General features: G+C 72.1%; 52 protein-coding genes (1 of these 52 cut by a window edge). 21 read left to right on the top strand and 31 right to left on the bottom strand.

The window, feature by feature from the left end; all coding sequences use genetic code 11:
- The 4 genes from ACSJJR_RS00365 to ACSJJR_RS00350 form a co-directional block, all read right to left on the bottom strand.
- Window positions 1-947: the 5' portion of an FKBP-type peptidyl-prolyl cis-trans isomerase gene (locus ACSJJR_RS00365; RefSeq protein ID WP_435941539.1), read on the bottom strand. Its footprint begins 22 nt before the window's first position; the window shows 947 of its 969 coding nt (coding positions 1-947); it begins with the start codon at window positions 945-947; its stop codon lies beyond the left edge, outside the window.
- A gap of 105 nt (window positions 948-1,052) precedes the next feature.
- A complete protein-coding gene (locus ACSJJR_RS00360; RefSeq protein WP_435941538.1) occupies window positions 1,053-1,442 on the bottom strand; it encodes a HesB/IscA family protein in 390 nt (129 codons plus the stop codon).
- A 154-nt stretch (window positions 1,443-1,596) separates the two neighbouring features.
- A complete protein-coding gene (locus tag ACSJJR_RS00355) occupies window positions 1,597-3,264 on the bottom strand; it encodes an ABC-F family ATP-binding cassette domain-containing protein (RefSeq protein ID WP_435941537.1) in 1,668 nt (555 codons plus the stop codon).
- Window positions 3,265-3,353: 89 nt separating this feature from the next.
- Window positions 3,354-3,974, bottom strand: a complete 621-nt coding sequence (locus tag ACSJJR_RS00350) for a hypothetical protein (RefSeq protein WP_435941536.1) — start codon at window positions 3,972-3,974, stop codon at window positions 3,354-3,356.
- A 247-nt stretch (window positions 3,975-4,221) separates the two neighbouring features.
- On the opposite strand from ACSJJR_RS00350, the gene ACSJJR_RS00345 reads away from it, so the two are divergent.
- Window positions 4,222-6,318, top strand: coding sequence for a glucose PTS transporter subunit IIA (locus ACSJJR_RS00345; RefSeq protein ID WP_435941535.1), 2,097 nt, complete (start codon window positions 4,222-4,224; stop codon window positions 6,316-6,318).
- 167 nt (window positions 6,319-6,485) lie between these two features.
- Here the strand turns inward: ACSJJR_RS00345 and ACSJJR_RS00340 are convergent, their stop codons facing one another.
- From ACSJJR_RS00340 to ACSJJR_RS00315, 6 genes are all read right to left on the bottom strand, one after another.
- The gene (locus tag ACSJJR_RS00340) at window positions 6,486-7,370 is read right to left on the bottom strand and encodes a TrmH family RNA methyltransferase (protein ID WP_435941534.1); all 885 of its coding nucleotides are present in this window, start codon (window positions 7,368-7,370) and stop codon (window positions 6,486-6,488) included.
- Window positions 7,367-9,355 carry an ABC transporter ATP-binding protein gene (locus ACSJJR_RS00335; protein ID WP_435941533.1) on the bottom strand — a complete coding sequence of 663 codons (1,989 nt, stop codon included), beginning with the start codon at window positions 9,353-9,355 and terminating at the stop codon, window positions 7,367-7,369. The genes ACSJJR_RS00340 and ACSJJR_RS00335 overlap by 4 nt, the downstream gene beginning before the upstream one ends.
- Window positions 9,352-11,109 (bottom strand): ABC transporter ATP-binding protein, encoded by a 1,758-nt coding sequence (locus tag ACSJJR_RS00330; RefSeq protein WP_435941532.1) that lies wholly within the window; start codon window positions 11,107-11,109, stop codon window positions 9,352-9,354. Before ACSJJR_RS00330 ends, ACSJJR_RS00335 begins: the two co-directional genes overlap by 4 nt.
- Window positions 11,110-11,232: 123 nt before the next feature.
- A complete protein-coding gene (locus ACSJJR_RS00325; RefSeq protein ID WP_435941747.1) occupies window positions 11,233-12,381 on the bottom strand; it encodes an SPFH domain-containing protein in 1,149 nt (382 codons plus the stop codon).
- 77 nt (window positions 12,382-12,458) lie between these two features.
- Window positions 12,459-12,905: an NfeD family protein gene (locus ACSJJR_RS00320; RefSeq protein ID WP_435941531.1), complete on the bottom strand. Its 447-nt coding sequence runs from the start codon at window positions 12,903-12,905 to the stop codon at window positions 12,459-12,461.
- 29 nt (window positions 12,906-12,934) lie between these two features.
- Window positions 12,935-13,738 carry an ABC transporter ATP-binding protein gene (locus ACSJJR_RS00315; protein WP_435941530.1) on the bottom strand — a complete coding sequence of 268 codons (804 nt, stop codon included), beginning with the start codon at window positions 13,736-13,738 and terminating at the stop codon, window positions 12,935-12,937.
- A 101-nt stretch (window positions 13,739-13,839) separates the two neighbouring features.
- Here ACSJJR_RS00315 and ACSJJR_RS00310 point away from each other — a divergent pair, with 101 nt between their 5' ends.
- Window positions 13,840-14,604 (top strand): hypothetical protein, encoded by a 765-nt coding sequence (locus ACSJJR_RS00310; protein WP_435941529.1) that lies wholly within the window; start codon window positions 13,840-13,842, stop codon window positions 14,602-14,604.
- Between the two features lie 76 nt (window positions 14,605-14,680).
- On the opposite strand, the gene glgA is transcribed toward ACSJJR_RS00310, so the two are convergent.
- Complete coding sequence (gene glgA, locus ACSJJR_RS00305; RefSeq protein ID WP_435941528.1) at window positions 14,681-15,901, bottom strand: glycogen synthase; 1,221 nt, start codon at window positions 15,899-15,901, stop codon at window positions 14,681-14,683.
- Window positions 15,902-16,115: 214 nt separating this feature from the next.
- Between glgA and glgC the strand changes: the two genes are divergently transcribed.
- Window positions 16,116-17,360 (top strand): glucose-1-phosphate adenylyltransferase, encoded by a 1,245-nt coding sequence (gene glgC, locus ACSJJR_RS00300; protein WP_435941527.1) that lies wholly within the window; start codon window positions 16,116-16,118, stop codon window positions 17,358-17,360.
- A gap of 101 nt (window positions 17,361-17,461) precedes the next feature.
- Entirely contained in the window at window positions 17,462-18,163 is a 702-nt protein-coding gene (gene serB / locus ACSJJR_RS00295) for a phosphoserine phosphatase SerB (protein WP_435941526.1), read from the top strand.
- 46 nt (window positions 18,164-18,209) lie between these two features.
- On the opposite strand, the gene ACSJJR_RS00290 is transcribed toward serB, so the two are convergent.
- The 3 genes from ACSJJR_RS00290 to ACSJJR_RS00280 all read right to left on the bottom strand — a co-directional run bounded on the left by ACSJJR_RS00290 (window position 18,210) and on the right by ACSJJR_RS00280 (window position 20,491).
- Window positions 18,210-18,734, bottom strand: a complete 525-nt coding sequence (locus ACSJJR_RS00290) for a SixA phosphatase family protein (protein WP_435941525.1) — start codon at window positions 18,732-18,734, stop codon at window positions 18,210-18,212.
- A gap of 81 nt (window positions 18,735-18,815) precedes the next feature.
- Window positions 18,816-19,742, bottom strand: coding sequence for an SDR family oxidoreductase (locus tag ACSJJR_RS00285; protein ID WP_435941524.1), 927 nt, complete (start codon window positions 19,740-19,742; stop codon window positions 18,816-18,818).
- The gene (locus ACSJJR_RS00280) at window positions 19,739-20,491 is read right to left on the bottom strand and encodes an SDR family oxidoreductase (RefSeq protein WP_435941523.1); all 753 of its coding nucleotides are present in this window, start codon (window positions 20,489-20,491) and stop codon (window positions 19,739-19,741) included. The genes ACSJJR_RS00285 and ACSJJR_RS00280 overlap by 4 nt, the downstream gene beginning before the upstream one ends.
- An 85-nt stretch (window positions 20,492-20,576) precedes the next feature.
- Here ACSJJR_RS00280 and dusB point away from each other — a divergent pair, with 85 nt between their 5' ends.
- Window positions 20,577-21,866 carry a tRNA dihydrouridine synthase DusB gene (gene dusB / locus ACSJJR_RS00275; RefSeq protein ID WP_435941522.1) on the top strand — a complete coding sequence of 430 codons (1,290 nt, stop codon included), beginning with the start codon at window positions 20,577-20,579 and terminating at the stop codon, window positions 21,864-21,866.
- Window positions 21,867-21,939: 73 nt separating this feature from the next.
- Here the strand turns inward: dusB and ACSJJR_RS00270 are convergent, their stop codons facing one another.
- Both ACSJJR_RS00270 and ACSJJR_RS00265 read right to left on the bottom strand, forming a co-directional pair.
- Window positions 21,940-23,235 (bottom strand): YibE/F family protein, encoded by a 1,296-nt coding sequence (locus ACSJJR_RS00270; RefSeq protein ID WP_435941521.1) that lies wholly within the window; start codon window positions 23,233-23,235, stop codon window positions 21,940-21,942.
- 111 nt (window positions 23,236-23,346) lie between these two features.
- A complete protein-coding gene (locus ACSJJR_RS00265; RefSeq protein ID WP_435941520.1) occupies window positions 23,347-24,738 on the bottom strand; it encodes a glycine--tRNA ligase in 1,392 nt (463 codons plus the stop codon).
- A gap of 175 nt (window positions 24,739-24,913) precedes the next feature.
- Between ACSJJR_RS00265 and ACSJJR_RS00260 the strand changes: the two genes are divergently transcribed.
- Genes ACSJJR_RS00260 through ACSJJR_RS00235 form a run of 6 tightly spaced genes read left to right on the top strand, consistent with a single transcriptional unit; the run spans window position 24,914 to window position 30,024 of the window.
- Window positions 24,914-25,903, top strand: a complete 990-nt coding sequence (locus ACSJJR_RS00260; protein WP_435941519.1) for a metal ABC transporter substrate-binding protein — start codon at window positions 24,914-24,916, stop codon at window positions 25,901-25,903.
- Window positions 25,894-26,733, top strand: a complete 840-nt coding sequence (locus ACSJJR_RS00255; RefSeq protein ID WP_435941518.1) for a metal ABC transporter ATP-binding protein — start codon at window positions 25,894-25,896, stop codon at window positions 26,731-26,733. The genes ACSJJR_RS00260 and ACSJJR_RS00255 overlap by 10 nt, the downstream gene beginning before the upstream one ends.
- On the top strand, window positions 26,730-27,653 hold the full coding sequence (locus ACSJJR_RS00250; protein ID WP_435941517.1) for a metal ABC transporter permease: 924 nt from the start codon (window positions 26,730-26,732) through the stop codon (window positions 27,651-27,653). Before ACSJJR_RS00255 ends, ACSJJR_RS00250 begins: the two co-directional genes overlap by 4 nt.
- Window positions 27,650-28,102: a Fur family transcriptional regulator gene (locus tag ACSJJR_RS00245; protein ID WP_435941516.1), complete on the top strand. Its 453-nt coding sequence runs from the start codon at window positions 27,650-27,652 to the stop codon at window positions 28,100-28,102. Before ACSJJR_RS00250 ends, ACSJJR_RS00245 begins: the two co-directional genes overlap by 4 nt.
- Window positions 28,103-28,111: 9 nt before the next feature.
- The gene (locus tag ACSJJR_RS00240) at window positions 28,112-28,864 is read left to right on the top strand and encodes a glutamine amidotransferase-related protein (protein ID WP_435941515.1); all 753 of its coding nucleotides are present in this window, start codon (window positions 28,112-28,114) and stop codon (window positions 28,862-28,864) included.
- Window positions 28,861-30,024, top strand: coding sequence for a carboxylate-amine ligase (locus tag ACSJJR_RS00235; protein WP_435941514.1), 1,164 nt, complete (start codon window positions 28,861-28,863; stop codon window positions 30,022-30,024). Before ACSJJR_RS00240 ends, ACSJJR_RS00235 begins: the two co-directional genes overlap by 4 nt.
- Before the next feature lie 31 nt (window positions 30,025-30,055).
- On the opposite strand, the gene uppS is transcribed toward ACSJJR_RS00235, so the two are convergent.
- Window positions 30,056-30,895, bottom strand: coding sequence for a polyprenyl diphosphate synthase (gene uppS, locus ACSJJR_RS00230; protein ID WP_435941513.1), 840 nt, complete (start codon window positions 30,893-30,895; stop codon window positions 30,056-30,058).
- A 2-nt stretch (window positions 30,896-30,897) separates the two neighbouring features.
- A complete protein-coding gene (gene recO / locus ACSJJR_RS00225) occupies window positions 30,898-31,647 on the bottom strand; it encodes a DNA repair protein RecO (protein ID WP_435941512.1) in 750 nt (249 codons plus the stop codon).
- A gap of 353 nt (window positions 31,648-32,000) precedes the next feature.
- On the opposite strand from recO, the gene ACSJJR_RS00220 reads away from it, so the two are divergent.
- Window positions 32,001-32,906, top strand: coding sequence for a hypothetical protein (locus ACSJJR_RS00220; RefSeq protein ID WP_435941511.1), 906 nt, complete (start codon window positions 32,001-32,003; stop codon window positions 32,904-32,906).
- Window positions 32,907-33,084: 178 nt separating this feature from the next.
- Here ACSJJR_RS00220 and leuA read toward each other — a convergent pair whose 3' ends face one another.
- Window positions 33,085-34,863 (bottom strand): 2-isopropylmalate synthase, encoded by a 1,779-nt coding sequence (gene leuA / locus ACSJJR_RS00215; protein ID WP_435941510.1) that lies wholly within the window; start codon window positions 34,861-34,863, stop codon window positions 33,085-33,087.
- 322 nt (window positions 34,864-35,185) lie between these two features.
- Here leuA and ACSJJR_RS00210 point away from each other — a divergent pair, with 322 nt between their 5' ends.
- From ACSJJR_RS00210 to ACSJJR_RS00200, 3 genes are read left to right on the top strand one after another with little or no spacing between them, the layout of a single operon-like run.
- The gene (locus tag ACSJJR_RS00210; RefSeq protein WP_435941509.1) at window positions 35,186-36,037 is read left to right on the top strand and encodes an ABC transporter ATP-binding protein; all 852 of its coding nucleotides are present in this window, start codon (window positions 35,186-35,188) and stop codon (window positions 36,035-36,037) included.
- Window positions 36,034-36,891, top strand: coding sequence for an ABC transporter permease (locus ACSJJR_RS00205; protein ID WP_435941508.1), 858 nt, complete (start codon window positions 36,034-36,036; stop codon window positions 36,889-36,891). The genes ACSJJR_RS00210 and ACSJJR_RS00205 overlap by 4 nt, the downstream gene beginning before the upstream one ends.
- The gene (locus ACSJJR_RS00200) at window positions 36,891-37,115 is read left to right on the top strand and encodes a helix-turn-helix transcriptional regulator (RefSeq protein ID WP_435941507.1); all 225 of its coding nucleotides are present in this window, start codon (window positions 36,891-36,893) and stop codon (window positions 37,113-37,115) included. Before ACSJJR_RS00205 ends, ACSJJR_RS00200 begins: the two co-directional genes overlap by 1 nt.
- Before the next feature lie 43 nt (window positions 37,116-37,158).
- On the opposite strand, the gene ACSJJR_RS00195 is transcribed toward ACSJJR_RS00200, so the two are convergent.
- The 9 genes from ACSJJR_RS00195 to ACSJJR_RS00155 form a co-directional block, all read right to left on the bottom strand.
- Window positions 37,159-39,009, bottom strand: coding sequence for an alpha/beta hydrolase family protein (locus tag ACSJJR_RS00195; RefSeq protein ID WP_435941506.1), 1,851 nt, complete (start codon window positions 39,007-39,009; stop codon window positions 37,159-37,161).
- 15 nt (window positions 39,010-39,024) lie between these two features.
- On the bottom strand, window positions 39,025-40,098 hold the full coding sequence (gene era / locus ACSJJR_RS00190) for a GTPase Era (RefSeq protein WP_435941505.1): 1,074 nt from the start codon (window positions 40,096-40,098) through the stop codon (window positions 39,025-39,027).
- A gap of 89 nt (window positions 40,099-40,187) precedes the next feature.
- Complete coding sequence (locus tag ACSJJR_RS00185; RefSeq protein WP_435941504.1) at window positions 40,188-40,454, bottom strand: hypothetical protein; 267 nt, start codon at window positions 40,452-40,454, stop codon at window positions 40,188-40,190.
- Window positions 40,455-40,570: 116 nt separating this feature from the next.
- A complete protein-coding gene (locus tag ACSJJR_RS00180) occupies window positions 40,571-41,836 on the bottom strand; it encodes a hemolysin family protein (protein WP_435941503.1) in 1,266 nt (421 codons plus the stop codon).
- Entirely contained in the window at window positions 41,833-42,291 is a 459-nt protein-coding gene (gene ybeY / locus ACSJJR_RS00175; protein WP_435941502.1) for an rRNA maturation RNase YbeY, read from the bottom strand. The genes ACSJJR_RS00180 and ybeY overlap by 4 nt, the downstream gene beginning before the upstream one ends.
- The gene (locus tag ACSJJR_RS00170) at window positions 42,288-43,439 is read right to left on the bottom strand and encodes a PhoH family protein (protein WP_435941501.1); all 1,152 of its coding nucleotides are present in this window, start codon (window positions 43,437-43,439) and stop codon (window positions 42,288-42,290) included. Before ACSJJR_RS00170 ends, ybeY begins: the two co-directional genes overlap by 4 nt.
- A gap of 72 nt (window positions 43,440-43,511) precedes the next feature.
- On the bottom strand, window positions 43,512-44,258 hold the full coding sequence (locus ACSJJR_RS00165) for an ABC transporter permease (protein WP_435941499.1): 747 nt from the start codon (window positions 44,256-44,258) through the stop codon (window positions 43,512-43,514).
- Window positions 44,255-45,088 (bottom strand): ABC transporter ATP-binding protein, encoded by an 834-nt coding sequence (locus tag ACSJJR_RS00160; RefSeq protein ID WP_435941746.1) that lies wholly within the window; start codon window positions 45,086-45,088, stop codon window positions 44,255-44,257. The genes ACSJJR_RS00165 and ACSJJR_RS00160 overlap by 4 nt, the downstream gene beginning before the upstream one ends.
- Window positions 45,089-45,144: 56 nt before the next feature.
- Window positions 45,145-45,756 (bottom strand): TetR family transcriptional regulator, encoded by a 612-nt coding sequence (locus ACSJJR_RS00155; protein ID WP_435941497.1) that lies wholly within the window; start codon window positions 45,754-45,756, stop codon window positions 45,145-45,147.
- 281 nt (window positions 45,757-46,037) lie between these two features.
- On the opposite strand from ACSJJR_RS00155, the gene ACSJJR_RS00150 reads away from it, so the two are divergent.
- The 3 genes from ACSJJR_RS00150 (at window position 46,038) to ACSJJR_RS00140 (ending at window position 47,632) form a co-directional block, all read left to right on the top strand.
- Complete coding sequence (locus tag ACSJJR_RS00150; protein ID WP_435941496.1) at window positions 46,038-46,382, top strand: DUF6941 family protein; 345 nt, start codon at window positions 46,038-46,040, stop codon at window positions 46,380-46,382.
- Between the two features lie 122 nt (window positions 46,383-46,504).
- Window positions 46,505-46,876 carry a hypothetical protein gene (locus tag ACSJJR_RS00145; protein WP_435941495.1) on the top strand — a complete coding sequence of 124 codons (372 nt, stop codon included), beginning with the start codon at window positions 46,505-46,507 and terminating at the stop codon, window positions 46,874-46,876.
- Window positions 46,877-46,966: 90 nt separating this feature from the next.
- Window positions 46,967-47,632 carry a nitroreductase family protein gene (locus ACSJJR_RS00140; RefSeq protein ID WP_435941494.1) on the top strand — a complete coding sequence of 222 codons (666 nt, stop codon included), beginning with the start codon at window positions 46,967-46,969 and terminating at the stop codon, window positions 47,630-47,632.
- 465 nt (window positions 47,633-48,097) lie between these two features.
- Here ACSJJR_RS00140 and ACSJJR_RS00135 read toward each other — a convergent pair whose 3' ends face one another.
- Complete coding sequence (locus tag ACSJJR_RS00135; protein ID WP_435941492.1) at window positions 48,098-48,937, bottom strand: 16S rRNA (uracil(1498)-N(3))-methyltransferase; 840 nt, start codon at window positions 48,935-48,937, stop codon at window positions 48,098-48,100.
- An 84-nt stretch (window positions 48,938-49,021) separates the two neighbouring features.
- On the opposite strand from ACSJJR_RS00135, the gene ACSJJR_RS00130 reads away from it, so the two are divergent.
- Window positions 49,022-49,795: a YggS family pyridoxal phosphate-dependent enzyme gene (locus ACSJJR_RS00130; RefSeq protein ID WP_435941491.1), complete on the top strand. Its 774-nt coding sequence runs from the start codon at window positions 49,022-49,024 to the stop codon at window positions 49,793-49,795.
- Window positions 49,796-49,897: 102 nt separating this feature from the next.
- Here the strand turns inward: ACSJJR_RS00130 and dnaJ are convergent, their stop codons facing one another.
- Both dnaJ and hrcA read right to left on the bottom strand, forming a co-directional pair.
- A complete protein-coding gene (dnaJ, locus tag ACSJJR_RS00125) occupies window positions 49,898-51,025 on the bottom strand; it encodes a molecular chaperone DnaJ (RefSeq protein ID WP_435941489.1) in 1,128 nt (375 codons plus the stop codon).
- A 57-nt stretch (window positions 51,026-51,082) separates the two neighbouring features.
- A complete protein-coding gene (gene hrcA, locus ACSJJR_RS00120; RefSeq protein ID WP_435941488.1) occupies window positions 51,083-52,132 on the bottom strand; it encodes a heat-inducible transcriptional repressor HrcA in 1,050 nt (349 codons plus the stop codon).
- A gap of 143 nt (window positions 52,133-52,275) precedes the next feature.
- Between hrcA and ACSJJR_RS00115 the strand changes: the two genes are divergently transcribed.
- Both ACSJJR_RS00115 and ACSJJR_RS00110 read left to right on the top strand, forming a co-directional pair.
- Window positions 52,276-53,373: a DUF3097 family protein gene (locus tag ACSJJR_RS00115; protein ID WP_435941487.1), complete on the top strand. Its 1,098-nt coding sequence runs from the start codon at window positions 52,276-52,278 to the stop codon at window positions 53,371-53,373.
- 164 nt (window positions 53,374-53,537) lie between these two features.
- Window positions 53,538-55,163: an esterase gene (locus tag ACSJJR_RS00110; RefSeq protein ID WP_435941486.1), complete on the top strand. Its 1,626-nt coding sequence runs from the start codon at window positions 53,538-53,540 to the stop codon at window positions 55,161-55,163.
- Window positions 55,164-55,257 lie beyond the last annotated feature (94 nt).

Below are 55,257 nucleotides of genomic sequence, written 5' to 3'. Positions count from 1 at the left end.
AGGACGTAGGCGAAGGCGGGGACGGACTCACCCGAGGAGCCGGTGCCCGCGGGCATGAGGACGACCACCCGCGACCCCGCCGGGACCCCGATAAGCCCGCTCAGGCCAGGGGCCTGGGCCATCGTCACGTACTGGGGGCTCGCCTGCTCCCAGGAGGACTGGCTCACCGAGCCGTCCCAGGAGGTGAAGGCCATGTTGAGACCGATCGTGTCCTCTGCCGTGATCGCGGCACCCGTCCCCCGGGCCAGGACGATGACCTCCGTCTGCGTGGGCTCTACGGCGCCCTCGCTGACGCTGATGGACGCGGCGGAGCCGAGCTCGCCGGTCACCGTCACGCCGCGTTCCGCCAGGGCCTGCTCCCCCTCGAGGCTCGCGCCGGCAGTGGTGCCGAGGGCCTTGATCTCCACCACGAAGACGAGCGGGCCCGTCGGGCTGCCGTTGGTGGCGGTCTCGCCGTAGGCGTACTGGGAGGGCACGCTCATGAGTACCCTGTCGCCCACCTTGTGCCCGGCCAGGCCGCAGCGCCACCCGGTGATGACGCCCTGGAGGCTGAAGGTCGCCGGCTTGCCGCGCTCGTAGGAGGAGTCGAAGGTCTTGTCGGAGTCCCACTGCCACCCCGCGTAGGAGACGGTGACGAAGTCGGACTCCGTGACCGTCGCGCCGTCGCCCTCCGCCAGGGTGGCGACCGTGAGGTTGGCGGGGGCGGCCTCGCCCGTCCACGTGGGCACCGGGGTGGTGCCCTCCTCACCGGCGAGCGTCGGCAGGGCCGTGGAGGACTCGTCGATGGTGAGCCCGGAGCAGACCACCCCGGTCGCCACGCCCGGGGACGTCGTGCCGCTCGGCGTCGCGGTGGCCGTCGCGTCGGCCCCCGTGGAGGAGCCGCAGGCGGCGAGGACGAGGCTGGACGCGAGCGCGAGGGCGCTCAGGGCGAGGTGGCGGCGCAACATGGTCTCCTTGGCGGGCTGTGTGGGCGTGTGGCGGGTGGTGCGTGCGACGGCCGCCGTGCGCACGGCGGCCGTGGGGCGGAGCGGTCGTGCCGGACCGTGCACCGCTCAGTGGAAGGACTCGCCGCAGGCGCAGGTGCCCGAGGCGTTGGGGTTGTCGATGGTGAAGCCCTGCTTCTCGATGGAGTCGGCGAAGTCGATGGTCGCGCCAGACAGGTACGGCACGCTCATGCGGTCCACGACGACCTCGACCGCAGCCAGGTCAGCGGCGCCGGTCTCGAAGGAGCGCACGGCGTCGCCGTCGAGCAGGCGATCGTCGAAGTAGAGCTGGTAGACCAGGCCGGAGCAGCCTCCGGGCTGGACGGCCACCCGCAGACGCAGGTCGTCGCGCCCCTCCTGGGTGAGCAGGGCGGCGACCTTGGCTGCGGCGGCCTCGGTGAGAAGCACCTCGTGCTCGGGGACGGCCGTCGTCAGGTCGGTCAGCGTGGTCTCAGCCATGTGAGTCTCCTCATTCGTGGGCGTGCCGGGCCCGGGACGCGGTGGCGCGGGCTCCAACCCCCAGGTCGGGCATCTTGTTCCCCGTCAGCCTACGTCCAACCCCGAGCCGCACCGTTGTGGCGGCACTCACCGAGAGCGGGACGGGCGGCACGCCTCAGGCCAGGGTGACGAGCTCGAGGTACTCCTCGCCCCACAGGTCCTCGTCGCCGTCGGGCAGGAGCAGCACCCGGTCCGGCTCCAGGGCCTGGACCGCGCCCTCGTCGTGGGTGACGAGGACGACGGCGCCCTCGAAGGTCCCCAGTGCGCGCAGGATCTCCTCCCGGCTGGCAGGGTCGAGGTTGTTGGTCGGCTCGTCCAGCAGCAGGACGTTGGCGCTGGACACGACGAGGATCGCCAGCGCCAGGCGCGTCTTCTCCCCACCCGACAGCACCCGGGCGGGCTTGTCCGCGTCCGCGCCGGAGAACAGGAAGGAGCCCAGCACGCTGCGCACCTGGGTGTCATCCATGTCCGGGGCGGCACGGCGCAGGTTCTCCACCACCGTCCGGCCGGTGTCGATGGTCTCGTGCTCCTGGGCGTAGTAGCCGATCTTGAGCCCGTGGCCGGGCACCACCTCACCGGAGTCAGGGGTCTCGACGCCGGCGAGGATACGCAGCATCGTGGTCTTGCCCGCGCCGTTGAGGCCCAGGATGACGACGCGGCTGCCGCGGTCGATGGCCAGGTCCACCCCGGAGAAGACCTCGAGGGAGCCGTAGGCCTTGCTCAGCCGTGAGGCCCTCAGAGGGGTCTTGCCGCAGGGCGCGGGGTCGGGAAAGCGCAGGTGGGCGACCTTGTCCGCCGCGCGCTGGTCGTCGAGGTCCTCCAGCAGGCGCTCGGCACGGCGCAGCATCTGCTGCGCGGCCACGGCCTTGGTGGCCTTGGCCCGCATCTTCTCGCCCTGGGCGCGCAGCGCGGCGGCCTTCCGCTCCGCGTTCGCGCGCTCCTTGCGACGGCGGGCCTCGTCCTCGGCGCGCTGGCGCAGGTAGGCGTCCCAGCCCAGGTGGTAGACGTCCAGCACCCCGCGGTTGGCGTCGAGGTACATCACCTGGTTGACGGTGTCGCGCAGGAGCTCGACGTCGTGGGAGATGACGATGAAGCCACCGGCGTAGGTGCGCAGGTGGTCGCGCAGCCACAGCACGGAGTCGTGGTCGAGGTGGTTGGTGGGCTCGTCGAGCAGGAGGGTGTCGGGCTGCTGGAAGAGCACGCGCGCGAGCTCGACGCGACGTCGCTGGCCACCTGAGAGGGTGCCGACTGGCTGGTTGAGCACACGGTCGGGCAGGCCCAGGGCTGCCGCGATGCGTGAGGCCTCGCCCGCGGCCGCGTAGCCCCCGGCCATGGTGAACTCGTGGTCGAGGCGGGTGTAGCGGTCCAGGGCCTTGGCCATGGCGTCACCCTGGGTCGTGGAGATGCGCTCCTCCGCCTTGCGGATGCGGGCCAGCAGCGCGTCGATGCCGCGGGCGGACAGGATGCGGTCACGGGCGACCTCCTCGAGGTCACCGACCTTGGTGTCCTGGGGCAGGTAGCCGACCGAGCCGTTGCAGCTGATGGTGCCGTCGTAGTCGACGGCCTGCAGGCCGTGGGCCTCGTCGGCGTCCGCGACCGCCTGGCTCGTGCCCTGGGCGACGGACTGGGCGGCCAGGAGCTTGGTCATGGTCGTCTTGCCGGCGCCGTTGCGCCCAACCAGACCGATGCGCATCCCCTTGTCGACGCGGTAGCTCGCTCCGGCGACGAGCTGGCGGGCGCCGATGCGCATGGTGAGGTCCTGGACGTTGATCACGCCCGTCATGCTACGGGCCCGGGGCCAGGCGCCCGGCCCCGGGAGCGCTGCCCGGGCACCTGGCGTCGGTCACACCGCGCTCCCCGCACGCCCGCGGCTCAGTCCCACCACAGCCAGGTGCCCACCTGCCCGTGGGTCCACAGGCGTCGGCACGCACGCATCTCGTCGGGCAGGGCCTCGGCGTCCAGGTCGTAACGCCGGCGCACCGTCTCCCACAGCTCGCGGCAGCGGCAGCCCTCGTCGTGCTCCTCATGGACCTCGAAAGCGAGCAGGTCGGGGTCCTGGACCCACAGGGCCTCCACCGTCACCCGCTCGTCAGGGCGCTGGGGACCGATCCCGTAGCCGGACAGCCTCACGCGCCCCTGTGCGCGCACGCAGGCGCGAAGCAGCGCGCCCAGGCTGGGTGAGAGGTTCTGACGGTCCTCGAGCTGGTCCTCGGGCAGGATGTCGAGCAGGCGGCGGGCCTGGTCAGGGCCCAGGTCGTGGAAGGGGGTGTAGTCGTCCACGGGCTCCCCGTCCTCGATGAGGCCGCAAGCGCCCTGACCGAGGGCGGTGGGCAGCGTGCAGGAGCGCACCTCGTCGCGGCAGGCGTCCAGGACGTCCCAGACACCCACTGTCACGCTCCACCCGCGGGGCCCGTACAGGCCGCGCTCGCGCACGCCCTCCTCGTGCGTCGGCGCCGCGGTGGTGCTTGTGCTCAGGGTCGTCGTCGTGCTCACAGGTCCTCCTCCAAGGTGACGGCCAGTCGTGTCGCTGGCATTGCCACCACCTTCCCCTGTGCTCGCAACGCCTTCCCCAGGTGCCGCACCGCCGCCTGCCACCGCCCTCTCCTGTGGAGCCCGGCCCTGCGCTACGCTCGTGTGACCACCAGCATGCTGGCGGTGATCCCCATATCCTGCGCGCCCACGACGCCGCGGTCCCGGACGGCACCGGCGTCGCCGAGCGCAGGCCTGCGAAAGGCACACGATGACGACAACCACGTCAGTACCGGAAGCGATCGTCGAGGCCGTCGGCGGCCCCGGCAACATCTCCAGCCTCACCCACTGCGCCACACGCCTGCGCTTCGAGCTCCACGACGCCTCCGTGGTCGACAAGGCCGTCGTCGAGGCCATCCCCGGCGTCATGGGAGCGGTCCCCCAGTCCGGGGACCGCTACCAGATCGTCATCGGCGGCGCGGTGCAGGGCGTGTACACCCAGATCATGAACCTGCCGTCGATGCAGGCGGGAGCCAGCCGCTCGGACGCCGACGTCAAGGCGGCGGCCCGCGCCAAGGCCCGTGGCAAGAACGCCCTGGTCGATGCCTTCTTCGAGTACCTCTCGGACTCCTTCCGCCCCCTGCTTCCCGTGCTGCTGGGCGCCTCCCTCATCATCGCCTTCGAGGCGGTGCTCGACGCGCTGGGGGTCGTGGACTTCCGCGACGACGCCGCCAAGGGCACCACCTGGGTCTACGTCGACACGATGTGGCGCGCGGTCTTCTACTTCCTGCCCGTCATGGTGGCCTACAACGCCTCGAAGAAGCTCAACATCGACCCGTGGGTCGGCACCGCCGTCATGGCCTCGCTCCTGACGCCCAACTTCATCAGCCTGGGCTCGACCGCCTACACCGAGACCCAGGAGGGCTCCGGCCTGTACCAGGCGGCGCTGGCCTTCTCCGACCAGGTCGAGTGCACCACCAACACCACGCTGGGCACCCAGTCGTGCGTCGCGCAGGTCTTCGGCCTGCCGATGCAGCTCAACGACTACGGCGGCCAGGTCTTCGTGCCCCTCATCATGGTGGCCGTGCTGGCCCTGGTCTACAAGGCGCTGACCAAGGTCTTCCCGGCCAACGTGCAGATGGTCTTCGTGCCCTTCTTCTCCTTCGTCATCATGATGCCGGTCACCGCCTTCCTCATCGGCCCCATGTCCATCTGGCTCGGCACCGGCCTGGGCAGCGGGCTGGCGTGGCTCAACGGCAACGCCCCCATCGTCTTCGCGATCCTCATCCCGCTCATCTACCCCTTCCTCGTGCCGCTGGGCCTGCACTGGCCGCTCAACGCGCTCATGCTCGCCAACATCGCCAGCCCCGCCACCGGCCACATGGACTTCATCCAGGGCCCCATGGGCTCGTGGAACTTCGCCTGCTTCGGCGCCACCGCCGGCGTGCTCGTGTGGTCCATGCGCGACCGCGACCGTGAGATGCGCCAGACCGCCTCCGGCGCGCTGGCCGCCGGACTCCTCGGTGGCATCTCCGAGCCCTCCCTGTACGGCATCCACCTGCGCTTCAAGCGCATCTACCCGCTCATGCTCGTCGGCTGCCTCGTCGGCGGCCTCATCACCGGCATCGGCGGCGGTATCGAGACGGGCACCTTCGCCTTCACCTCGTTGCTCACCATCCCGATCTTCGACCCGATGGCGCTGTACGCCGTGGCGATCACGGCCTCCTTCTTCACCTCCTTCTTCCTCATCGTGGCCTTCAACTACCGCACGAAGGAGGAGCGTGCCGCGGCCGGCCTGGCAGGCGGTGTCGTCAAGGCAGACCCGGCTGAGACCGCGGCCGACCTGGCCGCAGAGGCCGCCGCCACGGCTGGCGCGGCTTCCGGCGCGGCTGCGCCCGCCAGCGGCAGCGTCACCGAGGTCGCCGCCCCGCTGGCCGGCCACGTCCTGGCCCTGGCCGACGTCGCCGACCCGGTCTTCAGCTCCGGAGCCCTCGGCAACGGAGCGGCCATCGAGCCTGTGGGAGCCACCATCGTCGTCACGGCCCCGGCCGCGGGCACGGTCGTCGTCGCGCCCTCCTCCGGCCACGCCTACGGCATCACCCTGGACAACGGGGTCGAGCTGCTCATCCACGTGGGCATCGACACGGTCAACCTCGGTGGACAGGGCTTCGACGTCAAGGTGTCCCAGGGTGACCGGGTCGAGGCCGGGCAGGAGCTCGTCCACGTGGACCGCGCCACCGTCGAGGCCGCCGGCTACGCGCTCACCACCCCGGTGCTCGTGACCAACACCGCGTCCTTCGCCTCGGTGGAGCCCGCCGCTGAGGGCGAGGTCGCCATGGGCGACCTGCTCCTGCGCGTCACCGCCTGAGGGAACCGGCACCCCAGCGCCTGAGAGCACGACGGGGGGCGGTACCCGGCAGCACGGCCGGGTACCGCCCCCCGTCGCTGCGCGCCGACGCCCTTCGCCGCCTGCCCGGCGCCCGGGCCACAGCCCGGGCCACGCCACGGGGTCACAGCCCGGGCCACGACACGGGGTCAGCCGCGCACCCGAAGCTCCCAGAAGGCGACGGCCGCCGCGGCGGCCACGTTGAGGGAGTCCACGCCCCCGGCCATGGGGATGCGCACCACGACGTCCACGGCCGCCACGGTTCGTGGCCTGAGCCCGTCACCCTCGGTGCCCAGCACGACGGCGACCTTGGAGCCCGGTGCGGTGCAGGCCGGTGAGGCGGAGAACTCCTCCAAGCTTACCGCGCTGTCGCTGAGCGCCATCGCCGCGACCGTCCACCCGGCGTCGTGGAGCTCGTCCAGCGCCGGCCAGCGCTCAACGCGCGTCCACGGCACCTGGAAGACCGTGCCCATCGACACGCGCACACTGCGCCGGTAGAGCGGGTCCGCGCACTGCGGGGTCACGAGGACGGCGTCAACCCCCAGGGCGGCGGCGCTGCGGAAGGCGGCACCGACATTCGTGTGGTCCACGAGGTCCTCCAGGACCGCGACGCGGCGCGCCCCCGCCCCGCCACGGGCCGAGGCCAGCAGCTGCCTCACCCCCGCCAGTGCCGGCCGGTTCATCGCCGCCATGGCGCCACGGTGCAGGTGGAAACCGGTGATCGTCTCCAGGACCTCCTCGGGGGCGAGGATGACGGGCACGTCGCCGCCGTCGTCACTGCCGCCGGTGCCGACGGCCGAGGCGATGAGGCCACGCACCTGCTCGTACCAGCGCTCGGCCATGAGGAAGGAGCGCGGCTCATGCCCGGCCCGCAGGGCCCGCTCGATCACCTTGGAGGACTCGGCCATGTACAGGCCTCGGGCGGTCTCCAGGCGACGGCGCAGGGCGACGTCGGTCAGGCTCGTGTAGTCCTCCAGGAGGTGCCCCAGGGCGGGGTCGCCCAGCTCCTCGAGGCTGCTGACGCGGATGATCATGAGTGACGCCGGCCGGTGCGGCCCACGGTCCTGAGCAGCGGGTCCTGGACGACGGCGGGCTCGTCCGCGCCAGCCGGGCCGCTGAACTGGCTCTGGTAGAGCTCGTAGTAGGCACCCCGGGCGGCGATGAGCTCGTCGTGTCTTCCCTGCTCGACGATGTCACCGTGCTCCATGACGAGAATGATGTCGGCGTCACGGATGGTGGACAGGCGGTGGGCGATGACGAAGGACGTGCGCCCCTCGCGCAGCCCCACCATCGCCTTCTGGACCAGGAGCTCGGTGCGGGTGTCCACCGAGCTCGTGGCCTCGTCCAGGACGAGGATCTGCCGGTCGGCCAGGAAGGCGCGGGCGATCGTGATGAGCTGCTTCTCACCGGCTGACACGCCCGATCCGGAGTCGTCGATGACCGTGTCGTAGCCCTTGGGCAGGGCCTGGACGATGTGATCGACGCTGGCGGCGCGGGCGGCGGCCAGCACCTGCTCCTGACTGGCTCTGGCTGCGCCGAAGGCGATGTTGTCACGGATCGTGCCCTCGAAGAGCCACGTGTCCTGCAGCACCATGCCGATCTGCTCACGCAGCTGGTCGCGGCTGAGCTCACGCGTGTCCACGCCGTCGAGTGTGATCCTGCCGGACTGCGGGTCGTAGAAGCGCAGCAGGAGGTTGACCAGGGTGGTCTTCCCTGCGCCCGTGGGACCGACGATGGCCACGGTCTGACCGGGCTCCACGGTGAGGCTGAGGTCTGTGATGAGCTCGGTGTCCGGGCTGTAGGAGAAGCGCACATGGTCGAAGACCACCCGGCCGGCCACGCGCTCGGGCAGGCGCGCGGGTGCGCGGACCTGCTCCTCCTCCGGCGCGTCCATGATCTCGAACAGGCGCTCGGCGCTGGCGGCGCCCGACTGCAGCAGGTTGGCCATGGAGGCGATCTGGGTGATGGGCTGGGTGAACTGCTGCGTGTACTGGATGAAGGCCTGGACGTCGCCCAGGGTCATCGTCCCGCTGGTCACGCGCACACCGCCGATGACGGCGACGATGACGAAGCTGAGGTTGGACACCAGGCGCATGGCCGGTTGGATGGTTCCGGAGATCCACTGGGCCTTGTAGGAGCCGTCGTAGAGGCGCTCGTTCTCCTCGTCGAACAGGCGGGTGAACTCCTCCTCCGAGCTGAACAGCGCGACGGCCTCGTGACCGGTGAAGGCCTCCTCGACCACGCCGGTGACCTTGCCGGTCGCGTCCCACTGCTGGGTGAAGTGGGGCTGGGCGCGGCGGGCGATGAGCACGGCCACGGCCACGGACACCGGCACCATCGCGATAGTGACGAGCGACAGCTGCACGGAGATCGTCACCATCATGGCCAGCACGCCGATGACGGAGATGACCGAGTTGAGGGTCTGGGACAGGGTCTGCTGCAGCGTCTGGGTGATGTTGTCCACGTCGTTGGTCACGCGCGAGAGGATGTCGCCGCGCGAGCCGGAGTCGAGGTAGGACAGGGGCACGCGGTTGAGCTTGTCCTCAACCGCGGCTCGCATGCGCTGGCCGGTGCGCTGGACGACCCCGGCGAGCACGTAGCCCTGGACCCACATGAACAGTGCCGACAGCACGTACAGGGCAAGGACCTGGGCGAGCACAATGACCAGGGCGCGGATGTCGATCCCCTGGCCGACGACGACGTCGTAGGCGGAGACCATCTGCGCGTACTCGCCCATGCCGGCGGCGTTGAGCGCCTGGGCCAGGGCCTCGCCGCCGAGTCCGGCGGGCAGGCCCGCGTTGCCCAGGACGGTGCCGATGATCCCCTCGAAGAGGATGTTCATGGCGTGGGCGAGGATCTTCGGGGCGACGACGTTGAGGACGACCGCGATGGTCGTCAGCCCCACGACGAGGATGATGCGAGCGCGCTCGGGGCGCAGCTCGCCCAGCAGGCGCTTCCAGGTGCCGCTGAAGTCGGCCGCCTTCTGCTGCGGACCGCGGGGACCGGGACCGTGGCTCATGCCGCCTCCTGCTCGCTGATCTGGGACAGGACGATCTCGGAGTACGTGGGACAGGTGCTCATAAGCTCCTCATGGGTGCCGGTGCCGACGACGCGCCCCTCGTCGAGGACGATGATCTGGTCCGCGTGGCGGATGGAGGCGACCCGCTGCCCCACGACGACGAGCGTGGCGCCGCCGGTGGCGGCGGGAAGCCCGGCGCGCAGGCGCGCGTCCGTGGCGTAGTCGAGGGCTGAGAAGGAGTCGTCGAAGATGTAGACGCCGGCGTCGCGCACGAGGGCGCGGGCGATGGCCAGGCGCTGGCGCTGGCCGCCGGAGAAGTTGACGCCGCCCTGGTCCACCTCGTGGTCCAGGCCGTCGTCGAGGTCCTGGACGAAGCCCGAGGCCTGGGCGGCCTCGAGGGCGTGCCAGATCTCGGCGTCGGTGGCGTCCTTGCGGCCGTGCCGGAGGGTGCTGCGGATGGTGCCGGAGAAGAGGAAGGACCTCTGGGGGACGGTGGCGACGGCACCGCGGAGCTCGCGGGGGTCGAGCTCGCGCACGTCCACGCCGTCAACGGTGACCCGTCCCTCGGTGACGTCGAGCAGCCGCGGGACGAGGTTGACCAGGGTGGTCTTGCCCGAGCCCGTCGAGCCGATGAAGGCGGTGGTCTGGCCCGGGCGCATGACGACGTTGACGTCACTGAGGACCGCGGCCTCGGCGCCTGGGTAGCGGAAGGTGACGTGCTCCAGCCGGACCTCACGGCCCCGCGGCCCGGACAGCGAGCCGGTCGGTGCGGGTAGGTGGGCCGGTGAGGCGGGGGCGGTGATGGCCGGATCGACGGCCATGACGGCCTGGTAGCGCTCGGCGGCGACCTGGGCGCGCGGCAGCAGGACGGCGAGCATGATGGCGATCATCACGGAGAAGAGGATCTGCATGATGTAGTTGACGAAGGCGGTCAGGTCGCCGATCTCCATGCCGCCGCTGGTCACCCGCTGGCTGCCGAACCAGTACACGCCGATGACGGACAGGTTCATGATGACCTGGACGGCGGGCATGAGCAGCGCGAAGAGGCGCCCGATGGACAGCGAGGTGGCCGTCAGGGAGTCGTTGGCCTCGCTGAAGACGCGCCTGCGCTCCACCTGCCGCACGAAGGCCCGGATGACGCGCACGCCCTGGATCTGCTCGCGCATGACGAGGTTGACGCGGTCGATGCGATCCTGCATCACCTTGAAGTGCGGCAGGAGGCGGGACATGAGGGCGCCGACGACGCCCAGCAGCAGCGGGATGAGGACGAGCAGGAGGCCGGACAAGGGCACGTCCACCCTCAACGCCATGACGGTGCCGCCGATGAGCATGATCGGGGCCATGAGGATCATGGCGCAGAACATGAACACCAGCATCTGGACCTGCTGGATGTCGTTGGTGGAGCGGGTGATGAGGGAGGGAGCCCCGAATCGGGAGACCTCCTCGAGGTTGAACCGCTGGACGTGGGTGAAGATGTCGCGCCGCATCTGGCGTCCCAGCCCCATAGCGGCCCTGGAGGCCAGGTAGGTGGACAGGACGGCGACCGCGCCCTGGACGAGGGTGACCGTGAGCATGACAGCGCCCAGGCTCCAGATCCGCTTCGTGTCCCCGGCAACGACCCCCTCGTTGATGATGGAGGCGTTGAGGGTCGGCAGGGTCAGGACAGCAACCGTCTCAACCACTTTGAGGACCAGGACCGCCAGCAGCGGGACCCGGTAGGGCCTCAGGTAATGACGCAGAGTCTTAAACAGCACGACGGGGAGACTAGGACCGTTTGCTGAACGAGTCCTGTGTCTCCCCGTCGTCTGGAGGCAAGTGGGACGTGTCTCACACGCCCCTGTGTCGTCCCCTCGGGCGCCCGCAGCGGCGCGCGGCGCTCAGGCGCCGGCCGGGGGCACCACCGGGGGCAGCCCGTTGGCCACCGGGGCGGCGTGCGCGCCCCGGGAGGTCAGCGTCGAGCCCGCCTCCTGGCTGTCGTGCTCGGCGACGCTGGAGGCGGACTCCGCCTCCCCCTTGGCCTCGGCCAGGGCCTGCTCGGGCGTGGCGAGGGTGGTGGAGGCGAGCTCGGAGGCCAGGGACAGGTCCCCCATGCCGGACAGGTCCACGCTCACGGGCTCGTCCGAGCCGGCCGCGAAGGCGCCGGAGCCGGGGGCGGTCGAGCCCTTGCCTCCGAGCGCTCCCGCGATGCCCTCGAGGGCGGCGGTGAACTCCGTGGGCACGATCCACATCTTGGAGGAGGTGCCGTTGGCGATCTTCGGCAGGGTCTGCAGGTACTGGTAGGCCAGCAGCTTCGGGTCGGCGTTGCCGCGGTGGATGGCGTCGAAGACCTGGAGGATGGCGCGGGACTCTCCCTGGGCCTTGAGGATCGCGGACTGGGCCTGGCCCTCGGCACGCAGGATGGCGGACTGCTTGTCACCCTCGGCCGTGAGGATCTGGGACTGCTTGACGCCCTCGGCCGTGAGGATGGCGGCGCGCCGGTCGCGCTCAGCACGCATCTGCTGCTCCATGGCGCCCTGGATGGAGGCGGGCGGGTCGATGGACTTGAGCTCGACGTTGCTCACGCGGATGCCCCAGCGGCCCGTCGCCTGGTCCAGGACCCCGCGCAGCTGGCCGTTGATCTGGTCACGGCTCGTGAGGGTCTGCTCGAGGTCCATCGCACCGATGACGTTGCGCAGCGTGGTAACGGTCAGCTGCTCGATGGCCTGCAGGTAGTTGGCGATCTCGTAGGTGGCGCGCTTGGGGTCGGTCACCTGGTAGTAGATGACCGAGTCGATCGACACCACGAGGTTGTCGGAGGTGATGACCGGCTGGGGCGGGAAGGAGACGACCTGCTCACGCAGGTCCACCATGGTGCGCACCCGGTCGATGAAGGGCACGAGGAAGTGCATGCCGGCGCCGTACTCGGCCTGGAACTTGCCCAGGCGCTCGACGATGATCGCGTAGGACTGCGGGACGATGCGCACGGTCTTGAAGACCGCGACGACGGCGAGCAGCGCGATGAGGACGATGACGACGAGGGCAGCCATTTCGATGCCCGTTGCGGTGTCCATCGGGCTCCTTTCAGGTAGGTGGGGTGGTCACATCAGGTGGGCACGGCGCCGCGTCACAGCGGCCACACGAGGGCGACGGCGCCATCGACCGCGACGACGCGCACGTGGGCGCCGGCCGCGACGGCCCGGGGCTCGGGGGTGCCGGGCCGGGGCTCGGCGAGGCGGGCGCTCCACTCCTCGCCGGCCAGGAGCACACGGCCGCCGCGCAGGTCCACGGCGGTCAAGGCGGTGGCCTCACGGCCGATCTTGGCCTCGACGTTGGTGAGCATGTTGGGGGTGCGCCGCACGAGCTGGGCCTTGGCCCAGGGCCGCACGAGGAACAGGAGCAGGACGGACACGGCCGCGAAGACGATGACCTGCACGGTGAGGTTCGCGCCGAGCCCGGCCGCGACCGCACCGCCCAGGGCCCCTCCGGCGATCATGATGAAGGTGAGGTCCGCGCTGAGCGTCTCGACGACGGCGAGGACGAGGGCTCCTCCGAGCCACCAGAGCCATGCCATGGCTGTTCTCCTGTCTGTGGGTACGGGGCTCAGGAGCCCGCGGGGCCCGGGTGGGCGCCCCGGGCGGTGTAACGGCCGCGCTCGAGGGTGATCTCCAGGGGCAGGCCGAAGGTAGCGGACATCGTGGGGCCGTTGAGGACCTCAGGGAGCGTCCCGCAGCCCTCAACCTGCCCGTCGCGCAGAGCCAGGGCGTGGGTGAAGCCGACCGGGATCTCCTCGAGGTGGTGGGTGACCAGCAGCATCGACGGCGAGCCGGGGGCGCCGATGATCTCGCTCAGGGCCGCCAGCAGCAGCTCGCGCCCAGCGACGTCGAGGCCGGAGGCGGGCTCGTCGAGGACGAGCAGCTCGGGGTCCGGCATGAGGGCACGGGCGATCTCCACCCGCTTGCGCTCCCCGGAGGACAGGCTCCCCCAGGGGCGCCCGGCCAGGTCGTCGGCGCCCAGGGCTCCGAGCAGGGCGCGTGCGCGCTCGACGTCGAAGTCGTCGTACTCCTCGCGCCAGAGCCCGATGTGCCCGTAGGAGGCTGACAGGACCACACCCAGGACCGTCTCGGAGGACAGCACGTGCTGGGCCAGGGCGGAGGAGCACAGGCCGATGCGCGGGTGCAGCTCGGAGATATCGACGCGGCCCATGCGCTCGCCGAGGACGTCCACCGTGCCCGAGGAGGGGAACAGACGGGCCGCGGCGATGCGGGAGACGGTCGTCTTGCCCGCGCCGTTGGGACCGAGGACGACCCAGTGCTGCCCCTCGTCAACGCTCCAGCTCACGTGGGAGAGGATCTGCTTGGCTCCCCGGTGGAACGAGACGTCATCGAGACGCAGCACGTTGGTCATGGCCTCACCCTAGCGTGCCCGGGTGACCCGGGTCCTACTCCCGCGCCGTACGGCCACGAGCCCGGGCGCCCTCATCGGGCGGGACCGGTAGGGTCCGGCCCATGCCCGTCCTTGACCTGCCGGTGAGCGTCCTGCTCGCGCTGTGGGCCCCCGTGCCCTCCTCCGCCGGGACCGCCCTGGTCCAGGGGCCCGACGGCGCCCACGACGTCGTGCGCCCCACCACGACGCCCGGCTGGGAGGTGCCCGAGGCCACCGGCGGCGCGAGCCCGTCGGTGGAGCTGGCGGCCTGGTTTCAGGCGGCGCACCCGCTGCGCCGGTGCGCTGCCGTCCTGCCCTCACCGGCGGACCCGTTGCCGGGCCTGGCGCTGGCGCTGGAGGAGGGCGAGGCGGTGCTGCTCGAGGGTGGTGCGGGCTCGCGGCTCGAGGGGCGCAGCGTCCTGCTCGTTCCCCGGGCCTCGGGCACGAGCGTGACCTGGGTGGAGCACGCGCTGGGGACCTGCCCCGCCCCCTTCGACGCCTCTCAGGCACGCCGCGACGTGCACCTGGCCACCGAGCAGGCCATCGAGGTGCTCGTGTCGCTCGACCTCGCCCGCGAGCGCCCGGAGCTGGCGCAGGTGCTCACGGACCTCGTGACGGCCGTCCTGGACCCCAGGCTCCTGCCGCCGGGCCTGGAGCCGCGGCGGCGCGACCTGCTGGAGCGCTCACTGCGTCTGGTGGGGATCTGTCAGCTGGCGCTGGAGGACGACGGCGCGGCGGCCACCGCCTCCCAGGGCCTGGCGCGCAGCCGGGTGCTGCGGCGCCTGGGCACCGTGGCGCGCCACGGGGTGGCAGCCGCCACAGAGACCTGGGTCCTGCCCCAGCGGTGAGGGGTCCCTCACCCGCCCGTGCGCGACGGCGCCGCCGCCCGCACGGGGGGGGCGGCGGCGCCGCGTCACGGGTGCCTCAGCGGGGGTTGTCCAGCGCCCACTGGTAGACCTCCATGGTCCGCTCGGCGATCGCGGCCCAGGAGAAGTGCTGCTCCACGCGGAGGCGGGCGGCCGCGCCCATCCGCCTGGCCTTGTCCTCGTCGGTCACGAGGTCGGTCAGCCGGGCGGCCAGGTCGGAGGCGAAGACCTCGGGGTGGATCGGGGTGCCGGTGCCGTCCTGCAGCTGCTCGAGGGGCACGAGGTAGCCGGTCTCGCCATCGACGATGACGTCTGGGATGCCGCCGGTGGCCGACCCGACCACCGGCAGGCCCATGGCCATCGCCTCGAGGTTGACGATGCCCAGCGGCTCGTAGACGGAGGGGCACACGAAGACGTCCGAGGAGGCCAGCACCGCCTGGAGCTCACGGTGCGGCAGCATCTCCTCGATGAGGACCACCCCCGTGCGCTGGGCCTGGAGCGAGGCGACGGCGGCGTCCACCTCCTCCTTGATCTCCTTCGTGTCCGGGGCGCCGGCGCACAGGATGACCTGCACCTCGTCGGGCAGCATCTCGACGGCGCGCAGCAGGTGCGGCAGCCCCTTCTGGCGGGTGACACGGCCGACGAAGACGACCGTCGGCCGCTGCGGGTCGATGCCGAAGCGCTCCTGGACGGCCGCGGTCAGGGCCTCGAAGCCGTCGTCCTCGGGACGGGCCCAGTCCTCCAGGTCGATGCCGTTGTGAACCACCTTGACGCGCTCGGGATCGACGGCCGGGTAGGAGCGCAGGATGTCCGCGCGCATCCCGTGGGACACCGCGATGACGGCGGAGGCGCCCTCGTAGGCCTGCTTCTCCGCCCAGGAGGACAGGGCGTAGCCGCCTCCGAGCTGCTCCGCCTTCCACGGGCGCATGGGCTCGAGCGAGTGGGCGGAGACGACGTGCGGGATGCCGTGCAGGAGCCCGGCGAGGTGGCCAGCCATGTTGGCGTACCAGGTGTGGGAGTGGACGATGTCCGCCCCTGCGACACCGGGCACCATCTGCAGGTCGACGCCGAGGGTCTGCAGGGCGGCGTTGGCCCCGGCGAGCTCGGGCAGGTCCGAGTACCCGGTAACGCCCTCCTCGGCGCCCTCACGAGGGCCCCCGAAGGCGTGGACGCGCACGTCAGCGTGCTTCCTCAGGACCTTCGCGAGCTCATTGACGTGTACTCCCGCACCACCGTAGATGAAGGGCGGGTACTCCTTGGTCAGCAGGTCAACCCTCATGGTCAGGTACTCCTCGCTCAAAGGTGCCGGCTCCGGCAGGCTCCGGTCCCGGTCGGCCGCACGGGCGGGACGCCCACGGCCAGTGCTGACGCTATCGGTTCGCACCGGGGCACGGGAACGGTTTCCGGCGCCCAGCACGTCTGGCGTCACCGACAGCCACATTTCCTGCGCAGTTTTCTCACACACCGGGCGACGTCTCCCCTAGCCTGGGCTTATGGCTTCCCCTCGTGTCCTCGCAATCATCCTCGCCGGTGGTGAAGGCAAGCGCCTCATGCCCCTGACGGTCGACCGGGCCAAGCCCGCGGTACCCTTCGGCGGCATCTACCGGCTCATCGACTTCTCGCTGTCGAACATGATCAACTCGGGCTTCCTCAAGGTAGTCGTGCTCACCCAGTACAAGTCCCACTCCCTGGACCGCCACATCTCCAAGACCTGGCGCATGTCCGACATGCTGGGCAACTACATCGCCCCCGTCCCCGCGCAGCAGCGCGTCGGCAAGCACTGGTTCCTGGGCTCGGCAGACGCGATCTACCAGTCCCTCAACCTCCTGGACGACGAGCGCCCCGACTACGTCGTCATCACGGGCGCGGACAACATCTACCGCATGGACTTCTCGCAGATGCTGGAGCACCACATCGCCTCCGGCCTGCCGCTGACCGTCGCCGGCATCCGCCAGCCCCGCTCCCTCGCAGACCAGTTCGGCGTCATCGAGACGGACCCGACCGACCCCGGCCGTATCAAGGCCTTTGTCGAGAAGCCGAAGGACACGCCCGGCCTACCCGACTCCCCCGACGAGGTCCTGGCCTCGATGGGCAACTACATCATGAATGCGGACGCGCTGCTCGAGGCCGTGACGGTCGATGCCGCGGACGAGACCTCCAAGCACGACATGGGCGGCAACATCGTCCCCTGGTTCGTCAGCAAGGGCGCGGCAGGCGTCTACGACTTCAAGGACAACGACGTCCCGGGCGCCACCGAGCGCGACCGCGACTACTGGCGTGACGTGGGCACGGTGGACGCCTTCTACGAGGCGCACCAGGACCTCATCAGCGTCAGCCCCGTGTTCAACCTGTACAACGACCGCTGGCCGCTGTTCGCCGGGTACACCAACGCCATGCCGCCGGCGAAGTTCGTCTACGGCCACCACGAGCGCATGGGCCACGCCATCGACTCCATCGTCTCACCGGGCGTCATCGTCTCCGGAGGCGAGGTCATCTCCTCGGTGCTCTCCCCCGGTGTGCGTGTCAACTCCTGGTCCAGTGTGCGTGAGTCGGTGCTTATGGACGGGGTCAACGTCGGACGCAACACGGTGGTCTCGCGTGCGATCCTCGACAAGTACGTCGTCGTCGAGGAGGGCGCCATGGTGGGCCTCGACCACGAGCACGACCGTGAGCGCGGCTTCACGGTGACCGAGTCCGGTATCACCGTCGTCGCCAAGGGGCAGGTCGTCACCCGCTGACCCTGCCCCGGCGGACCGTGCGGGCCGCCGCGAGGACACGGACCCCGGGACCGCCTGGCGCGTCCCGGGGTCCTTCGCGTCCCGCCGGTAGCATCCGTGCCATGAACGACGCCGTGTGCCCCGACGCCCTGCCCCGGGTCAGCGGCGCCCGCGCCTCGGGGGCACTGGCCTCCGAGGGACCGGGCCTGCTGGTGATGGACGTGGACTCCACACTCATCGAGCAGGAGGTCATCGAGCTCATCGCCGAGCGCGCCGGCACCCGCGAGCGGGTCGCCGAGGTCACGGCGCGCGCCATGCGCGGCGAGCTCGACTTCTCCCAGTCGCTGCGCGAGCGGGTGGCGACCCTCGCCGGAGTGCCGCAGACGGTGTTCGCCGAGGTGCTGGCCGAGCTGCGCCTGACCTGTGGGGCCCGCGGGCTCATCGAGGCCCTGCACGCGCGCGGCTGCAGGGTCGGTGTCGTCTCCGGCGGCTTCGAGGAGGTCGTCGTGCCGCTGGCGGCGCGCCTGGGGATCGACCACGTGGCGGCCAACCGCCTGGAGGTGTGCGACGGCGTGCTCACCGGCCGGGTGCTGGGGCGCGTGGTGGACCGTGAGGAGAAGGTGCGCTGCCTGCGGGTCTGGGCGCAGGCCGACGGCGTGTCGCTGGAGCGCACGGTGGCGGTGGGCGACGGCGCCAACGACCTGGGCATGATCGCCACGGCCGGGCTGGGCGTGGCCTTCTGCGCCAAGCCGGTGGTGGTGGAGCAGGCTCCCGCCGCGGTGCACGTGCGTGACCTGCGGGCCGTGCTCGAGCTGCTCGGCTGACAGCCGCCGCCGGTGCAGCGGGACACCATCTCAGCGGGACGTCGGCTCAGCGGGCCGCGGTGAGGACGCGTGCCAGGTGGGCCCCGTGCGGGCCGAGCCCCGTCCAGGAGGTGGGCACCTCGAGGATGAGGGCCGTGCCTGTGGGTACCCCGAAGGACACCTGCGAGCCCAGGGCGTCATCGGTGTCGTGGAGCATGTGGGCCAGCACCGAGACGGTCGGCTCGTGGCCCACGACCACGACGGTGCGGACCTCGTCGTCGAGCGTGGTGACCAGCGAGAGGATGCCGTAGGGGCCCTCGTGGTAGATCGCCGGCTCGACTCGGGTATCGGCCGGGCGCAGGCGACGCTGGACCGGCTGGGCGCTCTGGCGTGCCCTGGCCGCCGGCGACACGAGCAGGAGGTCGGCGTCCCCGACGACGATCTGCAGGTCCCGGGCGAGCGCGTCGGCCATGTCCCGGCCGCGGGAGGTCAGTGGCCGCTCGAGGTCGGTGAGGGCGTCGTGCGAGGCCTTGGAGTGCCTGACGAGCACAAGGGTGCGCTGCGCGGGGCCGGCAGGGGCTGGTGTCGTCACGGCAGACACGATACGGCAGGGGCCCAGGCCGCCTGGCGCGCAGGGCCCGGCCGCTCGACGTCGGCAGCCCCGGCAGGGGTCTCACACGCCGAGCAGCCCCATCCCGCCGTCGGCGCGCAGGACCTGGCCCGTGGTGGCGGGCAGCCAGTCGGACAGGAGCGAGACCACGCTGCGGGCCACGGGGGTGGCGTCATCGGGGTCCCACCCGAGAGGGGCCCGGTCCTGCCAGGCGCCGGCCAGGGCGTTGAGCCCGGGCACGGCGCCGGCGGCCGGTGTGCGCACAGGGCCGGCGCACACCGCGTTGACGCGCACCCCCGCGGGCCCGAGCTCGACGGCGAGCCCCCGCACGCTGGCCTCCAGGGCCGCCTTGAGGGGCCCCATCCAGCCGTAGCCCGGCACCACCCTGTCGGAGGTGAAGGTGAGGGTGACGACGCTCGACCCCGCGCCGAGCAGGCAACGCAGCGCACCGGTGAGCGCGGCCAGCGAGGCGGCGCTGACGGTGCCGGCCTGAGCCAGGGCGTCGAGGCGGGCGCAGAGCACGGCCGCGTCGCCGGGGCCGGCGTCAGTACCACCGGGGTCGGCGTCAGGCGCGGGCGGGGCGGTGAGCGCGCCGGCGAGCGCGTCCCCGAGCAGGTCCCGCCCGGCGTGGGCGACGGCGTGGACGAGGCCGTCGAGGCGGTCGACCCCCTCCTGCGCCAGGAGCCCGGGCAGGGCGGTCAGGGACACGGGGTCGGCCACGTCCAGGGGCAGGACCCGGTCGGCGACCCCCAGGCTGGGCGCCAGGCGCTGGGTCAGGCGCAGGGTGCGCGGATGGCCGGTGAGCAGGACGCGCGCCCCCTGCCCGCTCGCGGTGCGGGCGACGGCAGCGGCGATCGAGCTCGGACGCAGCACCCCGGTGACAAGGACGGTGCGCTGCACCAGCATGCCCGTGCCGGTCAAGGGGCGCTGGGAGGCGGCGCGCGGCGCGGGCTGGGGCGCGCCGCCGGGCTCCTCCATGGGTGTGCTCACCGTCCCATCCCCATCCCGCCGTCAACGGCCAGTACCGCGCCGGTGACGTAGGAGGCCTGGGGCGAGGCGAGGAAGACGACGGGCCCGACCACCTCCTCGACCGTGGCGAAGCGCCCGGCCGGGACCGCGGCGAGGTAGGAGGCGCGGGCGCGCTCGCTCAGGCGGGCCGTCATGTCCGTGACCACCAGGCCCGGGGCGACGGCGTTGACCGTCACCCCGCGTCCGGCGACCTCACGCGCCAGGCTCCGGGTCAGGCCCTCCACCCCACCCTTGGAGGCGCCGTAGGCCGCCAGCCCTGTCCCGCCACGCGCGGCGATGACGGAGGAGACCAGGACGATCCGGCCACGACGCGCACGCAGCATCCCGGGCAGGACGGTGCGGACAGCGTGGAAGGAGCCCGTGAGGTTCGTGCGCAGCACCTCGTCCCAGGCGGCGTCCGTCGTGCGCATGGCGAGGGCGTCCACGTGGGTGCCGGCCGCAGTGACGAGGACGTCCACGGCCGTGGCCCCGAGCTCGGCCAGGGCGGTGGCGGCAGCGCGCTCGACGGCCCGGGGGTCGGTGACGTCGGCGGCGAGCCCGAGGACCCCGTCCGGGGCCTGGCCGCTGCGTGACAGGCCGACGACGCGGTCCCCGCTGCGGGCCAGGGCGGTGGCCACGGCAGCGCCGATGCCGCGCGAGGCACCGGTGACGAGGACGGTGCGCGCCCGGTCACAGCCTGCGTCGGCCTGCACGGTGGGGTCGCTGGTCATGGGGCCAGGGTACGTGGCCGGTGACTCGGCGTCGGGCGGCCGTGACGTCTGCGTCCCGGCCGCGGGGGTGTGCGAGAGTGTCCGGGTGACTCAGGCCCCTGCCCGCACCGACGCTCCCACCTGCGTGCTGCCCCCACTGCGCATCGGCCCCATCGAGGTCCCCACGCCGGTCGAGCTCGCCCCGATGGCCGGGGTGACGAACGCGTCCTTCCGGCGCCTGTGCCGCCTGTACGGCGAGAGCGCCCTGCCCCAGGCGCTGCGTCCCGACGCCGAGGGGCCCATCGCCTTTACCGGCGGGCGGCTGTCGGCCCCGGCCGGGCTGTACGTCACCGAGATGGTGACGACGCGCGCGCTGGTGGAGCGCAACGACAAGACCCTGGCGATGGTGCGCACCGACCCGGGTGAGCGGGTGCGCTCGATCCAGCTGTACGGGGTGGACCCGTCGATCGCCGGCAAGGCGGTGCGCATCCTCGTCGAGGAGGACCTGGCGGACCACATCGACCTCAACTTCGGCTGCCCGGCGCCGAAGGTCACGCGCAAGGGCGGTGGCGCGGCCCTGCCGTGGAAGCGTGACCTCATGGCGGCGATCCTGCGTGAGACGGTACGGGCCTCTGAGGCGGCCTCGGCAGCGGTGGGCCGTGACCACCCGGTGCCGGTGACGGTCAAGACGCGCGTGGGCCTGGACGAGGAGCACGAGACCTTCCTCGACGTGGCCCGTGCGGCGGCGGACGCGGGAGTGGCGGCCATCGCGCTGCACGGGCGCACGGCGCGCCAGCACTACGCGGGGCACGCCAGCTGGGAGACGATCGCGCGCCTGAAGGAGGCGACGAGCCTGCCGGTGCTCGGAAACGGGGACCTGTGGACGGGTGACGACGCGCTGCGGATGGTGCGTGAGACGGGCTGTGACGGCGTCGTCGTGGGACGCGGCTGCCAGGGGCGCCCGTGGCTCTTCGCCGACATCGTCAGCGCCATGCACGGCTCGCCTGCCCGCACGCACCCGGACCTGGATCGTGTCATCGAGGTCATCGAGGAGCACGGGCGGCTGCTGGCGCAGGAGATGGGCGAGCAGCGCGGGGTGCGTGACCTGCGCAAGCATGTGGGCTGGTACCTCAGGGGCTACCCGGTGGGCGGGGCGGCGCGCGACGCGCTCATGCACGTGGGCACGCTCGAGGAGCTGCACGAGGCGCTGGCGGCGGTGCGCGCGCGACTTCCCGAGGTGGTGCCCTACCCGGGCGAGACGGTGGAGGGGCCGCGTGGGCGGGCCGGGACGCCCAAGCGCCCCCACCTGCCGGACGGCTGGCTGGACTCGCCGTACCTCACGGAGGAGCAGAGGGTGCTGCTGCTGGAGGCCGAGTCCGACGTCTCCGGCGGATGACCCGCCCCCGCCATCGGATGTCCCCTGCCCACCGCCGGCGTCTGAGCCCTCACGTCGGTTCCCGGCCCGGGGGTCAGGGCTCAGCGTGTCCGGTGCGCTCGGTGCGGCACAGCAGGGCGGCGATGAGCGTCGTCGCGGGGATGGCCAGGACCAGGCCGATGGAGGACACGAGGGTGCGCACGAGCTCCTCGGCGATCTCGCCGGACAGGACCGTGTCGATGACGGCCCGGTCGATGAGCGAGGCCGACAGGATGAGCGGCAGGGCGGTGCCGGCGTAGGCGAAGGCGAGGGTGTAGACGGTCGAGGCGATGTGGTCGCGCCCGATGCGCATCCCGCCGGTGAACAGCCGCCCGCGCCCGAGCGCCGGGTTCGCGGCGTGCAGCTCCCAGACGGCGGAGGCCTGGGTGATGGTGACGTCGTTGAGGACCCCGAGCCCCGCGATGACCATGCCGCAGGTGAGCAGGGAGCGCAGGTCCAGGCCGGGGACGAGGGCGGTGAGGGTCAGGGCGTCGTCGCCGACGGCACCGGTGAGGTTGGCCGCCGCCACGCCCCACAGGGACAACAGCACGGTGAGGACGACGCCTGCGAGGGTTCCCAGCAGGGCGGTGGTGGTGCGCACGCTCACCCCGTGGGCGACGTAGACGGCCAGCAGCATCATGGCGACCGAGCCGGTGAGAGTCACCGCCATGGGCGAGCCGCCCTTGAGCAGGGCGGGAATCATGAACAGCAGGAGCACGGCCGAGGACAGCAGGAGGCCGACGACGCTGAGAACGCCCTTGCGGCCGGCCACGGCGACGACGACGACGAGGTAGACGACCGTCAGGGCGCCCACGGGCACCTGGCGGTCGTAGTCGAGGAAGACGAAGGGCGTGCCTCCCACGAGCGCGTCGGCCGTGTAGATGACGTTGAGACGGTCGCCGACGTCCGCGGCGGGCAGGGACTCGGCGGGCACGTGCACGGGCATGACGACGCCGGCGGCCGCGCCCGTGGTGATCTCGGCGCAGATGGCCGAGTCCAGGAGCGAGCCGTCGCTCACGGAGCCGAGCGCGGCGGCGGCCTGGACGCAGTCGGCGACGTCGAGCCCGGTGACGGTGGCGGACTCGGGGCTCGCGCTGCCGGCGGTGAAGGACTGGGAGCCCACCGGGCTGGAGCCCGTGGGCCACAGCACCGCCAGGCCGATGAGGGTGGCGAGCACGAGGGGCACGACGAGGCCCGCCAGGACGGTGACGACCCGGCGGTGCTCGTTCTCGCTCAGGTGCAGGGGGCCCAGGTGGGTGTGGCTGTGCGCCTGGGCACCGGTGCCAGCCGTGCGCCCGCTGCGCGCGTGCTCGTCGGGGTGCTGCTGCGAGGGGGCTGGCTCGTGTGTCACCGGGCCATCATGCCCGACGCCGCACCGGAGCCAGATGAGGCGTCGGTGCGGCGTCGGGGCGGGCCTGGGCGATGGCTCGGCGTCCCCCAGGCGGGGATGGACGGGGCGGGCTCAGCAGCCGACGAGCCGCTCGGCCAGGTAGCGCTCGATGCCCTCGAGCGGCACGCGCTCCTGAGCCATCGTGTCGCGCTCGCGCACGGTGACGGCGCCGTCCTGGGGCGACTCGAAGTCGTAGGTGACGCAGAAGGGCGTGCCGATCTCGTCCTGACGGCGGTAGCGGCGGCCGACGGCGCCGGCGTCGTCGTACTCGACGTTCCAGACCTGGCGCAGGCGCGCGGCGAGCTCGCGGGCGGGGCCGGTGAGCTCCTCCTTGCGGCTCAGCGGCAGGACCGCGACCTTGACGGGAGCCAGGCGGGGGTCGAGGCGCAGCAGCACGCGGGTGTCCACACCGCCCTTGGTGTTGGGGGCCTTGTCCTCGGTGTAGGCCTCCACAAGGAAGGCCATGAGGGAACGAGTCAGGCCGGCCGAGGGCTCGATGACGTAGGGGGTCCAGCGCTCGTTCCTCGTCTGGTCGAAGTAGGACAGGTCCTTGCCGGAGTGCTCGGCGTGGGTGGACAGGTCGAAGTCGGTGCGGTTGGCGATGCCCTCGAGCTCGCCCCACTGCGAGCCCTGGAAGCCGAAGCGGTACTCCAGGTCCACGGTGCGCTTGGAGTAGTGCGACAGCTTCTCCTGGGGGTGCTCGTACTCGCGCAGGTTGGCCGGGTCGATGCCCAGGTCCACGTACCAGGCCCTGCGGTAGTCGATCCAGTACTGGTGCCACTGCTCGTCCGTGCCGGGCTCACAGAAGAACTCGAGCTCCATCTGCTCGAACTCGCGGGTGCGGAAGATGAAGTTGCCGGGGGTGATCTCGTTGCGGAAGGACTTGCCGACCTGGCCGATGCCGAAGGGCGGCTTCTTGCGGGCCGCGCTCATGACGTTGGCGAAGTTGATGAAGATGCCCTGGGCGGTCTCGGGGCGCAGGTAGTGCAGGCCCGACTCGTCGTCCACCGGACCGAGGAAGGTCTTGAGCAGGCCGGAGAACTCGCGCGGCTCGGTCCAGGAGCCGGGCTGGCCGGTGACCGGGTCGGGCACCATGTCGAGGGTGACGGTCTCGGGGTCGAGACCCTTGCGCTCGGCGTACTCCTCGATGAGCTGGTCGGCGCGGTAGCGCTTGTGGGTGTGCAGGGACTCCACGAGCGGGTCGGTGAAGGCACCCACGTGACCGGAGGCGACCCAGGTCTCACGCGGAAGGATGACCGAGGAGTCCAGGCCGACGACGTCGTCGCGCGAGCGGACCATGTACTGCCACCACTGGCGCTTGATGTTCTCCTTGAGCTCGACACCCAGCGGCCCGTAGTCCCAGGCGGAGCGGGTGCCGCCGTAGATCTCGCCGCAGGGGAAGACGAATCCGCGGCGCTTGGCCAGGTTGATGACGTTGTCGAGGGTGGAGGGGGTCTTGGCCACCGTGTGTCTCCTGTTGTCGTCGTTGTCCGCACCTGGATGGTGGGAACGATGTGGGCACAGTGTACGGGCGGTCCTTTGGCGCCTGAGCGCGGCGCCGGGGACGGTGACCTGTTCCTCAGGGCGCAGCGGCGGCGCCTGTTTGACGTGGCGAACCAGGTCGATGAGAATCATTCCCATGCGCATCTGCCTCACCCCCTTCCGCCGTCCCCTCGCCGTCGCCGCAGCCCTCGCCCTCGCCGGCTCGCTGGCCGCCTGCGGCGGCGCTTCCACCACCTCCTCTGACGCCGACGGCCGCCTCGACGTCGCCGCCTCCTTCTACCCCATCCAGTACCTCGTCGAGGCCATCGGCGGTGAGCACGTCAACGTCACCAGCGTCACCCCGGTCAACGTCGAGCCGCACGACTTCGAGCTCGCCCCGGCGGACGTCGCCGCCCTGGAGAAGGTGGACCTCGTGGCCTACGCCTCCGGCTTCCAGGCCTCCCTGGACGAGGCCCTGGCCCAGGTCGATGGCCCCACCGTCCTCGACGTCGCCGACGCCGTGAGCCTCGTCCACCACGAGGGGGTCGGCCACCACCACGAGCACGAGGGCGAGGCCGACGAGCACGAGCACGCCGAGGAGCACGAGCACGCCGACGCGCACGAGCACGCCGACGCGGCCGACCCCCACTTCTGGCTCGACCCCCAGCGCATGGTCTCAGCGGCCACGGCCATCGAGGCCGCCCTGGAGAAGGCCGACCCGGACAACGCCTCCGACTACCAGGCGGGCCTGACCGGCCTGGTCACCACCCTCAGCTCCATCGACAAGGACTACACCACCGGGCTGGCCAGCTGCGAGCGCACCACCTTCGTCACCTCCCACGCCGCCTTCGGCTACCTCGCCGACCGCTACGGGCTCACCCAGGTCTCCGTCTCCGGCATCGATCCCGAGGCTGAGCCCAGCCCCGCGGACCTCGCCGCCGTCAAGGAGGTGGTCCAGTCCACCGGCACGACGACCGTCTTCACCGAGGAGCTTGTCTCACCCAAGACCGCCCAGGCCCTCGCCGAGGAGACCGGTGCCACCACCGCCGTGCTCTCGCCCATGGAGTCGCGGCCCGAGGCCGGGGACTACGCTGCGGGCATGAACGCCAACCTTGAGGCTCTGCGCACCGCGCTGGTGTGCAAGTGACCTCCCGGTCACACCCCATCCAGGCCGAGGGGGTCCGCGTCGTCCTGGGCGACAGCCTCGTCCTGGACGGCGTGGACCTCCTCGTCCAGACCGGTGAGTCCGTCGCCCTGCTCGGGGCGAACGGCTCGGGCAAGTCGACCCTCGTGCGCACCGTGCTCGGGCTGCTGCCCGTCGCCTCGGGCACCGTGCGGCTCTTCGGCAGCGACGTCACCAGCCGTCGTGACGTCGCCTGGCAGCGCGTCGGCTACGTCCCCCAGCGCATCGGCTCCGCCTCGGGCGTGCCCGCCACCGCGCTCGAGGTGGTGCGCTCCGGCCTGCTCGGCCCCCGCCAGCCCCTGGCCGACCGCGGCCGGCACGCCCGCCAGGCCGCCATGGACGCGCTCGACGCCGTCGGCCTGGCCCACCGCGCCAACGAGCACGTGCAGGTCTTCTCCGGAGGGCAGATGCAGCGCGTCCTCATCGCCCGGGCCCTCGTGCGCCAGCCCGAGCTGCTGCTGCTCGACGAGCCCCTGGCCGGCATCGACCGCGCCAGCCGCGAGTCGCTGGCCGAGATCCTCACCGCGCTGCGCCGCAGCGGCCTGACCCTGCTGACCGTCCTGCACGAGATGGGTGAGCTCGCCCAGGTCGTCGAGCGCGCCGTCATCCTCGATGAGGGCCGGGTCGTGCTCGACGCGCCCGCGGACCGCCTCGCAGCCGACCAGCGCGCCCGCGGCACCGTCCTCGCGCACCACCACCCCGGCGACGACGGGCACGAGCACCCCTACGCCGGGCCCCCCGTCGCGCACCACGCCCCCGTCCTGTCCACCCGCTCCAGTCAGGACCAGCGATGACCCCGGACACCATGGCCGCCATGCTCTCCAGCCCCCTCATGCAGCGCGCCCTCGTCGTCGCCGTCCTCGTGGGCCTGGCCGCCCCCGTCGTCGGCACCTACCTCGTCCAGCGGGGCCTGGCACTGCTCGGCGACGGCATCGGGCACATCGCCCTCACCGGTGTGGCACTCGGCTGGATCGCCGGAGGCGTGGCCCACCTCAGCCCCCAGGACGCGCTCGCCGTGCCCTTCGCCGTCGTCGTCTCCGTCCTCGGAGCCGTCCTCATCGAGGTCATCCGGGCCCGCGGCCGCACCCGCGGCGACGTCGCACTCGCCATCCTCTTCTACGGCGGGATCGCCGGCGGTGTCCTGCTCATCAAGCTGGCGGGCGGCACCACCACCAACCTCAGCTCCTACCTCTTCGGCTCCATCTCAACCGTCTCGCACCAGGACGTCGTCTACACGGCCGTGCTCGCCACCGCTGTCCTCCTCGTCGGCCTCGGGCTGCGCGGCCCCCTGTTCTCCCTGTCCAACGACGAGGAGTTCGCCCGCGCCACCGGCCTGCCCACCGGGGTGCTCAACGTCACCGTCGCCGTCGTGGCCGCCCTGACCGTGTCGGTGTCCATGCGCGTCGTCGGCGCGCTGCTGGTCTCCGCCGTCATGATCGTGCCGGTGGCCGTCGCCCAGCTGGTCGCGCACTCCTTCACCCGCACCATGCACCTGGCGATGGCCATCGGCGTCACCGCCTGCGTCACCGGCCTGACGATCACCTACGTCGTGCCCGTGTCACCCGGCGCCATGATCGTCGTCCTGCTCGTGGGCCTGTACGCCCTCACCGCCGTCCTCGGTGCGGGCCTGCACGCCCTGCGCCGCGGCCGCCACGGACGGGGGACCGATAGTCTCGACCCCGTCACCACCGGCCAGCAGGAGGTCTCCTCATGACGACGCCACGCTCCACCGCGGGGTCAACGTCCGCGCGGCCACGAGCCACCTGGCAGCGCGCGGCGGTCGCGGGACTGCTCACCCGCACCCCCGAGTTCCGCTCCGCGCAGCAGATCCACGCCGCGCTCGAGGCCGAGGGGACCAAGGTCGGCCTCGCCACCGTCTACCGCAACCTCACCGCCATGGCGGAGGCCGGCGACGTGGACCATGTCCGCAACACCGACGGCGAGATCCTCTACCGCGCCTGCGAGGACCTGGGCCACCACCATCACCACCTCGTGTGCCGACGCTGCGGTCACGCCGTCGAGGTCTCCGACCCGGCGCTGGAGTCCTGGGTCACCGAGGTCTCCACGTCCCACGGGTTCACGCACATGGAGCACACGGCCGAGTTCTTCGGCCTGTGCGCGCGCTGTTCCGCCCTCGCCGAGGACGAGCAGGAGGCACGGTAGCCTGCGAGCGTGAGCGCCCCCTTCCTCCTCGCCGTCTGCCGACGCCCCGGCGCCATCGCCGACGACGAGCTCGCGGTCCTCGACCAGCAGGCCGACCTGGCCCCCGGGCGGGGACTGGACGTCATCAACCTCCTCGACGACGACTGCCCCGACCCGCAGACGCTCGACCTGAGTGCCTGGGCCGGCGTCATCATCACCGGATCGCCTCTGTCGCTCACCGGCCCCCTGTCGGCCGACCCCGCCCACGAGCGGCTGCGCGAGCGCGTCCTGAGCCTGTCCGCCCGGCTCGTCCAGGAGGACGTGCCCACCCTCGGCCTGTGCTTCGGGCTGCAGTCCATTGTCCTGGCGCTGGGCGGCAGCCTGCGCGACGACGTCGGCGAGGAGCTCCAGGCGCCCGTCATGACGCTGACGCCCGCCGGGGCCGCCGATCCCCTCACCGCCGCCCTGGCGCCGTCCTTCCGGGCCTATGTCGGTCACTCCCAGTCAGTCACCGACCTGCCCGCAGGCGGCCTCGTCCTGGCCACCGGTGAGCGCTGCCCCATCCAGATGGGACGCTGGGGACGCAACGTCTACGGCACCCAGTTCCACCCCGAGATCACCACCACCGGCATGCGCGTGCGCATCGACGCCTACGGCGACGCCTACTACCCGGCCCACGAGCGCGCCGCCGTCATCGAGCGCTGCGACGCCGCCGACGTGCGCCCCGCCAACCGCATCATCACCGACTTCGTCCAGCGCTACCGCGCAGCCGCACCATCATGAGCATCGACTTCACGCACTCACCGCGCTCCACCATCGGCATCGAGTGGGAGCTTCAGGTCATCGACCCCGCCACCGGCCGCTTCGCCCCCATCGGTCCCGACGTCCTGCGCGAGCTCGAGCTGTCCGGAGCCCACGGAGTTGAACGCATCCACAAGGAGATGCACCGGGGCATGATCGAGCTCGTCTCCTCGCGCCAGCACCGGGTCCCCGACGCCCTGGTCGATCTGGCCGACTCCCTCGCCCTCGTCCAGCCGGCCTTCGCCGCCCACGGTGCCGCGCTCACCAGCGCCGGCACCCACCCCTTCGAGGACCCGAGCGACCATGAGGTCACGTGCACCTCACGCTACTTCGAGCTGGTTGAGCGGACCCGCTGGTGGGGGCGCCAGATGCTCATCTTCGGCACGCACGTGCACGTCGGCATCGACGACGTCGCACGGGCCATCCCCGTGCTCAGCCACATGGCGACCTACATCGGCCACCTCCAGGCCGTCGCCGCCTCCTCACCGATGTGGGTGGGGCAGGACACCGGCTACGCGGACAACCGCGCCATGATGTTCCAGCAGCTGCCGAACGCCGGTCTGCCCGAGCCCCTGAGCACCTGGCGGGACTTCGAGGACTGCACCCGCGATCTGCTGCGCGCCGGCGCCATCCGAGAGGTCAACGAGCTCCGGTGGGACGTGCGCCCCTCCCCCGCCTTCGGGACGGTGGAGGTGCGTGCCTGCGACGCCTCCTCCAACCTCACCGAGATCGGTGCCGTGGCGGCCCTCATCCACTGCCTGGTGGAGGAGGCCGCACGCGCCCTCGACGCCGGGCGGCCACTGTGCAGGCTGCCGCACTGGCTGCTGGCCGCCAACAAGTGGCGCTCGGCGCGCTTCGGGCTCGACGCCGCCCTCGTCGAGGAGGTCGGCGCCGATCCGGTGCCGCTGCGTCAGACCCTGCCCGGGCTCCTGGAGCGCCTGGCACCGGTGGCCGAGGACCTGGGGTGTGAGCACGAGCTCGCCCAGGCGGGACGGGTGCTCGACGTCGGCAACGGGGCCGAGCGCCAGCTGGCGGTGGCGCGCTTGGCCCAGGAGCGCGGTGCGCAGGTGGGGCCCGCCGTCGTGCAGCACCTGCTGGCGGAGACGGCCTGTGGCGCGCCCGTGGAGCCCGTCGGCGCGTAGGCGTCCGCCGTCGGCGCGTCGGTGCGCGTGCTCAGCGGGCGGGCTCACCGGGCACCGAGGCGCTGCCCGGACCGCTGGGTGTGGCCACGGCGTCGACGGCGCCCCCGAAGCGGCGGTCGCGGTGGGCGTAGGCCTCGATGGCCCGCCACAGCTGGGTGCGGTCGAACTCCGGCCACGGCAGGTCGGAGAAGTACAGCTCGGCGTAGGCCGACTCCCACATGAGGAAGTTGCTCGTGCGCTGCTCCCCGCCCGTGCGGATCATGAGATCGACGTCGCGCATCGAGGGCGAGTACAGGTAGCGCTGGATGGTGCGCTCGTTGACGCCGGAGGCCTTGAGCCTGCCGGCCTCGACGTCGGCGGCGATGGCCCGGGCGGCGTCGGCGATCTCCGCGCGTCCGCCGTAGTTGAGGCACATGTTGAGCACGAGCGCCTCGTTTCCGGCCGTGATCCGCTCGGAGCGGCGGACCTCGGCCAGCACCGAGCGCCACAGGCGAGGCTCGCGCCCCACCCAGTTGACGCGCACACCCCAGGCGAGCAGGTCGTCGGTCTGGGCCCGCAGGACCTCGCGGGTGAAGCCCATGAGGAAGCGGACCTCGGCCGGGGAGCGGCGCCAGTTCTCCGTGGAGAAGGCGTAGACGCTCAGCTCCCTGACACCCACCTCGACGGCGCCGGCGATGACGTCCATCATCGTGGACTCGCCCACCCGGTGGCCCTCGGTGCGCGGCAGGCCCCTGCTGTTGGCCCAGCGCCCGTTGCCGTCCATGACGCAGGCCACGTGGCCCGGCACGCTGCCGGGCGCCAGCGACGGGGGCGTGAGGCCCTCGCGGTGCAGGGGAACGGCCTCGTAGACGCCGGTGCTCTTCGCGGCCATCGTCAGACCCTTTCGACGAGGGAGAGGGAGCGCAGACGACGCTCCAGGTGCCAGGTCAAGTATGCCGACACCAGGCCGGAGGCCTGTGCGCGCTCACGGGCGCTGGAGCGCTCGGCCACCGGCCAGTCACCGGACAGCAGGGCGCCCAGCAGCACCATGGTGCCCTGCTCGACCTCGACGCTGCCCGCCAGACGGCAGGAGGCGCACACGGCGCCACCGGCCTGGACGTGGAAGGCCTCGTGGGGGCCCGGGGCACCGCAGCGCGCGCACTCGAAGCAGGAGGGGGCCCAGCCCGCCAGCGCGAGGGCGCGCAGCAGGTAGGAGTCAAGGACCAGGCCGGGGGCGTGGCGTCGGCGGCTGAGGGCGAACAGAGCGCCGTACAGGAGGAGGAACTGCTGGGCGGCCTCAGCGGTGCCGAGGTCGCCGTCGTCCTGGGTAAGCCGTTCGGCGGTCTCCACCATGGTCGAGGCGCAGGTGAAGACGGCGTAGTCGTCGGTGATACCCCGCGCGAAGGGCTCGATGGCCTCCACCTGGGTGACGACGTCGAGGCTGCGGCCGGCGTGGAGCTGGACGTCAATCATGGAGAAGGGCTCGAGGCGGGCACCGAAACGGGACGTGGTACGGCGCACGCCCTTGGCGACGGCGCGCACCTGACCGTGGGCGCGCGTGAGCATGACGATGATGCGGTCGGCCTCACCCAGCGTGTAGGTGCGCAGGACGAGGGCCTCGTCGCGGTAGAGCTTGCTGGGCACGCGCGCAGTCTCTCACGCCCTCACCTCCACCCCACCCCGCCTGCCCACCTCCTCGGTTTGCGCGCGAACGTACGGCAAACCCCCAGGGAGTTCGCGCGCAAACCGAGGAGGTGGGCCAAGAGGACAGGGCTCCACAGCCAGCCGCCCGACCACCGTGCGCCTGCGCTTGTCCACAGACGCGTCCTGCGCCTGTGGCAGGTCCAGCGTCGGCTCCGCATCCTGGCGCCATGAGCCCGGCCTCGCAGCACTACCCCTGTCCGCCAGAGCCGCCGGCGCTCCGGTTCACCTCAGAGAAGACAGTCAGGGACCTCAGCTCCCAGCCCGGACTGGTACGCGTGGGTTGGGGCACCTACATGGCCAGTGCCGACGACCTCCCCTTTTGGCAGGCCCAGCAGCAGCTCACCCTCGCCCGGTGCGCGGCGGCGCTCCACCAGGTGCCCTCGGCCCGCGCTCTCACGCACGAGGCAGCAGCCGCGGTCCTGGGGCTGTCGGCGATCCGGCGCGAGCCCGACATCCGGCTGGCGGTGACCTCCATACGCAACCGGGCACGCCTGCCCATGCCCTTCGTGCGCCTCGGTGACCGGCCCTGCCGCCGCGTGGTCATCCACCGGTCCCTCGTCATGCCCGATGATGACGAGATCGTCGTCGTCAACGGCCTGGCCGTCACGACTCCCTTGCGCACGGCGCTGGACTGCGCCTTCGACCTGCCGGTGCGCGAGTCGTTGCCAATCATCGACTCGGCGTTGAGGATGGTGTGCCGTCCCGACCGGTGGACACGGGCAGCCACGACACCGACGCGCGTCGGCGACGCCGTCGCCCGTCTTCGCAAGGAGGTGGAGCGGCAGGGGCCGCGACGCGGCGCGTGCCGGGCGCGCACGGCGCTCACCCTCGTCAACCCGCTTGCGGAGTCGCCGGGTGAGAGCGTGATCCGGTGGGGCGCCGCGGCGGCCGGGCTGCCCGCGTCCGTGTGCCAGCGGCGTGTCGAGGTCGAGGGGCACGAGTACTTCCTGGACCTCGGTTTCGAGAGGCTGCGCGTCGGCTGGGAGTTCGACGGGCTCGACAAGATGCGCGAGGCGGAGGACTTCCGCCGGGAGAAGCAACGTGAGCTGCGGCTGTCCCGCGCCGGGTGGCAGGTGTTCCGCTTCGGCTGGGAGGACCTGCGCGACCCGGAGGCGATGGTGCGCAGGATGCAGAGGGTCATGCCGCTCGCCGTCGCCAGCCGCCGAGCACGCACTGAGCGGCGGGACCTGTGGGTGTGACACCCCTCCCCTGCCCCCACCCAACGCGGCACAACAGACCTCGAACTCCTCGGTTTGCGTCCGAGAGTACGGCTACAGGCCGTACGTTCGAGCGCAAACCGAGGAGTTGGGCCGGAGCCGGGGCCTGGCCGGCTGGGGCCGGCTGGGGCCGGGTGGGCCGGAGCCGGGGCCGGTGGGGTCAGCGCAGGGCGCGGTTGACGGCTGAGATAACGGCCTTGAAGGAGGAGGTCGTGATCGACGGGTCGATGCCGACTCCCCACAGGACCTGGCCATCGACCTCGCACTCGACGTAGGAGGCGGCCCGTGCGTCACGGCCCTCGCTCAGCGCGTGCTCGACGTAGTCCAGGATGCGCACGCTCACACCCGTCTGCTCCAGGGCCGTGACGAAGGCGTCAAGCGGGCCGTTGCCCGAGGCGGTCAGCAGCCTGCGCTCGCCGCCGTCACGCACCGTGATCGTGAGGATCGAGTCCTCGTCGCCGGAGGAGGTCAGTGTCGCGCCCTTGAGCTCGAAGCGGCCCCAGGGCTCGAGCTCCGTGTCCGGCTCGGTGCGGGCGGGCAGGTACTCGTCGGTGAACATCGACCACATCGTCTCGGCATCGATCTCGCCGCCGTAGGTGTCGGTGTGACGCTGGATGATGCGGGAGAACTCGATCTGGAGCCGGCGGGGCAGGTCGAGGTTGCGCTTCTGCTTGAGCAGGTAGGACACGCCGCCCTTGCCGGACTGGGAGTTGACGCGCACGACGGCCTCGTAGGAGCGGCCGACGTCGTGCGGGTCGATGGGCAGGTACGGCATCGACCAGGGCACCGCCGTCTCGGCGGCCTCGCCGTCGAGCCCCTCGGCGCGCTTGGCGGCGACCGCCTCGGCGCGGGCGGCGAAGCCCTTCTTGATGGCGTCCTGGTGGGAGCCGGAGAAGGAGGTGTACACGAGCTCGCCGGCGTAGGGGGTGCGCGGGGGCACAGGCATCTGAGTGGAGGTCTCGACGACCCGCCGGACCGCGTCGATGTCCGACAGGTCGAGCATGGGGTCAACGCCCTGGCTGAAGAGGTTGAGGGCGAGGGTGATGAGATCGACGTTGCCGGTGCGCTCCCCGTGCCCGAAGAGGCAGCCCTCGACCCGGTCCGCGCCGGCGAGCAGGCCGAGCTCGGCGGCGGCCACGCCGGAGCCCCTGTCGTTGTGGTTGTGCAGCGACAGGGCGATGACGTCACGGCGCGAGAGGTTGCGGCTCATCCACTCGATCTGGTCCGCGTACACGTTGGGGGTGGCGCGCTCGACGGTGGCGGGAAGGTTGAGGATGATCTCGCGCTCGGCCTCCGGCTGCCACACGTCCATGACGGCCTCACAGACCTCAAGGGTGTAGTCGCGCTCGGTGTCGACGAAGATCTCCGGGGAGTACTCGAAGCCGAAGATGGTGTCCTCGGTGAGGACCTTCTCGGCGCGGGCCATGACCATGCGGGTGCCGTCGATGGCGAGCTCGCGCACGTCGTCCTTGCCCATGCGGAAGACGACCTCACGGAACAGGGGCGACAGGGCGTTGTACAGGTGGACGGTGGCGCGCGGGATACCGACGCAGGCGTCGAGGGTGCGGTCGATGAGGTCCTCGCGGGACTGGGTCAGGACGCTGATCGTCACGTCCTCGGGGATGGCGTCGTCATCGACGAGGGAGCGCACGAAGTCGAAGTCCGTCTGAGAGGCGGCAGGGAAGCCGATCTCGATCTCCTTGAAGCCAATGCGCACCAGCAGGTCGAACAGGGCGCGCTTGGCCTCGGGCCCCATGGGCTCGATGAGGGACTGGTTGCCGTCGCGCAGGTCGGTGGACAGCCAGCGGGGCGCGCGAGTCAGGCGCTTGGTGGGCCAGGTGCGGTCCGGCAGGTCGGTGAGGACGGTGTCCTGGAAGGGGACGTACTTGGTGAAGGGCATGCCGGAGGGCTGCTGGGGGGCAGGGCGGGCGGTGCGCATGGGTTCTCTCCTCGACGGTGTGGCAGGCGGGCGGCACGGGAGGGCGTGCCCGGGGCCGGCAGCACGGATGAGCCGCGGTCGGGTCGCCGGCCCGGTCAGGCCCCGCCGCGGCGACTAAGCAGCAGGCTCATCGTCGTTCGCACGGGAACGACGTTACCGCGATCTCCTCGCGCACGCAGGTCTCGTCACTGGGTGGACGCCCGCCGCCACTGCCCGGTGGGCGAAGCGGGCCGGCATCCACCCACCCGCCCGTCGCGTTGACACAACAGAAGGTAGTAGACATACTACTTTCAGACCTGTACCTACGACGAAAGTCGCGACCATGAACGACATCGTCACCGTCGAGAACCTCACCTTCACCTACGGCGGTCCCCCGGTCCTGGACGGGCTGAGCCTGGAGGTCCGCCAGGGAGAGCTCGTGTGCCTCCTGGGGCCCAACGGCGTCGGCAAGACCACGCTCATCGAGAACCTCCTGGGCTCGCTCGCCCCCCAGTCGGGGACCGTGAGGGTCCTGGGGACGGACCCGCGTCGCGCCCCCGCCTCCTTCTGGACGCGCATCGGCCTGGTCCAGCAGAACTGGACCGACCACCCCAAGTGGCGCGTCGCGGACCAGCTCGAGTGGATCCGGTCCATCCAGATGACCGCCACCGACGACGTGAGCACCGTCGAGGACGTTCTCACGGCGGTCGGCCTCAGCGAGCAGGCCGGTAGCCGCCTGTCACGCCTGTCCGGCGGCCAGCGGCGCAGCGTCGATCTCGCGGCGGCCCTGCTGGGACGCCCCAGCCTGCTCGTGCTCGATGAGCCGACCACCGGCCTCGACCCTGTGGCCCGCACCCACGTGCACGACCTCATCGCCCAGCGCATCGACGACGGCGCCACCGTCCTCATGACGACGCACGACCTCGCCGAGGCCGAGCGCCTCGCCTCGCGGGTGCTCATCATGGCCCACGGGCGCGTCCTCGCCGACGGCTCAGTCACCGAGCTGCGCGAGCAGCTCAGCGACGACGCCGAGATCACCTGGGTCCAGGACGGCCGCCGCCACGTGCACACCACGCCCACCCCCGAACGCTTCCTGCAGAGCCTGGACCTGGGCAGCATCTCGGAGCTGACCGTCACCCGCCCCACGCTCGAGGAGACCTACCTCGCCCTGACACGCAAGGAGACCCGCTCATGAGCCCCCGCCCCGACCGCCGCCCGCGCCTGGGCGCCCTCGCGCGCGCCGTGTGGCACCAGAGCGTCGCCGACCTTCGTCCCACTCTCCTGGGCAGCGGCGTGCTCAGCCTGATACTGGCCGCGGGCGTCATCGTCGCCGTCGGCAGGACGAGCAGCCGGCTCATCGAGGCCCACACCGCCTACGGCACGATGCTCGTCGCAGGCAGCGTCGGGGCCCTGGGCGGGCTCATCGCGATACAGATCGCCTCCGAGACCTTCACCGACCGCGTCGGCGGGGCCCTGCTGCGCGTGCGCATCCTGCCCCACGGTGCGCTGGTGTGGACGATCAGCAAGACCGTCACCACCCTCGTGCACACGATGGTGATGCAGCTGGCGGTGCTGCTGGGTGGCGCGCTCTTCCTGCCCGACCTGGCGCCCAGCGCCGCGCAGGTCCTGAAGTGCGTGCCCCTCATCGTCCTGGCCGCCCTGGCCTCAGCCCCCCTGGGCGTCATCGCCGGCTACGGCGCGCGAGGCATGTACAGCCTCATGCTCACCTTCCTGCCGGTCATGGCGCTGGTCCTCACCAACGGCTCCTTCTTCCCGGTCGTGTCCCTGCCGCGCTGGCTCCAGCTCATCCAGGTGGTCATGCCCACGTACTGGTCGGGGCACCTGACCCGCTGGGCCCTCGTCGGCGACCCCTCGTGGGAGGTCGGCGGCGCCTTCCATCCGGGCACCGCCGTGGCGGTCCTGGCGGCGTGGGCCCTGGTCGGGCTCGCCGTGGTGTCCCCCGCCCTCGTCAGTCGCTCCTTCCGCAAGGAGAGCATCGGTAGCCTGGCACGCCTGCAGTCCGCCACCCGCTCCCAGACCGGCATGTGATGGCAGACGACGTCGTCCACAACCGCATCGCCGTGCTGCGCGCGGACCGCCGCGTCAGCCGCCGCCAGCTCGCCGACGCACTGGGGGTGCACTACCAGACCATCGGCTACCTCGAGCGCGGCGAGTACTCGCCCTCCCTGCACCTGGCTCTGCGCATCGCCCACTTCTTCGACGTGCCGGTTGAGTCCGTCTTCTCCCTTGAGGACTTCCCTCCCCTGGGCTGAGACCGCCCACCGCGACCCGCAGCCCGCCACGCTGCGGCCCTGCTCAGCGGAGCATGGGGAACAGCCCCCAGTAGGACAGGGCAGCCAGGAGCAGCACGGAGCCGACCACGGCGCTGGTGAGCACCAAGGCGGCGGGCACGGTGAGCCAGCGCCCGCCCTCGTCGCGGCCGTGGCGCACGTGCCCGCGCACAAGGCGGACCCGCCCGACGAGCTTGACGAGGATGACGACGGCCAGCAGCGCCGTCAGCTGGGCGGCCAGCCAGCCGCCGTAGGAGATCCACGGGTTCGAGGAGTAGGACAGGGCCAGGCGCGCCACCATCGCGACGTAGGCGAGGTAGAGGACCCAGGCCGCCAGCACGGCCAGGGCCAGGGCGCCGGTCCAGCGGCCCACGGGGTCGGGCAGGTGCATTCCGCGCCGGCCCACGAGCCTGGGCAGCTGGCCTAGCACCCAGCCCGCCCCGGAGGCCGCCAGCAGGGCCAGGCCGGAGAGGATGCCGACGAGCATGAGGTCGCCGGAGGCGTACCAGCGGGCACGGCCCGGCGCCTGGGCCCAGAAGTCCTGCACCGGGGTCGCCCCGGCGACGTGAGGCTCGGCGCGGGCCGTGTCGGGCAGGCCCGTGACCCAGCGGGCGAGGTCCCGGGCCACACCGGGGGCGAGGGCGCCGTCGGTGCTGTTGCCACGCTTGAGGCCGTGGTTGGCGCCCGCGTAGTAGCGCACGGTCAGCTGCGTGTTGCCCGCCACCTGGATGTCGTCCCAGATGGTCGCGGGCCCCTGGACGAGGGGCATGGAGGAGTCCGCGGTGCCGTAGAGCATGAGGACGGGGGCGGTGATGCGCTGCTGGTAGGAGGTGGCGTCGAAGTCGGCGTAGCGGAAGGCCCCACCCGGCAGCTCGCGCGCGCCCAGCAGGCGGGCCACCGCCGTCAGCAGCGGCTCGGGTACCCCGACGTTGCTCAGGTAGGTGCCGGCCGCGTAGGTGGCCTGCTGGCGCAGCTGGACCACGGGGGCGCTGGCCAGCACGAGGAAGGCGAGCCCCGGGTCGCGCCCGGCGGTGACGACCCCGGGGAAGCCGCCCTCGGACTCGGCGTACACGCCCACGCCGTTGGCTGCCACGGTGGGCAGCGTTCGCAGGTAGTCGATGGACTGGGCGTAGTCGTCGGCCATGAGCTCGTAGTCACGCTCGGTGAGCGTGTACCCCTGGGTCGGCTTGTCCGGGACGAGGGTGGTCGCGCCAGCGCTGGTCAGGGCCTCGGCCTGCTCGCGGAAGCCGTAGCGGGTGTGGGTGCCGGCACCGTGCATGAAGACGACGCCGAGGGTGCCGGTCAGCGCACTGCCGTCGGCTCCCAGGGGCTGACGCAGCAGGCCGCCGACCGTCGTGCCGTCGGCTTGCGCGAGGGTCAGCTCCGTGGTGAGCACGGCGTAGGTGCCGACGGCGGCGGTGGCGGCCCCTCCCCCGATGCGCGTGTCCGTGGTGGTGGGCACGAGCACGTCACGGGCCGGCTGGGGGGACCACCGGGGCCCGGCGAGGGAGCCCAGCAGGGCCAGGGCGAGGACCGTGACGACGACGGCCCCGGCGGTGCGGTGGTCCCAGGACACGGCGGTCACGAGCGCCCCCAGGCCCACCGTCGTGATGATCCCGACGATCTCGGTCTGCCCGGCGCCGACGAGGGCCAGGAGCAGGACGGCGGCGATCACCCCCGCAGCCATGACGGCGAGGCGGCCGCGCTCCTCACGCCACAGGCGCGCGAGCAGGCTCCAGGCGCGCCGGGGCACGACGCGCAGCCAGCTGAGGGCGGCGGCGAGCTCGCGGCGGCTGAGGTGGGCCGGGTCGGCGCGCCGGGCCTGGCGGCGCTGGGCACGCTCGCGCCGCCTGTGCTCACGCTCCTGGGGTCCCACGGGGCGTGGCCGGTGTCAGAAGCCGAGCCTGGCGAGCGCCTTCGGGTCGGACTGCCAGTCCTTGAAGGTGCGCACGTGCAGGTCGAGGTAGACGGGCCGGCCGAGCAGCGCCTGGATCCCCTTGCGGGATACGACACCGATCTCCTTGAGGCGCGAGCCGCCCTTGCCGATCATGATGGCCTTCTGGGAGTCGCGCTCGACGACGAGGCTCACACGCACCTGAAGCCGGCTGCCGGTGCCCTTGACGCGCGAGCCCGTGGTGTCGGTGCGGGGGTCCACGATCTCGTCGACGACGACGGCCAGGGAGTGGGGCAGCTCGTCACGCACGCCCTCGAGGGCCGCCTCGCGCACCAGCTCGGCGATCATGACGGCCTGGGGCTCGTCAGTGACCTCACCGGTCGGGTACAGCGGAGGGGAGGGCGGCAGGTGGCTGATGAGGACGTCCTCGAGGACATCGACCTGCTCCCCCTTGAGCGCGGACACGGGCACGACGTCGGCCCAGTCGCCCAGGTCGTTGACAGCCAGGAGCTGGGCGGCCAGGGCCTCGCGGCTGACGGTGTCCGCCTTGGTGACGACGGCGACGACGGGGCGGTGGACGTCGGCGAGGTCGCGCGCGATGAAGCGGTCACCGGGACCGACCTTCTCGTCGGCGGGCACGCACAGGACGATGACATCGACGTCGGCCAGGGTCTCGCGCACGAGGTCGTTGAGGCGCTTGCCCAGAAGGGTCCTGGGGCGGTGGAGGCCGGGGGTGTCGACCAGGACGAGCTGGGCGTCGTCGCGGTGGACGACGCCGCGCACGTTGTGGCGGGTGGTCTGGGGGCGCCCGGAGGTGATGGCGACCTTCTGCCCGACCATGGCGTTGGTGAGGGTGGACTTGCCCGCGTTGGGGCGTCCGACCAGGCAGGCGAAGCCGGCGCGGAAGCCCTCGGGCACCTCGGGGACGACGATGTCGGCGCGGGCGGAGGAGGGCAGGGCCTCAGTCCGGTCGCCGCCGTCGGGCTCACCGGTCTCGTCGACGTCGTCGAAGGCGTTGGGCCCGTCCATGAGCTCGTCGTCGGAGGGGAAGCGGAAGAGGTCGTGGGTCACAGCGTCTCCTAGGTGGTCCGGGCCCGTGGGCCTGCTCGTGCGGCGGGCGCCGCGCCAGTGATGGTATCGGTCCGGGCATCTCCTCGCGGTCAGCCGTCCAGGCGCTCACTGATGAGCCGTGCCAGGCGCAGCTGGCTGGGCGTCTCACGGCCGAAGGTGCTGACGATGCGGAAGCCCTCCTTGTCGCTCCCCGAGTCCGTGACGGGGCCGTCGAACAACGCTCCCAGCACGCCCAGCGCCGGGTCGCCGGTGCGCTCGAGCACCAGCCACGGCAGCACGACGCCGATCGCCGCGTTGCCGAACAAGGAGGCGGCGCTGGCGACCAGGTAGGCGGGCAGCGTCAGTCGGTTGGTCATCCCGCCAGTCAACAGGGTTGGCCTTGGGGCAGGGCAAACACCCAGGTGGGGGTGCCTCATGCCCGTCGTCGCGCCAGAACGTCCCCGGTACCCGGGTGCGCGGGCGTCCAGGGGCGCTACTCCTCGGTGTCGCGGCTGACGATGAGGCTCGTGACCTGCCGGCGGCGGCCGGTGGCCTCGTCGGCGACGAGCTCCAGGCCCTGGGCGCGGCCGGTGGCGCCGGGCAGGGGGACACGGCCGATCGCCTTGGTCAGCAGCCCGCCGGCCGTGTCCACGTCGTCGTCGTCGATCTCCAGGTCGAAGAGCGCACCCAGGTCGGCCAGCCCCAGGCGGGCGGGCACGCGGTAGCGTTCCTCCCCCAGGTCCTCGACCTCGGGCTCGGCGTGGTCGTGCTCGTCCTGGAGCTCGCCGACGACCTCCTCGAGCAGGTCCTCCATGGTCACGAGGCCGGCGGTGCCGCCGTACTCGTCCACGGCGAGCACCATGTGGACGTGACCGGTCTGCATCTCACGCAGCAGGTCGTCGGCGGCCTTCATCTCCGGCACCCAGGTGGCCTCACGCACGAAACCGAGGACGGGACGCTCGGCGTGCTCGGGGTGGTCTGCCAGGCGCCGCAGGACGTCCTTGAGGTAGACGATGCCACGCACGTCGTCGGCGTCCTCACCCACGACGGGCACACGCGAGTAGCCCGAGAGGGTGAACAGGCGCATGGCGGCGCTGGCGGGCTCGTCCACGTTGATGGTGACCATGTCCGTGCGCGGGACCATGACCTCACGCACGAGGGTCTGGCCCAGCTCGACGACGCTGCGCAGCATCTCGCGGTCCTCGTCCTCAATGGACTCCGCCTCACCGATCTCGTCGATCATCTCCCGCAGGTCCTCGGTGACCTCCGCCAGGGCCTCGGCGTCGGTCAGGGTGGAGGCGCGCCCGAAGCGCTCGTCGAACCAGCGCCAGGGTGCTCCGAGGGCGTCCACGCGGTCCAGGACGCCGGCAAGGACCAGCAGGGTGCTGCTCGGGTTGCGCCGTCCCAGGGAGCGCGGGGAGATGCCGACGACGAGCCCCAGCAGGACGGCGTTGGCGGCCACCGAGACCAGCAGGACCGCCCACCAGGGCGTGATGAGGCCGGAGACGGCCAGGGTGAGCAGGACCGCAGCGAGCATGTCCACGCCCACACGTACCGCGCCGACGGAGGCCAGGACCTGGCTGCGCCGGCCGGCGAGGTCGAGGACGCGCCCCGCGCCGCGGCGCCCCTGCTCCACGAGGTCCTCCGCGGAGGCTCGGGTCATGCGGGTCAGTGCCGCCTCCCCGGCGGACAGGAGCGCTCCGCAGGCCAGGGTGACAACGGCTGTGACGAGCAGCAGGGAGATGGTGGCGGCGCTCATGCACCTCGCTCCGCGAGGAAGGTCAGCAGCAGGGTACGCTGAAGATCGAACATCTCCTTCTTCTCCTCAGGCTCGGCGTGGTCGTAGCCGAGCAGGTGGAGGATGCCGTGGACGGTGAGCAGGAGCATCTCCTCGGCGGCGGAGTGGCCGGCCTCAAGCGCCTGCCTGGCGGCGACCTGCGGGCAGATGACGATGTCGCCGAGGGTGCCGGCAGGGGTCTCGGACTCGGCAGTGCCGGGGCGCAGCTCGTCCATGGGGAAGCTCATGACGTCCGTGGGGCCGGGCAGGTCCAGCCAGCGCAGGTGCAGCTCCTCCATGGGCTCGGGGTCGATGAAGAGGATGTTGAGCTCGGCGCGGGGGTTGACGTGCATGTGGTGCAGCACGTGCTCCGCGATGGCGGAGAACTCGGTGAGGTCGATCTCGGCCTCGGTCTCGTTGTTGACCTCGGTGCTCATGCGCGGCTCCTGATGGTGGCGGTGCGGAAGTCCTGGGGTGTGCGGCCGCGGCGGCCGGCGGAGCGGGGGCGCGCATCCGGCCCGGTGAGGGCCTCGGCGGCGGCGCGCTCGGCGTCGTGTCGGGCGTAGGCGTCGATGATGCGTCCGACGAGGCGGTGGCGCACGACGTCGGCGCTGCCCAGCTCGCAGAAGCTGATGTCGTCCACGCCCTCGAGGATGCGGCGCACGAGCACGAGGCCGGAGGGGCGCCCTCCCGGCAGGTCGATCTGGGAGACGTCGCCGGTGACGACCATCTTGGAGCCAAAGCCCAGGCGGGTGAGGAACATCTTCATCTGCTCGGGGCTCGTGTTCTGCGCCTCGTCGAGGATGACGAAGGCGTCGTTGAGGGTGCGTCCGCGCATGTAGGCCAGGGGCGCGACCTCGATGGTGCCCGCGGCCATGAGGCGGGGCAGGGCGTCGGGCTCGAGCATGTCGTGCAGCGCGTCGTACAGGGGCCGCAGGTAGGGGTCGATCTTGTCGGTGAGGGAGCCGGGCAGGAAGCCGAGGTTCTCCCCCGCCTCGACGGCGGGGCGGGTGAGGATGATGCGAGAGACGCAGCGCCTGGCCAGGGCGTCGACGGCCTTGGCCATGGCGAGGTAGGTCTTGCCGGTGCCGGCGGGGCCGATGCCGAAGGTGATCGTCGAGGCCTCGATGGCGTCGGTGTAGGCCTTCTGCCCCAGCGACTTGGGGCGGATGGAGCGGCCGTGCGTGGTGAGGACCTCGTCGGTGAGGACCTCGGTGGGGCGGGCGGCGGCGTCGAGCAGGCCGATGGCCCGCTCGACGGCGTCGGCGGTCAGGGGCGTGCCGGCGCGGGCGACGTCGATGAGCTCGGAGAGGAGCAGGATCACCATGTCGACGCGGGCGCTCTCGCCGGTGACGCAGACGCTGGTGCCGCGCACGTGGATGCGCACCTCCGGGAAGCCGCGCTCGACGGCTCGCAGCACCTCGTCGTGGGCGCCCAGGAGGGTCACGGGGGCGAGGTCACCGGGCAGGGTGAGGGTGCGGGTGACGTCCTCGTGCGCTGCGCGGGGCGCGGTGGCGGCACAGCGGGGGCTGCGGGAGGCGACCGCCGTAGGTGCGGCTACCGGGCTGATGGGCGGATTCGTCATCGTGGGCACATGCTACCGGGCGGGTGGCGGCACGGGGACGGGGCGGGTGTCCCGGCCGCCTCGCCGTAGGCCTCAGCGGGTGCGGCGCGGGACAGTGAGGGCCGCCACCGTGAGCGCCGCGAGACCGAAGGCGAGCAGGAGGCCCAGCCGGCTGGCGTAGTCCACGGAGACCTCCGTCGAGGTCGCTGCCTCGGTCACGGCGTCAACCGCCCAGCTCATGGGAAGGGCGTCGCCGATGGCCTCCAGCAGTCGGGGCATGTCCTCGCGCGGCACGAGCAGGCCGCACAGGAACAGCTGCGGGGCGATGACGACGGGCATGAACTGCACGGCCTGGAACTCGCTGCGTGCGAAGGCGGAGACGAGCAGTCCCAGGGCCACGCCGACGAAGCCGGTGACGAGGGCGAGCAGCAGGACCCAGCCCCAGCCCGCCTCCACCGTGACGTCGAGGCCCCAGCCGGCCACGGCGCACAGGACGAGGCTCTGGACGAGCGCGGTGGCAACGAAGGCGGTGGCGTAGCCGAAGAGGACGTCGGCGCGGTGGGTGGGAGTGGTCCACAGGCGCTCGAGGGTGCCGCTGACGCGCTCGCGCAGCATGGCCACGGAGGTGACGAGGAACAGGACGGTCATGGGCAGGATCGCCATCATCGCCACGGCGACGCGGTTGAACAGGAGGTCGGCGCCCGGGGAACCGGAGTAGACGAGGTACAGGAGGGTGAGCAGGAGGGAGGGGACGGCGACGATGAGGGCGACGGTGCGCCGGTCGGCGCGCAGCTGGGCGAGGATGCGCGCGGTGGCGGCGAGGTAGGTGCGTGGGCTCATCGTGCGGCCTCCACGGGGGTGCTGGGCGCTGCTGGCCTCGCAGTGCTGCGGGCGCGGGTGATGACGGCCAGGAAGGCGGCGTCGACGGTGGACTCGCCGGTCTCGGCGAGGAGCTCGGCCGCGGTGGTGGAGGCCAGCAGGTGCCCGTCGCGCATGAGCAGGACCCGGTCGCAGCGGAAGGCCTCGTCCATGACGTGGCTGGAGACGAGGATGGTGGTGCCGCGCTGGGCCATGGTGCGGAAGGTGCGCCACAGGTCCTCGCGGGTGAGGGGGTCGAGTCCGACGGTGGGCTCGTCCATGACGAGCAGGTCGGGGTCAGCCACGAGCGCGCAGGCCAGGCTCACGCGGTTGGCCTCGCCACCGGAGTAGGTGGACACGGGCCGGTCGATGAGGGCGCTGAGCCCGACGTCGGCGATGACCTCCTCGACGTTGCGGGCGCGGGCACCGGCGAGGCGGGCGAAGTAGGAGACGTTCTGCCGGCCGGTGAGCTCGCGGTAGACGGACGTGTCCTGGGACATGTAGCTCACCCGTGCGCGCACGGCCGGGCGCCCGGGCTCGGTGCCGAGGACGGTGACCCGGCCGCGGTAGCGCTGGACGCCGACGAGGGTGCGCATGAGGGTGGTCTTGCCGCAGCCGGAGGGACCGAGCAGGCCCGTGACGGTGCCGGGGTCGAGGGTGAGGTCGAGGCCGTGGAGGATCTCCTTGCCGCCGCGGGCCACCCGCAGGTCGCGGACCTCGACGACGGGCAGGGCGGCGTCCTCGGTGCTCGCTCCTGCCGTCCGGGCGGTGGCGGGCGTGTGGGGGCCGGGGCCACCCACACCTTTTTTCATCATGTGATGAATATAGGGTGCCGACAACGTCCCGGCAAGCCCTTCGCAGGGCCGGATCAGGCCGCGTGCCACAGCCCCAGGTCGCCAGTGAGGTAGTGCTGGACGGTGGGGCCGACGGCGAGAACCAGGTCCTCGCGCTCGGCGTCGCGCACGGCGGACATCCTCGCGACCCAGCGGACCATACCCAGGCCGATGAGCTGGCTCGCGATGAGCTGGGTGCGCAGCTCGGCCCGGTCGGGGGCCAGCGAGGCCACCAGCGGGGCGATGACCGCGCCGATGAACACGTCTCGGATGCCGGAGATGACACGCTCGTGGCCCAGTGCCGCACGCACGAGGGCGGTGAAGCGCTCGCCGCCCATCCGGTCCCAGGTGGACAGGAAGACCCGCACGACGGCGGCTCCCTGGCTCTCAGGCTCAGCCCGTCGGACCTGCTCAACGAGGGAGGGGTCGAGGGTGACGCCGTCGATGTCGCCGACGACGGCCTGGGAGAACAGGGTGGCGCGGTCGGCGAAGTAGTGGTGGACGAGCGCCGGGTCAACCCCGGCCTCCCGGGCGATCCCGCGCAGGGAGGCGCTGTAGCCGTCGCGGGCGAAGGCGGTGCGCGCGGCGTCGAGGATCGCCTCGCGCGCGTCAGGGCTGCCCGCCGGGCGCCGTCCGCGGGGGCTCATGCAGGGCTCCCGACGGCGGTGGGCGCGCTCGTGGCACCCGTGCGACCGAGGGGAACAGACATACGGGCCTCCTGGGACAAACGGGGACGGGTACGGCGACCGCGCACCGCACCGATGACACACTCGTGATGGTCGCACATGACCAGAGAACACCACCCACCTCCGCCTCAGCTGGGCGGGCGCTCCCAGCAGGCTCTGATGACCCCGAGTCAGGACCTCCACCGCCACAATGCCCTTCACCATGGTCCTTGTGGACACGCTTTGCTCAGTAGTCTCGAGGCATGCTTGGGCTCGATTGCGCCTTCCTCGCGGACGACGTGTCGATCCAGGGCGATCGACTGACAACGGTCGGAGCCTCCTTCACCCGGATGGAGGCGCAGGCCCTACCGGCTCGTGCATGGTTCGCCGTTGCAGGGCGGATCCGGTGCGACGAGGCCGAGAGGGAATGGGTCAACCTGACCATCCGCTTCATCTCACCGGGCGAGGATCCGATCGTGGTCGATGCAGACCTCCCCCTGACCGACCTGTGCCGTCAGCTGCACATCCACAGTGACGACGAGCCCTACCTCGCCAAGCTGTTGCCGACCTTGCGCCACTCGCTGCGTTTCACACTCACCTCGACCTAGGACCCCACGATCCAGGCACGCACAGGGCTGGAGACCACTCGCTCGGCACGTGCGTGATCACTCAACCCGACGGTGCTCATCGGAGGTCATCGCCTCTACGCGCTCACGGTAGCCTCCGGGCCATGACCAACGAGGACGGATCCTCCCTCTTGTCCTGGCTCTTCGGGCGCCACCAGGAGGACCGGCCCTCTCATCAGGCCCACGCGCCCCGGGTACCGGTCGCCCCGCCCAGTGAGCCGGCCAACGCCGACGAGAGCGCCAAGCGCGCCATTGACGCGGCCCGCGCGCTCGGAGCGCAGGCGGTGGGGAACCCTGGTACCCCGTTCACACCGTCATCGCCTCCCGCCAACGGGGCGGGGCTGACGCTGGAGGAGACCGCCCTCGCCACCGACAACCCAGTTCTCGCCATCAAGATGGTGCACGAGCGCACGGGCCTGACCTTGAAGGAGGCCAAGGCCTTGGTCGACACCGCCCGACGAGGCGCAGGGGCCTGATCACCAGGACCGGTGGACTCGCCCGGCCCTGTCCGACGCCGGGCGCGCTCCGTAGACTGACCGCACCCCGCGCGAATGGAGCACGCTCTTATGCCCGTCACCACTGCCATGCGTGAGCGCCACGTGGTACGCGAGTACCTCGACACGCCCCTGCCCGACGACCTCGTGGCCACCCTGCGCTCGCACATCACGGATGCCAACGCCTCCCACGGCACCGACATCCGCCTGCTGACCGGCAGCGCGCGCGTCTTCGGTCCCGTGTGGGGGCCGGTGCGCGCCCGCAGCGTGCGCAACTGCCTGGTGATGTCCGGACCGGACGCGCCCGACCTCGATGAGCGCCTCGGCCACGCCGGCGCGGGCCTCATGCTCACCGCGCAGGAGCTCGACCTCAACACGTGGTGGGTCGGCGGGACCTTCTCCCCCAAGGCAGCTGCCCGTGCCAGTGGTGCCACGGGCCGGGTGCCCGCAGTCGTCGCCCTCGGTTACGGCGCCACCCAGGGCCGCCCGCACGCCTCGAAGCGGCCCGAGCAGGTCGCCACCTACGACGGTGAGACCCCGGCGTGGTTCGCCCAGGGCGTCGAGGCGGCCCTGCTCGCCCCCACCGCCCTGGGCAAGCAGGCCTTCACCCTCACCGGCCGGGACCGCCAGGTGACGATCCGCTGCGAGGAGAGCGCCTACGCGCTCCAGGACCGGGGCATCGTCAAGTACCACGTCGAGGTCGGCGCCGGCCCCGGCACCTTCACCTGGACCGACTGACCTCGCCCCACGGAGCCGCGCCCTCCCCGGCGACTGACGCCCATGGCGCGCTCCTCACATATGAGGTCACCAGCCCGCCCCCAAGGTCATGACGGGATGAACGGGTGCAGACACCGAGGCCGGGTGGCGCCCGCGCAGGCCTCCGTGCCGGGCCGGCCCGAGGCCCAGGGGCACGCTCATGGTGATCACATGTGCTCAGCGATCCGGGTTTTCGTTGGCCTTCCGGGGTTGTCATCTGAGCGCGGCAAGGACCGCCGTGGCTCCCATGTGCGTCGGTGTCACGTACGCACGTGGGAGCCACGGGAATGCGCACACCGGATCCGCAAAACCGCGGGATCACGCGGTTCGCATACGGCCCCCGGAACCATGAGCGTGCAAGCCGGGCATCACGCACCGCCGGCGGTGACGCGCACCGCCGTCATCAGCAGCCCCGAGCGCCGACCAGCACCTGGACACGCCCCGGCATCAGCCCCACAGGCCGGCGCGCTGGGCGAGGACCGCGAGTGCCACCGGCCCGGCGCTGGCCGTGCGCATGACGTGGGGCCCCAGGCGCACCGTCGAGGCACCCGCTGCCTCCAGCGCCGCCGTCTCCTCACCGCTGATGCCGCCCTCGGGCCCGACGACAACGCCGAGCACCACGGGCCCCTCGTCGCCTGCGCGTGCGGCCCCGTGCACCTCCGCGTCCCCCACCGCGGCCGGCAGCACCACCCCGCCGACCGGGGCCGCGGCCTCCTCATGCAGCACGAGGACCACTCCCCCAGCCTCCACGGTCCGCGACACCCAGGCGCACAGCTGGGCGGTGGACCGCAGGTCCTCAACGAGCGGCACCCGGGCGCGTCGGGCCTGCTTCGCCGCCTCGCGCGCCGTCGCCTCCCACCTGGCCCGGCCCTTGGCGGCCCTCGGCCCGTTCCACACGGACACGCAGCGGCTCGCCTGCCAGGGCAGCACGAGCTCGACACCGACCTCTGTGGCCGTCTCGACCGCCTGCTCATCCCGCCCGCCCTTGGCCAGGGCCTGCACCAGGGCCAGGCGCACTGGCGGGGCCGGCTCCTCAACGCGCTCGGTGACTCGCACGCCCAGGCGGTCCTTGGCTCCCCCGACCCCGGGGTCTGTCACCTCGCACACGAGCCTGAGCCCCTCGCCGTCGACGAGGTCCACCCGCTCACCGGGGCGCAGGCGCCGGACCGTGACCGCGTGCCGGGCCTCGGGCCCGGTGAGGACGAGCAGAGCGCCTGTCTGCGCGGTGGCGGCGGCCCCGGCGGGCGCGAGGGCGTCGGCTGTGAGGATGAAGACGGGTGCGGTCACGGGCCACAGCCTACGGGTCGGGCGTCCGCGGCCCGGCGTCCCCAGGCCCGGCGTCCCCGCGGCATGGTGCTAGCGTCGCCTGCCATGAGCGCCCGCGAGCCCGGTCCCTTCCCCACGCACGCCCAGACGGTCGCCGAGATCGCCGCCAACCTCGCGGCGGTGCGCGCACGCATCGACGCCGCTGCCGCACGCGCCGGACGCGACGGCGCCGGCATCCGGCTCCTGCCCGTGACCAAGACCGTCACCGAGCCCCGCCTGCGGGCCGCCTGGGAGGCCGGGGTCACCCAGATGGGTGAGAACAAGGTCCAGGAGGCCCTGGGCAAGGCCCGGGCCATGGCGGACCTCGCGATCCACTGGGCCGTCATCGGCCACCTGCAGACCAACAAGGCCAAGGACGTCGCCGCCTTCGCCCACGAGTTCCAGGCACTGGACTCCCTGCGCGTCGCCGAGGCCCTCGACCGGCGCCTGCAGGCCGCCGGGCGCGGCCTCGACGTCTACGTCCAGGTCAACTCCTCCGGTGAGGACACGAAGTTCGGGCTGGTGCCCGAGGCCGTGCCCGCCTTCCTCGCCGCCCTGCCCGCCTACTCCTCACTGAGGGTGCGCGGGCTCATGACGCTGGCCGCCCACACCGAGGACCGCGAGCGAGTCATTGACTGCTTCCGGCTCATGCGCGATCTGCGCGACGCGGGCCTGCAGGCCGGCACCGTGGGTGACGGCGAGCTGTCGATGGGGATGAGCGGCGACTTCGAGCTCGCTGTCGAGCACGGCTCCACCTGCGTGAGGGTGGGTCAGGCGGTCTTCGGGCGGCGCCCCACCCCGGACAGCATGTACTGGCCCGGCCGTCGGGACGGCAACTGAGGACGCGCCGGCAGCGCCACCCGGGCCCCGCCCAGGCTCGGCGCCCCGGGCCGCCGTCAGCGGCCGACGTCACGGCCCGCCGTCGGACGGCGGGCCCCGGACTCAGCGGTGCTTGCGCGACCTGCCACCCTTGCCGGCGTTCTTGATGCGGTCGAGCAGACCCTCCTCGACCGCGACGAAGCCGTCCTCCCCGCGCAGGGCCGCCAGCTCCTCAAGCAGCTCCTTCTGGCGGTCGGTGAGCCGGGTGGGCGTCTCGACGGTGAGCACGACGTGCAGGTCGCCACGGCCCTTGCGGCGCAGGCGCCCCACGCCCAGCCCGTCGAGGCGGATGTCGTCACCCGTCTGGGCGCCCGCACGCACCGTCACCTCCTGGTCGCCGTCCAGGGTCTCGACGGAGAACCGGGCGCCCAGGGCGGCAGCGGTCATCGGCACACGCAGCTCGGTGTAGAGGTCGTCGCCGTCGCGCTCGAGGCTGTGGTGCCGCTCCTCCTGGATGATGGCGTACAGGTCGCCGGCCGGTCCCCCACCGACGCCCGCCTCCCCCTGGCCCGACAGGCGCAGGCGTGTGCCCGTGGAGACGCCGGCGGGCACATGGATCTCGATGTCGCGGCGCACGTGGCTGCGCCCCTCGCCCGCGCAGTCCTGGCAGGGCGTGACGATCTTCGTGCCGTAGCCGCCGCACTCGGGGCACGGTCCACTCGTCATGATGTTGCCCAGGAAGGAGCGCTGGACCCGCTGGACCTGTCCCTGGCCGTTGCAGCCGGTGCACTGCACCGGGGAGGTGCCAGGCGCGCAGCAGGAGCCGTGGCAGGTGGCGCACTGGACATAGGTGTCCACCTGCACGCTCTTGGTCGCACCGAAGGCGACGTCCGCCAGCGTCACCGGCACGGACACCATCCCGTCCTGCCCGCGACGTGCCCGCGAGGCCGGGCCCCGGCCCTGGCCGCCGCCGAAGAAGGCCTGGAACATGCCACCCAGGTCGGAGAAGTCCCCGCCCGGGAAGCCGCCGGGGCCGCCGCGCAGCGCGTCCTCGCCACCGAGGTCGTACATCCGGCGCTTGTCAGCGTCCGACAGCACGTCGTAGGCGACGGACACGGCCTTGAACTCGTCCTCGTGGCCCGGGCCCGCAACGTCGGGGTGAAGCTGGCGGGCCTTCTTGCGGTAGGCCTTCTTGATCTCGTCGGCGGTGGCCTGTCGGCTCACGCCCAGCAGCTCGTAGTAGTCGCTCACAGGTGGGGCTCGTCCTTCGTGTTCATCAGCATGCGTTCGCTAGGAGGCGGGAGCGGCTCACTCAGGAGCAGACCCCGCAAGGAATCGGGTGAGGTAGCGGGCGACCGCGCGCACGGAGGCCATCGTCGCCGGGTAGTCCATGCGGGTCGGGCCGATGACACCCAGGTGGGCGACAGCGTCCTGGGAGCCCGCCCGGTAGGAGGCCGAGACGACGCTCGCCTCCGCCAGGGCGTCGTCGTGGTTCTCCGAGCCGATGGACACGCGCATGCCGTCGCCCGCGGCGCGTGAGGCCGGGGCGCCGCCGTCGGCCAGCAGCCGCAGCAGCACCACCTGCTCCTCGACGGCGTCAAGCAGGGGGCCCAGGGAGGAGAAGTCCGGGGTGGAGCGCGCCAGGTTCGCGGTCCCGGCCACGACGAGGCGCTCCTCCGCGTCAGGACGCAGAGCGTCCTCGAGGGCGCCGGTCACGGCCCGCAGCAGCACGCGCTCCTGCGCCGGGGCCTGCTCGCCCAGGGCCTCCAGGACGGGGACGACGTCGGCGGCGCGGCACCCCACGAGGGCGGCGTTCAGGCGCAGGCGCAGGTGCTCCAGGGCCGGGAGGTTGACGACCTCGCCGTCCATGACGACGGTGCGCTGCTCGACGCGGCCGGTGTCGGTGATGATGACGAGCAGGATGCGGGTGGGTCCCAGGGCCACGAGCTCGAGGTGGCGCAGGGAGGTGAGCCTGAGACTGGGGTACTCGACGACGGCGAGCTGTCCCGTGAGCTGGGCGAGCACGCGCACGGTGCGGGCGACGACCTGCTCCAGGTCCGCCTCGCCGGTGAGCAGGGCGGTGATGGCTGCCCGCTCCGGGGCCGACAGGGGCTTGAGGCGGGCGACCTGGTCAACGAAGAGGCGGTAGCCCTTCTCCGTGGGCACCCGCCCGGCACTCGTGTGGGGCTGCTGGATGTAGCCCTCGTCCTCAAGGGCTGCCATGTCGTTGCGGATGGTCGCTGGGGAGACCCCGAGCTGGTAGCGCTCAACCAGGGCACGTGAGCCCACCGGCTCACGGGTGCGCACGAAGTCGGTGACGATGGCGGACAGGACCTTGAGGCGGCGGTCGTCGGCCATAGGGTTCTCCTTCCGCGTCGTCCTGGTGGTGGTCCGTCCGGCGCGCCGGACGGTTAGCACTCTCATGGTGTGAGTGCCATCCTACGCCGGGGCCCGGCGGGTCAGGCCACCCCTGGGCGTGAGGTTCCCCTACCGTGCCCTGAGTGAACACGCCCCGACGCCCCTCAGCCGCCACGCCCGTGCCCGTGCGGGGCGCCGCACCCGTGCCCGGATCGACCGCGGCCAGGCGGGCCGCCCTGCGCGAGCAGGCCGCCCGCGCGCAGGAGGCCATGCGCTCCGACGGCAGGCGCGCCATGACCCCCCTGGAGCGGCGCCGCGCCAAGGCCGCCCCACCCGCCCGCCCCAGCGCGTCAGACCGCTACGGCGCCGACGTCCTCAGCGCCGACCCCCACCGTCTGGGCCCCCACGCGGTGCGCCCCGAGTCCGTCCACGTGCCCGTCAGCCACGGGCTCGTCGTCGAGGACCGCCAGACCGGCTTCGTCGGCGCCGCCGTCGCCGTGGAGAAGTCCGGCGGCCGCCACGTCGTCGTCCTGGAGGACCGTACGGGCACCCGCCGGGGATTCCCCCTCGGCCCCGGCTTCTGGATCGACGGGCGTCCCGTCATCCTCGACCCTCCCGTCGCCCGCCCGGCACCGCCCACCGGGCCCGTCAGCGCCGCCGGCAGGAGGCTGACCGCCTCGGGCTCCTACGCCGTCGGGGGCGGCCGGGCGAAGGTCGCGCGGGCCTCACGCATCTGGGTCGAGGGCAAGCACGACGCCGAGCTCGTCGAGAAGGTGTGGGGTGACGACCTGCGCCACGAGGGCGTCGTCGTGCTCATGCTCGACGGCGTGGACCACCTCGAGCAGGTCATGGCGGAGTTCGGTCCCGGCCCCGAGCGGCGGGCCGGGGTGCTCGTGGACCACCTGGTTCCGGGCTCGAAGGAGTCGCGCATCGCCGAGCGCGTGCGCACCATGCCCGGCGGGGACAACGTCCTCGTCCTGGGACACCCCTACGTGGACGTGTGGCAGGCCGTCAAGCCCGAGCGCGTGGGGCTCAGCGCGTGGCCCCAGGTCCCGCGCGGCACCGACATCAAGCACGGCACCCTGAGGGCCCTGGGATGGCCGCACGCCGACCAGGCCGACATCGCCCGCGGATGGCAGCGCATCCTGGCCACGGTACGCACCTACAAGGACCTTGAGCCGAGCCTGCTGGGACGCATGGAGGAGCTCATCGACTTCGTCACCGCTCCCGGCACGCGCTGAGCGCCCCCGCCACCTCCCCCCTCGTTCACAGCAGACGCACAACAACGTCAAGCGTCGCCCTCAGGACGCGTCCGCACAGTGGAGCCCACAGCCGCCACAGGACCGGCGCCACCCGGGCGCACAGGTCAGGTCGGCGGGCGCTTACGAAGGGGCCCCGCACCATCATGAACGTCTCACGCCGACTCGTCCTGAAGACCATCCCACTCGCCGCCCTGCTCGGGTCCCTGGCCGCCTGCGGCGCCTCCACCAGCACGACGACGCTCGCGTCCTCCCGGGCCCTCGAGCCCACCGACGCCTCCCTGGCGCTGGACACGGCCGCCTGGTCCTACGACTCCCAGGGCGGTGTCTACTACCAGATGGGGCTCGCCTACGGCTCCTCCATCCAGGACACCGCCTACGAGACCCTGTCCGTGTTCGTCCCCGGCGCCTATGTCACGGCCGAGGACAACGGCGACGGCACCTACACGCTCACCCCCGCCGAGGGCTCGGTCGGCGCCTGCACGAGCGCGAACGCCCCCATCGTCATTCCGGTCAACACCCCCGGCTACTGCGCGCAGTCGCCCCTCAGCGAGTACTCCTACTCCACCGTCAAGGCCTACATGGAGGCGGGTCTCATCTACGTCGTGGCCGGCCTGCGAGGCAAGGACTCGACGTCCGAGGACGCTGCCGGCAACGCGCCGTGGGGCGTGACCGACCTCAAGGCCGCCGTGCGCTACCTGCGCTACAACGCCTCCCGCCTGCCCGGTGACACCGAGCAGGTCTACGTCTTCGGCCACTCTGGTGGCGGCGCGCAGTCCGCCGTCATGGGCGCCTCCGGCGACAGCGCCCTGTACACGCCGTACCTGGCGGCCATCGGCGCGGCCACCACCGACGAGGACGGCAGCCCCCTGTCCGACGCCGTCGCCGGCGCCATGTGCTGGTGCCCGATCACGAGCCTCAACGAGGCCAACGCCGCCTACGAGTGGAACATGGGCCAGTTCGCCTCCTCCGGCACCCGCGCCACGGGCACCTGGACCGAGGCCTGCTCCAAGGACCTGGCGGCGGCCTACGCGCAGTGGGTCAACAGTGCCGGCCTGACCGACGCCGACGGCAACGCGCTCACCCTGGAGCGCTCGCGGGAGGGCGTGTTCCTGGCGGGCACGTACTACGAGCACCTCATGGGCGTCATCGAGGGCTCGCTCAACGGCTTCCTGGCGGTGACCAGCTTTCCGTACACGCCCTCGAGCACGACCATGGCCGGCATGGAGCTGGGCGGCGCCCCCTCGGGGTCCGCGCCCTCCGGAGGGGCGCCCTCGAAGGATGTCGGTGCGCTCGACGGCGTCGACCGCGGCCAGACGGAGAACACGGTCCTGGGCGTCGGATCGACGACGTTGCACTTCTCCCAGGTCTCGCGTGACGTCATCGCCGCGGGCGAGGCCTCCTACGCCTCGCTGTCCGGCTGGTGCGACGACTACGGCTCGGCCGGCTACGACTCCGACCTCGCCGAGACGGACTCGCTCGGCACCACCGTGCTCACCCGCGAGCAGATGTACAACCCGATGTACTTCCTCCTGGCGGGCTCCGAGGGGGCGAACAGCTCCACGGTGGCGCCGTCATGGCGCATCCGCTCGGGCATCGGGCAGGGGGACACGGCCACGACCGTGGAGATGAACCTGGCGCTCGCGCTCGAGTCCGCCGGCCACGAGGTGGACTTCGCGACCGTGTGGGGCCAGGGACACACCATGGCCGAGCTCGAGGGCGACGCTGAGTCGAACTTCATCTCCTGGGTGCAGCAGGCCGCCGCACGGTGAGCCCGGCCCCGCCGCACAGGTGTCCCGGCCCCGCTCCCTGCGGTCAGGGGGCGGGGCCGGGACACCTGTGCGGGCGTGAGCGGCGTCTCAGGCG

This window comes from Actinomyces sp. W5033 (assembly GCF_051303165.1).
Note: the sequence above shows the minus strand (reverse complement) of the source record. Positions and strands in the feature narration are given on the sequence as shown.

What these genes read in the sequence shown, in the direction of transcription:
- ACSJJR_RS00360 (WP_435941538.1), bottom strand. Translation starts at nt 1,442, where the DNA reads ATGGCTGAGACCACGCTGACCGACCTGACGACGGCCGTCCCCGAGCAC.
- ACSJJR_RS00355 (WP_435941537.1), bottom strand. Translation starts at nt 3,264, where the DNA reads ATGACGGGCGTGATCAACGTCCAGGACCTCACCATGCGCATCGGCGCC.
- ACSJJR_RS00345 (WP_435941535.1), top strand. Translation starts at nt 4,222, where the DNA reads ATGACGACAACCACGTCAGTACCGGAAGCGATCGTCGAGGCCGTCGGC.
- ACSJJR_RS00340 (WP_435941534.1), bottom strand. Translation starts at nt 7,370, where the DNA reads ATGATCATCCGCGTCAGCAGCCTCGAGGAGCTGGGCGACCCCGCCCTG.
- ACSJJR_RS00335 (WP_435941533.1), bottom strand. Translation starts at nt 9,355, where the DNA reads ATGAGCCACGGTCCCGGTCCCCGCGGTCCGCAGCAGAAGGCGGCCGAC.
- ACSJJR_RS00325 (WP_435941747.1), bottom strand. Translation starts at nt 12,381, where the DNA reads ATGGCTGCCCTCGTCGTCATCGTCCTCATCGCGCTGCTCGCCGTCGTC.
- ACSJJR_RS00320 (WP_435941531.1), bottom strand. Translation starts at nt 12,905, where the DNA reads ATGGCATGGCTCTGGTGGCTCGGAGGAGCCCTCGTCCTCGCCGTCGTC.
- ACSJJR_RS00315 (WP_435941530.1), bottom strand. Translation starts at nt 13,738, where the DNA reads ATGACCAACGTGCTGCGTCTCGATGACGTCTCGTTCCACCGGGGAGCC.
- ACSJJR_RS00310 (WP_435941529.1), top strand. Translation starts at nt 13,840, where the DNA reads ATGCCCGTCCTTGACCTGCCGGTGAGCGTCCTGCTCGCGCTGTGGGCC.
- glgA (WP_435941528.1), bottom strand. Translation starts at nt 15,901, where the DNA reads ATGAGGGTTGACCTGCTGACCAAGGAGTACCCGCCCTTCATCTACGGT.
- glgC (WP_435941527.1), top strand. Translation starts at nt 16,116, where the DNA reads ATGGCTTCCCCTCGTGTCCTCGCAATCATCCTCGCCGGTGGTGAAGGC.
- serB (WP_435941526.1), top strand. Translation starts at nt 17,462, where the DNA reads ATGAACGACGCCGTGTGCCCCGACGCCCTGCCCCGGGTCAGCGGCGCC.
- ACSJJR_RS00280 (WP_435941523.1), bottom strand. Translation starts at nt 20,491, where the DNA reads ATGACCAGCGACCCCACCGTGCAGGCCGACGCAGGCTGTGACCGGGCG.
- ACSJJR_RS00260 (WP_435941519.1), top strand. Translation starts at nt 24,914, where the DNA reads ATGCGCATCTGCCTCACCCCCTTCCGCCGTCCCCTCGCCGTCGCCGCA.
- ACSJJR_RS00250 (WP_435941517.1), top strand. Translation starts at nt 26,730, where the DNA reads ATGACCCCGGACACCATGGCCGCCATGCTCTCCAGCCCCCTCATGCAG.
- ACSJJR_RS00245 (WP_435941516.1), top strand. Translation starts at nt 27,650, where the DNA reads ATGACGACGCCACGCTCCACCGCGGGGTCAACGTCCGCGCGGCCACGA.
- ACSJJR_RS00235 (WP_435941514.1), top strand. Translation starts at nt 28,861, where the DNA reads ATGAGCATCGACTTCACGCACTCACCGCGCTCCACCATCGGCATCGAG.
- uppS (WP_435941513.1), bottom strand. Translation starts at nt 30,895, where the DNA reads ATGGCCGCGAAGAGCACCGGCGTCTACGAGGCCGTTCCCCTGCACCGC.
- ACSJJR_RS00220 (WP_435941511.1), top strand. Translation starts at nt 32,001, where the DNA reads ATGGCCAGTGCCGACGACCTCCCCTTTTGGCAGGCCCAGCAGCAGCTC.
- leuA (WP_435941510.1), bottom strand. Translation starts at nt 34,863, where the DNA reads ATGCGCACCGCCCGCCCTGCCCCCCAGCAGCCCTCCGGCATGCCCTTC.
- ACSJJR_RS00210 (WP_435941509.1), top strand. Translation starts at nt 35,186, where the DNA reads ATGAACGACATCGTCACCGTCGAGAACCTCACCTTCACCTACGGCGGT.
- ACSJJR_RS00205 (WP_435941508.1), top strand. Translation starts at nt 36,034, where the DNA reads ATGAGCCCCCGCCCCGACCGCCGCCCGCGCCTGGGCGCCCTCGCGCGC.
- ACSJJR_RS00200 (WP_435941507.1), top strand. Translation starts at nt 36,891, where the DNA reads ATGGCAGACGACGTCGTCCACAACCGCATCGCCGTGCTGCGCGCGGAC.
- ACSJJR_RS00185 (WP_435941504.1), bottom strand. Translation starts at nt 40,454, where the DNA reads ATGACCAACCGACTGACGCTGCCCGCCTACCTGGTCGCCAGCGCCGCC.
- ACSJJR_RS00180 (WP_435941503.1), bottom strand. Translation starts at nt 41,836, where the DNA reads ATGAGCGCCGCCACCATCTCCCTGCTGCTCGTCACAGCCGTTGTCACC.
- ybeY (WP_435941502.1), bottom strand. Translation starts at nt 42,291, where the DNA reads ATGAGCACCGAGGTCAACAACGAGACCGAGGCCGAGATCGACCTCACC.
- ACSJJR_RS00170 (WP_435941501.1), bottom strand. Translation starts at nt 43,439, where the DNA reads ATGACGAATCCGCCCATCAGCCCGGTAGCCGCACCTACGGCGGTCGCC.
- ACSJJR_RS00165 (WP_435941499.1), bottom strand. Translation starts at nt 44,258, where the DNA reads ATGAGCCCACGCACCTACCTCGCCGCCACCGCGCGCATCCTCGCCCAG.
- ACSJJR_RS00160 (WP_435941746.1), bottom strand. Translation starts at nt 45,088, where the DNA reads ATGAAAAAAGGTGTGGGTGGCCCCGGCCCCCACACGCCCGCCACCGCC.
- ACSJJR_RS00155 (WP_435941497.1), bottom strand. Translation starts at nt 45,756, where the DNA reads ATGAGCCCCCGCGGACGGCGCCCGGCGGGCAGCCCTGACGCGCGCGAG.
- ACSJJR_RS00150 (WP_435941496.1), top strand. Translation starts at nt 46,038, where the DNA reads ATGCTTGGGCTCGATTGCGCCTTCCTCGCGGACGACGTGTCGATCCAG.
- ACSJJR_RS00145 (WP_435941495.1), top strand. Translation starts at nt 46,505, where the DNA reads ATGACCAACGAGGACGGATCCTCCCTCTTGTCCTGGCTCTTCGGGCGC.
- ACSJJR_RS00140 (WP_435941494.1), top strand. Translation starts at nt 46,967, where the DNA reads ATGCCCGTCACCACTGCCATGCGTGAGCGCCACGTGGTACGCGAGTAC.
- ACSJJR_RS00130 (WP_435941491.1), top strand. Translation starts at nt 49,022, where the DNA reads ATGAGCGCCCGCGAGCCCGGTCCCTTCCCCACGCACGCCCAGACGGTC.
- hrcA (WP_435941488.1), bottom strand. Translation starts at nt 52,132, where the DNA reads ATGGCCGACGACCGCCGCCTCAAGGTCCTGTCCGCCATCGTCACCGAC.
- ACSJJR_RS00110 (WP_435941486.1), top strand. Translation starts at nt 53,538, where the DNA reads ATGAACGTCTCACGCCGACTCGTCCTGAAGACCATCCCACTCGCCGCC.